This is a genomic window from bacterium SCSIO 12844 (assembly GCA_024397935.1).
GTDB lineage: Bacteria > Pseudomonadota > Gammaproteobacteria > Francisellales > Francisellaceae > M0027.
On record CP073743.1, the window covers coordinates 574,321 to 631,991 of the forward strand.

At 32.8% G+C, this 57,671-nt stretch carries 57 protein-coding genes (2 of these 57 only partly in view); 41 read left to right on the forward strand and 16 right to left on the reverse strand.

Annotated features, from left to right (window positions below; genetic code table 11):
* The 4 genes from KFE69_02740 to dnaE form a co-directional block, all read right to left on the reverse strand.
* Positions 1 to 520: the 5' portion of a DJ-1/PfpI family protein gene (locus tag KFE69_02740; protein ID UTW43079.1), read on the reverse strand. 167 nt of this gene lie to the left of the window's left edge; the window shows 520 of its 687 coding nt (coding positions 1-520); the start codon lies at positions 518 to 520; its stop codon lies off the left edge, out of view.
* A gap of 77 nt (positions 521 to 597) precedes the next feature.
* A complete protein-coding gene (locus KFE69_02745) occupies positions 598 to 3,339 on the reverse strand; it encodes an Hsp70 family protein (GenBank protein ID UTW43080.1) in 2,742 nt (913 codons plus the stop codon).
* A 3-nt stretch (positions 3,340 to 3,342) separates the two neighbouring features.
* Positions 3,343 to 4,095 carry a DUF2807 domain-containing protein gene (locus KFE69_02750; GenBank protein ID UTW43081.1) on the reverse strand — a complete coding sequence of 251 codons (753 nt, stop codon included), beginning with the start codon at positions 4,093 to 4,095 and terminating at the stop codon, positions 3,343 to 3,345.
* Between the two features lie 66 nt (positions 4,096 to 4,161).
* Entirely contained in the window at positions 4,162 to 7,641 is a 3,480-nt protein-coding gene (dnaE, locus tag KFE69_02755; GenBank protein UTW43082.1) for a DNA polymerase III subunit alpha, read from the reverse strand.
* 96 nt (positions 7,642 to 7,737) lie between these two features.
* Between dnaE and cysQ the strand changes: the two genes are divergently transcribed.
* The 5 genes from cysQ to KFE69_02780 all read left to right on the forward strand — a co-directional run bounded on the left by cysQ (position 7,738) and on the right by KFE69_02780 (position 11,424).
* A complete protein-coding gene (cysQ, locus tag KFE69_02760; GenBank protein UTW43083.1) occupies positions 7,738 to 8,544 on the forward strand; it encodes a 3'(2'),5'-bisphosphate nucleotidase CysQ in 807 nt (268 codons plus the stop codon).
* A gap of 37 nt (positions 8,545 to 8,581) precedes the next feature.
* Positions 8,582 to 9,274, forward strand: a complete 693-nt coding sequence (locus KFE69_02765; GenBank protein UTW43084.1) for a cyclase family protein — start codon at positions 8,582 to 8,584, stop codon at positions 9,272 to 9,274.
* A gap of 105 nt (positions 9,275 to 9,379) precedes the next feature.
* The gene (locus KFE69_02770) at positions 9,380 to 9,586 is read left to right on the forward strand and encodes a hypothetical protein (GenBank protein UTW43085.1); all 207 of its coding nucleotides are present in this window, start codon (positions 9,380 to 9,382) and stop codon (positions 9,584 to 9,586) included.
* Positions 9,587 to 9,610: 24 nt separating this feature from the next.
* A complete protein-coding gene (gene dgt, locus KFE69_02775; protein UTW43086.1) occupies positions 9,611 to 10,966 on the forward strand; it encodes a dNTP triphosphohydrolase in 1,356 nt (451 codons plus the stop codon).
* Positions 10,967 to 11,001: 35 nt separating this feature from the next.
* Positions 11,002 to 11,424, forward strand: coding sequence for a hotdog fold thioesterase (locus KFE69_02780; GenBank protein ID UTW43087.1), 423 nt, complete (start codon positions 11,002 to 11,004; stop codon positions 11,422 to 11,424).
* Positions 11,425 to 11,433: 9 nt separating this feature from the next.
* On the opposite strand, the gene KFE69_02785 is transcribed toward KFE69_02780, so the two are convergent.
* Positions 11,434 to 12,477, reverse strand: coding sequence for a D-alanine--D-alanine ligase (locus tag KFE69_02785; protein ID UTW43088.1), 1,044 nt, complete (start codon positions 12,475 to 12,477; stop codon positions 11,434 to 11,436).
* 114 nt (positions 12,478 to 12,591) lie between these two features.
* Positions 12,592 to 12,966 (reverse strand): DUF202 domain-containing protein, encoded by a 375-nt coding sequence (locus KFE69_02790; GenBank protein ID UTW43089.1) that lies wholly within the window; start codon positions 12,964 to 12,966, stop codon positions 12,592 to 12,594.
* A 280-nt stretch (positions 12,967 to 13,246) separates the two neighbouring features.
* Here KFE69_02790 and KFE69_02795 point away from each other — a divergent pair, with 280 nt between their 5' ends.
* The 4 genes from KFE69_02795 to KFE69_02810 all read left to right on the forward strand — a co-directional run bounded on the left by KFE69_02795 (position 13,247) and on the right by KFE69_02810 (position 18,533).
* Positions 13,247 to 14,377, forward strand: a complete 1,131-nt coding sequence (locus tag KFE69_02795; protein ID UTW43090.1) for an acyl-CoA desaturase — start codon at positions 13,247 to 13,249, stop codon at positions 14,375 to 14,377.
* A 55-nt stretch (positions 14,378 to 14,432) separates the two neighbouring features.
* The gene (gene pyrF, locus KFE69_02800; GenBank protein UTW43091.1) at positions 14,433 to 15,203 is read left to right on the forward strand and encodes an orotidine-5'-phosphate decarboxylase; all 771 of its coding nucleotides are present in this window, start codon (positions 14,433 to 14,435) and stop codon (positions 15,201 to 15,203) included.
* Positions 15,204 to 15,311: 108 nt separating this feature from the next.
* Positions 15,312 to 16,040, forward strand: coding sequence for a hypothetical protein (locus KFE69_02805; protein ID UTW43092.1), 729 nt, complete (start codon positions 15,312 to 15,314; stop codon positions 16,038 to 16,040).
* A gap of 3 nt (positions 16,041 to 16,043) precedes the next feature.
* Positions 16,044 to 18,533: a TcfC E-set like domain-containing protein gene (locus KFE69_02810; GenBank protein UTW43093.1), complete on the forward strand. Its 2,490-nt coding sequence runs from the start codon at positions 16,044 to 16,046 to the stop codon at positions 18,531 to 18,533.
* Positions 18,534 to 18,642: 109 nt separating this feature from the next.
* Here KFE69_02810 and KFE69_02815 read toward each other — a convergent pair whose 3' ends face one another.
* Positions 18,643 to 19,197 (reverse strand): hypothetical protein, encoded by a 555-nt coding sequence (locus tag KFE69_02815; GenBank protein ID UTW43094.1) that lies wholly within the window; start codon positions 19,195 to 19,197, stop codon positions 18,643 to 18,645.
* Between the two features lie 496 nt (positions 19,198 to 19,693).
* Here KFE69_02815 and KFE69_02820 point away from each other — a divergent pair, with 496 nt between their 5' ends.
* The gene (locus tag KFE69_02820; protein UTW43095.1) at positions 19,694 to 20,470 is read left to right on the forward strand and encodes a hypothetical protein; all 777 of its coding nucleotides are present in this window, start codon (positions 19,694 to 19,696) and stop codon (positions 20,468 to 20,470) included.
* Here KFE69_02820 and KFE69_02825 read toward each other — a convergent pair.
* Positions 20,453 to 21,640, reverse strand: coding sequence for a multidrug effflux MFS transporter (locus KFE69_02825; GenBank protein ID UTW43096.1), 1,188 nt, complete (start codon positions 21,638 to 21,640; stop codon positions 20,453 to 20,455). The two genes, KFE69_02820 and KFE69_02825, sit on opposite strands and share 18 nt — an antisense overlap.
* Positions 21,641 to 21,960: 320 nt before the next feature.
* Here KFE69_02825 and KFE69_02830 point away from each other — a divergent pair, with 320 nt between their 5' ends.
* The 13 genes from KFE69_02830 to KFE69_02890 all read left to right on the forward strand — a co-directional run bounded on the left by KFE69_02830 (position 21,961) and on the right by KFE69_02890 (position 33,853).
* A complete protein-coding gene (locus tag KFE69_02830; protein UTW43097.1) occupies positions 21,961 to 22,872 on the forward strand; it encodes a LysR family transcriptional regulator in 912 nt (303 codons plus the stop codon).
* 29 nt (positions 22,873 to 22,901) lie between these two features.
* Positions 22,902 to 24,356, forward strand: a complete 1,455-nt coding sequence (locus tag KFE69_02835) for a UDP-N-acetylmuramoyl-L-alanyl-D-glutamate--2,6-diaminopimelate ligase (protein ID UTW43098.1) — start codon at positions 22,902 to 22,904, stop codon at positions 24,354 to 24,356.
* 45 nt (positions 24,357 to 24,401) lie between these two features.
* A complete protein-coding gene (locus tag KFE69_02840) occupies positions 24,402 to 24,635 on the forward strand; it encodes a sulfurtransferase TusA family protein (protein ID UTW43099.1) in 234 nt (77 codons plus the stop codon).
* 10 nt (positions 24,636 to 24,645) lie between these two features.
* The gene (locus KFE69_02845; protein ID UTW43100.1) at positions 24,646 to 25,998 is read left to right on the forward strand and encodes a UDP-N-acetylmuramoyl-tripeptide--D-alanyl-D-alanine ligase; all 1,353 of its coding nucleotides are present in this window, start codon (positions 24,646 to 24,648) and stop codon (positions 25,996 to 25,998) included.
* Positions 25,999 to 26,051: 53 nt separating this feature from the next.
* The gene (gene trpB, locus KFE69_02850; GenBank protein UTW43953.1) at positions 26,052 to 27,218 is read left to right on the forward strand and encodes a tryptophan synthase subunit beta; all 1,167 of its coding nucleotides are present in this window, start codon (positions 26,052 to 26,054) and stop codon (positions 27,216 to 27,218) included.
* Between the two features lie 44 nt (positions 27,219 to 27,262).
* A complete protein-coding gene (gene trpA, locus KFE69_02855; GenBank protein ID UTW43101.1) occupies positions 27,263 to 28,048 on the forward strand; it encodes a tryptophan synthase subunit alpha in 786 nt (261 codons plus the stop codon).
* Positions 28,045 to 28,986, forward strand: coding sequence for a 16S rRNA (cytosine(1402)-N(4))-methyltransferase RsmH (gene rsmH, locus KFE69_02860; GenBank protein UTW43102.1), 942 nt, complete (start codon positions 28,045 to 28,047; stop codon positions 28,984 to 28,986). The genes trpA and rsmH overlap by 4 nt, the downstream gene beginning before the upstream one ends.
* Before the next feature lie 38 nt (positions 28,987 to 29,024).
* Positions 29,025 to 29,357: a cell division protein FtsL gene (gene ftsL / locus KFE69_02865; GenBank protein ID UTW43103.1), complete on the forward strand. Its 333-nt coding sequence runs from the start codon at positions 29,025 to 29,027 to the stop codon at positions 29,355 to 29,357.
* 4 nt (positions 29,358 to 29,361) lie between these two features.
* Positions 29,362 to 31,041 carry a penicillin-binding protein 2 gene (locus KFE69_02870; protein UTW43104.1) on the forward strand — a complete coding sequence of 560 codons (1,680 nt, stop codon included), beginning with the start codon at positions 29,362 to 29,364 and terminating at the stop codon, positions 31,039 to 31,041.
* Positions 31,042 to 31,158: 117 nt separating this feature from the next.
* Positions 31,159 to 31,497 (forward strand): hypothetical protein, encoded by a 339-nt coding sequence (locus KFE69_02875; GenBank protein UTW43954.1) that lies wholly within the window; start codon positions 31,159 to 31,161, stop codon positions 31,495 to 31,497.
* Entirely contained in the window at positions 31,494 to 32,348 is an 855-nt protein-coding gene (locus KFE69_02880; GenBank protein ID UTW43105.1) for a DUF692 domain-containing protein, read from the forward strand. Before KFE69_02875 ends, KFE69_02880 begins: the two co-directional genes overlap by 4 nt.
* Positions 32,338 to 33,084 (forward strand): putative DNA-binding domain-containing protein, encoded by a 747-nt coding sequence (locus KFE69_02885; GenBank protein ID UTW43106.1) that lies wholly within the window; start codon positions 32,338 to 32,340, stop codon positions 33,082 to 33,084. Before KFE69_02880 ends, KFE69_02885 begins: the two co-directional genes overlap by 11 nt.
* 79 nt (positions 33,085 to 33,163) lie before the next feature.
* Positions 33,164 to 33,853, forward strand: coding sequence for a hypothetical protein (locus KFE69_02890; GenBank protein UTW43107.1), 690 nt, complete (start codon positions 33,164 to 33,166; stop codon positions 33,851 to 33,853).
* A gap of 15 nt (positions 33,854 to 33,868) precedes the next feature.
* On the opposite strand, the gene KFE69_02895 is transcribed toward KFE69_02890, so the two are convergent.
* Positions 33,869 to 34,966 (reverse strand): IS4 family transposase, encoded by a 1,098-nt coding sequence (locus KFE69_02895; GenBank protein UTW43108.1) that lies wholly within the window; start codon positions 34,964 to 34,966, stop codon positions 33,869 to 33,871.
* A 95-nt stretch (positions 34,967 to 35,061) separates the two neighbouring features.
* On the reverse strand, positions 35,062 to 35,814 hold the full coding sequence (locus tag KFE69_02900; GenBank protein ID UTW43109.1) for a hypothetical protein: 753 nt from the start codon (positions 35,812 to 35,814) through the stop codon (positions 35,062 to 35,064).
* A gap of 229 nt (positions 35,815 to 36,043) precedes the next feature.
* On the opposite strand from KFE69_02900, the gene KFE69_02905 reads away from it, so the two are divergent.
* Positions 36,044 to 36,772, forward strand: a complete 729-nt coding sequence (locus KFE69_02905) for a transporter substrate-binding domain-containing protein (protein ID UTW43110.1) — start codon at positions 36,044 to 36,046, stop codon at positions 36,770 to 36,772.
* Between the two features lie 54 nt (positions 36,773 to 36,826).
* Here the strand turns inward: KFE69_02905 and KFE69_02910 are convergent, their stop codons facing one another.
* From KFE69_02910 to KFE69_02920, 3 genes are all read right to left on the reverse strand, one after another.
* Entirely contained in the window at positions 36,827 to 37,852 is a 1,026-nt protein-coding gene (locus tag KFE69_02910) for an FUSC family protein (protein ID UTW43111.1), read from the reverse strand.
* Between the two features lie 26 nt (positions 37,853 to 37,878).
* Complete coding sequence (phbB, locus tag KFE69_02915) at positions 37,879 to 38,619, reverse strand: acetoacetyl-CoA reductase (GenBank protein ID UTW43955.1); 741 nt, start codon at positions 38,617 to 38,619, stop codon at positions 37,879 to 37,881.
* 63 nt (positions 38,620 to 38,682) lie between these two features.
* On the reverse strand, positions 38,683 to 39,864 hold the full coding sequence (locus tag KFE69_02920) for an acetyl-CoA C-acetyltransferase (GenBank protein UTW43112.1): 1,182 nt from the start codon (positions 39,862 to 39,864) through the stop codon (positions 38,683 to 38,685).
* Between the two features lie 165 nt (positions 39,865 to 40,029).
* Between KFE69_02920 and apbC the strand changes: the two genes are divergently transcribed.
* The 11 genes from apbC to rlmH all read left to right on the forward strand — a co-directional run bounded on the left by apbC (position 40,030) and on the right by rlmH (position 51,501).
* A complete protein-coding gene (gene apbC, locus KFE69_02925; protein ID UTW43113.1) occupies positions 40,030 to 41,133 on the forward strand; it encodes an iron-sulfur cluster carrier protein ApbC in 1,104 nt (367 codons plus the stop codon).
* A gap of 6 nt (positions 41,134 to 41,139) precedes the next feature.
* Entirely contained in the window at positions 41,140 to 41,706 is a 567-nt protein-coding gene (locus KFE69_02930; protein ID UTW43114.1) for a dCTP deaminase, read from the forward strand.
* A 122-nt stretch (positions 41,707 to 41,828) separates the two neighbouring features.
* Complete coding sequence (locus tag KFE69_02935) at positions 41,829 to 43,583, forward strand: TolC family protein (protein UTW43115.1); 1,755 nt, start codon at positions 41,829 to 41,831, stop codon at positions 43,581 to 43,583.
* Positions 43,584 to 43,642: 59 nt separating this feature from the next.
* On the forward strand, positions 43,643 to 44,512 hold the full coding sequence (locus KFE69_02940; GenBank protein ID UTW43116.1) for an efflux RND transporter periplasmic adaptor subunit: 870 nt from the start codon (positions 43,643 to 43,645) through the stop codon (positions 44,510 to 44,512).
* A 15-nt stretch (positions 44,513 to 44,527) separates the two neighbouring features.
* Positions 44,528 to 45,859, forward strand: coding sequence for an HlyD family efflux transporter periplasmic adaptor subunit (locus tag KFE69_02945; protein UTW43117.1), 1,332 nt, complete (start codon positions 44,528 to 44,530; stop codon positions 45,857 to 45,859).
* A 6-nt stretch (positions 45,860 to 45,865) separates the two neighbouring features.
* A complete protein-coding gene (locus KFE69_02950) occupies positions 45,866 to 48,097 on the forward strand; it encodes a biotin/lipoyl-binding protein (GenBank protein ID UTW43118.1) in 2,232 nt (743 codons plus the stop codon).
* An 88-nt stretch (positions 48,098 to 48,185) separates the two neighbouring features.
* A complete protein-coding gene (locus tag KFE69_02955; protein UTW43119.1) occupies positions 48,186 to 49,226 on the forward strand; it encodes a bifunctional nicotinamide-nucleotide adenylyltransferase/Nudix hydroxylase in 1,041 nt (346 codons plus the stop codon).
* A gap of 284 nt (positions 49,227 to 49,510) precedes the next feature.
* Positions 49,511 to 49,960, forward strand: coding sequence for a hypothetical protein (locus tag KFE69_02960; protein ID UTW43120.1), 450 nt, complete (start codon positions 49,511 to 49,513; stop codon positions 49,958 to 49,960).
* Positions 49,961 to 49,967: 7 nt separating this feature from the next.
* A complete protein-coding gene (locus KFE69_02965) occupies positions 49,968 to 50,183 on the forward strand; it encodes a hypothetical protein (GenBank protein ID UTW43121.1) in 216 nt (71 codons plus the stop codon).
* Positions 50,184 to 50,263: 80 nt separating this feature from the next.
* Complete coding sequence (gene yaaA, locus KFE69_02970; protein ID UTW43122.1) at positions 50,264 to 51,037, forward strand: peroxide stress protein YaaA; 774 nt, start codon at positions 50,264 to 50,266, stop codon at positions 51,035 to 51,037.
* Positions 51,034 to 51,501 carry a 23S rRNA (pseudouridine(1915)-N(3))-methyltransferase RlmH gene (rlmH, locus tag KFE69_02975; protein UTW43123.1) on the forward strand — a complete coding sequence of 156 codons (468 nt, stop codon included), beginning with the start codon at positions 51,034 to 51,036 and terminating at the stop codon, positions 51,499 to 51,501. The genes yaaA and rlmH overlap by 4 nt, the downstream gene beginning before the upstream one ends.
* Positions 51,502 to 51,542: 41 nt before the next feature.
* Here the strand turns inward: rlmH and rpmE are convergent, their stop codons facing one another.
* Together rpmE and KFE69_02985 are read right to left on the reverse strand one after the other, a co-directional pair.
* Positions 51,543 to 51,770 carry a 50S ribosomal protein L31 gene (rpmE, locus tag KFE69_02980; protein UTW43124.1) on the reverse strand — a complete coding sequence of 76 codons (228 nt, stop codon included), beginning with the start codon at positions 51,768 to 51,770 and terminating at the stop codon, positions 51,543 to 51,545.
* Between the two features lie 172 nt (positions 51,771 to 51,942).
* Positions 51,943 to 52,404: a PepSY domain-containing protein gene (locus tag KFE69_02985; protein UTW43125.1), complete on the reverse strand. Its 462-nt coding sequence runs from the start codon at positions 52,402 to 52,404 to the stop codon at positions 51,943 to 51,945.
* A 154-nt stretch (positions 52,405 to 52,558) separates the two neighbouring features.
* Here KFE69_02985 and KFE69_02990 point away from each other — a divergent pair, with 154 nt between their 5' ends.
* The 6 genes from KFE69_02990 to KFE69_03015 all read left to right on the forward strand — a co-directional run bounded on the left by KFE69_02990 (position 52,559) and on the right by KFE69_03015 (position 57,182).
* Positions 52,559 to 53,842, forward strand: coding sequence for a hypothetical protein (locus KFE69_02990; GenBank protein UTW43126.1), 1,284 nt, complete (start codon positions 52,559 to 52,561; stop codon positions 53,840 to 53,842).
* Between the two features lie 69 nt (positions 53,843 to 53,911).
* Positions 53,912 to 54,499 carry a DUF938 domain-containing protein gene (locus KFE69_02995; protein UTW43127.1) on the forward strand — a complete coding sequence of 196 codons (588 nt, stop codon included), beginning with the start codon at positions 53,912 to 53,914 and terminating at the stop codon, positions 54,497 to 54,499.
* 165 nt (positions 54,500 to 54,664) lie between these two features.
* Positions 54,665 to 54,847, forward strand: coding sequence for a hypothetical protein (locus KFE69_03000; protein ID UTW43128.1), 183 nt, complete (start codon positions 54,665 to 54,667; stop codon positions 54,845 to 54,847).
* 512 nt (positions 54,848 to 55,359) lie between these two features.
* Positions 55,360 to 56,493, forward strand: coding sequence for a tyrosine-type recombinase/integrase (locus tag KFE69_03005; protein UTW43129.1), 1,134 nt, complete (start codon positions 55,360 to 55,362; stop codon positions 56,491 to 56,493).
* 76 nt (positions 56,494 to 56,569) lie between these two features.
* Positions 56,570 to 56,878: a type II toxin-antitoxin system RelE/ParE family toxin gene (locus KFE69_03010; protein UTW43130.1), complete on the forward strand. Its 309-nt coding sequence runs from the start codon at positions 56,570 to 56,572 to the stop codon at positions 56,876 to 56,878.
* Position 56,879: 1 nt separating this feature from the next.
* Positions 56,880 to 57,182, forward strand: coding sequence for a hypothetical protein (locus KFE69_03015; GenBank protein ID UTW43131.1), 303 nt, complete (start codon positions 56,880 to 56,882; stop codon positions 57,180 to 57,182).
* A gap of 73 nt (positions 57,183 to 57,255) precedes the next feature.
* Here the strand turns inward: KFE69_03015 and KFE69_03020 are convergent, their stop codons facing one another.
* A protein-coding gene (locus KFE69_03020; GenBank protein UTW43132.1) for a hypothetical protein crosses the window boundary here: on the reverse strand, positions 57,256 to 57,671 show its 3' portion. Its footprint extends 49 nt past the window's final position; the window shows 416 of its 465 coding nt (coding positions 50-465); the start codon falls outside the window, past its right edge; the stop codon is at positions 57,256 to 57,258.

Genomic DNA, 57,671 nt, shown 5'->3' on the forward strand with positions numbered 1-57,671 from the left:
CAATTGATGCAATTAACTCAAGGGCTAAGTCAATACCACTGGAAATTCCGCCTGCTGTCCAAATTTTTCCTGATTTAACAATACGTTCACCACAAAACTTTATATCTTTTAAAGCTTGAATTTCAGGGACAGCCCGCCAATAGGTTGTCACTGGTTTATCTTTTAATAATCCAGCATGATAAAGTAAAAACATACCAGTACAAACAGATAATAAAAATTCACAGTGATTTGCTTGTTTTTTAATAAAATCGAGTAGTTTAGCATTTTTTGACTGTTCAAGGCGCCCTTTGCCACCTGGTACAATAAAATAGTCAAAGTCAGGTGCATTATCAAAAGTGCAATGAGCATTTAAAGTAATTTTATCATCACAGTGTATTTGTTGCTCATTTTCAGAAACTAAATATAGATTGATAGGAACGTTAAGTATATTTTTCCATACTGAAAAAACTTCCCAAGGGCCAAAAACATCCATAGGCTGAACAAAATCATAAATAACAATGCCGAGATTTTTAGTCATCATTATCTGCTCCTAAAAAGTATTAAGCTGCGCTTTGAGTATAAAGGATAGCTTATGTGATTAAAACCCAATTTTTTTCATTAAAGTGTTAATCCAAGTGGCAAGTCATTACCATAAAGATATCGTGAAGTGTCAATATCTAGTTGGTTGACAGATTTAATTAGCTCTACTTGGTTGTGCTCTGCTTTAAGTTTGTTAAATAAATGTATTAGTTTTTGTTCATAGATTGAATCAAGCTGGTAATAGTCATCATCTAATTTTCTCGCGATTAAGATTAATGCATGTACAATCAATTTGGTGTGCTTTTTGTGTTTCTTAACGCTAATTGCAATTGGAATTAATTGTTCTAACCATGATTCAATACTATCTGTAGGTATTAATTCTTGGGGGTTAATTGAAATCGGCTGGCGGTTACCAATGCGGCCTAAAGCCCACCAGTAAAGCGAGTTTAATGGTTTTTGGCTAATCAGTTTAATTAGTTGATTACCAAGTTCGATACGTTGATGCATGGGTAATTTTTCTAATACGCTTACAAGACGTATTTTTTCATCAAGAGCAATTAAGTTTTTTTGCGATAGATAATCATGTTTTGTTAAAAGTGCGTGTTTTATTTTTTGATAAAGTGACGTTTGCATTTTAGCACTTAGGCCTGGAGCAAGGCGTCGCCACATCACCCAAAAACTACTAATACAGGCATTATGTTTAACATACTCAATACCTTTATCGTAAAGTTCATAGGCTTTCTCAATACGCTGGTTATCTTTATATTCACCAAATCCAGGGTTTAATAACAAGCCTGTTAAATAATAAAAGTATTGCTCTGCCTCAGGTCGCTTAAAGCGTAAATATCTTATCTCAAATAAAATATCCCAGATTTCACGAGCAAAGTGTATCGGCCATTGATGAATATCGCCACTAATATGATTTAATCGCTGTTTAATTGTAGCAATGCCAATTGTTTTATCAGAAAAGAACGTTTCTAGTTGTTGTTTAATTGCGGCTATTTTAGTTTCATTAAATTTAGTTTCGTCATCATTTTTTGCTTTAGGTAAAATTTGACTCTGATAAGCTTGATTGGTTAAATTAAATTCTAAAGGATGGGCTTTATTATTTTGATCATAGATCATTAAACTTAAAATACCAGCTTCATTTAGCTCTGAGGATAAGGTCGCACAATGATTACTTGATTGGCTTTTCAATTCTGTAATAACAGAGCCTACATAGTTAAATTGATCATCTATTTCAGTTAGTGTTTCAATGTCATATGTATTTTGATCATTTAAAAATAGAGGAAAGCGTAATAATTGATTAGATTGTAATTTTAAAGGGTGTTTTGTAATTTGATTGATATGACCTTCTGGTGTACCTTTTGTTAGAATACATAAACCCATTTTATCACTAACTTGAATAAAGTAGTTTGATCTGGAGCCTGCTTGGATTGTCAGTGATTTTTCATGTTTAGCTTTTAAATAGCTACAAGCACCATAGGCGACAGCAAGTGAAGGTTCATCATTATATAAAACCTCAGTTGGTTCTGATTTAACTTCTCGCCAACTATCGATAATTTCTGTTATACGCTGAGTAAATAATTGGCAATGGAATATCCCACCGTTAAAAAGTATAACTTGTGGGATAGGAATGCTATGGTTATCTTTAATGTTTAAAGCATCTCTTGCTTCTTTTTGATTCTGATATAGAAAATCTGCAATATGGGCTGTAATTTGAGGATTTGATTCAAATGCTAAACCAAACTGCCTTAATCCTGTCGTTGTTTTTTGAGGTGTTAAACCTTCCAGTGAAACTTTAGGAAAGAAACCATCAAGTAACTGTTCTAAGTGACTTTGATCTAATAAGACAGATTCAGTCTTTGCAATAAGCTTTGATTTTTTGAAGTTAAAGCTAATATTAATTGATTGCGTGTTATGATCTGTGTGTATTTGACTAAATAATGTTTCTTTAGCTTGTTGAATTTGATTAAGCCATTGATTTTGGTAATGGCGTTTTAATGATTGCTGTGTTTGCTTTATTAATTGCTGTAATAAAAAGCAGTCCATATTATCACCACCAACTAATAAATGTTTGCCTGTTGCAATTCGATTTAGGCTTGGTCCATTTGGTGATAGTTGTAATTGAATTAAGCTAAAATCTGATGTGCCTCCGCCAATATCTAATACTAAAGCAAGCTCACTAACGGTTTGATCTATTTGTTCATCAGCTAAGTTGTGTGTATTTAACCAGTGATAAAAAGCTGCAATGGGTTCTTCTAATAGCTTAACGTGCTTAAAGCCTGTCGATGTGGCTGCTTTCAACGTTGACTGACGTGCTTGATCATTAAACGATGCCGGTATGGTAATAACAACAACTTGATTTTCCAATAAGTCATTTGGGTATTGATGATTCCAAGCACCTTTTAGATAGTCTAAATAATGAATGATTACTTCAAAAGGAGAAATTTTTGCATCAACTTCATGGCTACCAAGTGGTAGAAATGGAGACTCAATATTCATCACTGGGTGTGATAAGTAACTTTTGGCACTTGAAATGCTTAAATTTGGGTAATTACTAGCAAGTTCTTTAGCCAGATGGCCAATAATTGCTTTGGATTTTTGCCAAGGCATTACAACATCACTAAGTTTAAAAAGCGCATCTTTGGCATAAAGATAATAAGCCGGTAGTAATGTTAATTCTGCTATTTGTCCAGGGGCAACTATTTGAGGGATTTTAAACAGTTGAATCGGTTGATTTGGTTTTTTTAGATCATAGTAGCTTAAAGCAATATTAGTCGTTCCTAAATCAATACCAATAAGATAACGATTCTGCAATGATTATTTACCTACGATTGTCTCAATTAACGTAGACTGTATAGTATCATCTTGCTGACGGTTTTGCCATGAAACAACTTTAACTGAGCGTGATATCTGTTTTGCTAATGAAGGGTTGCCTTTATAGACAACTTTAACATTGCCACTGGCCTTAATCAGTAGGTTATCTTGGCTGTCAACATACAAATTAGCAGAACCTGAAGCATTGATTGTTGTATTTTGCGTTTGGAGGTTAATGGCATGTAGTGAAGATGCACCAGATGCATTAACTGTCATATTTTTTGATGCACCCTCAACGTGCCCGTAAGTGTTACCAGATAAATTAAGTGTTAGGTTTTTACTTTTTAGACTTCTAGCATCAAAAACAATATTACCTTTTGCATCTAGCTTATTAAATTTTTTTGTTTTTATAATAACTTCCATAGGTTGACTTGGTTTAATCAAATAACCAGGTCGTGCTTGTACAAGTAAACAACCGGAGTAATTTTTAACTTCAATAAGCGGAATTAAGTTTTCATCTACTTTAATCGTTACCATTGATTGATGAGATTGTACAATATTAAGTCTGAATGTGCCTTGTAACTGAAGACAGCCTGTGTTTTCAACTAAGTATGATTTGGTGCTTAGTTTTCCGCTGCCATAACGAGATTGTGGTTCGCCATAAGCCAAATAATAGTTTCTAATGCTCAGTAATATAATAAATAGTACTGCTATAACAATGATAAATATAAATAATGAAATTAACTTACGTTTCATAATTTCTCTTTTTAAAGTGCGTAGTACTATAAATATAGCAAAAAGTTAAATAATTAGCTTAATAATTTAATTAAATAGTAGATCAATTCTATCAACTGAGTTTATACTTTTAATCGTATCAATAATATTTTGATTTAAAGTTAATACATAATTTAATGGCCAATTAACACATACTTGCGCTTCTTGCCAATGAAATGATAGCCGGTTAATGTTACTGTCATTATTATCATCGGTAACAAGTGATTTGATTTTAATTAAATCATCGCAGTTGCGTTGATCATTTAAATAAATGGCAAGGCCTTTAGCATATTTATTAATTGCGTGATCAATCGTTAGAATTGCTTTTGCATTAATGCGTAGTCCACCGGTATAATTATCTTCTTCAACATCGCCTTCAACGATAATGGTGTCATCTACATGAAGAGTATCTTTAGTTTTTTCAAATAAATCAGCAAATAAGGTAATATCGATGCGTAATGTTGCATCATCAATTGAAAGGATACCAAATGCCCTGCCTGTCTTTGTCTTTCGTTGCGTAAAGCTAATGATGACACCAGCAAAGCGCTGAGAAGATTTTTTAGTGGTATGACTAATGCTATTAAGTGCTTTAATACCTAAGGTGTCTAATAATGCTTTATTCTCATCGATTAAGTGGCCTGATAAATACAGTCCAAGAGAAGATTTTTCACGTTTTAATCTTTCTTTAAGGCTAAATGGGGCGCAGTCTGTGTAAAGGGTTGTATCAGTTTGAGTATTATCATCTGGCTCAGAAAATCCAAATAAATCACTTTGTCCAGAAGATTGTGCTAGTTCATTTTGCTCCACTCGCTTAAGTAAGTTATCTAATGATAATAAAATTGAAGCACGATGGGTTCCTAAGTCATCTAACGCGCCTGCACAAATTAAAGCTTCTAGTACACGCTTATTTGCTTTTTGTAAGTCGACTCGCTGTAAAAAATCAAGGACATTTAAATAAGCACCATGTTTTTCTCGTTCATCAATAATCATTTCAATTGCAGATAAGCCGACACCTTTTATTGCACATAAACCATAAACTACATCATTATTTTGGCTGACTGAGAATTGTTTTTGACTTTGATTAATATGAGGAGGGATAACGTTAAGTCCCATTGTCATACACTCATTAATCAACGTAACAATTTTATCAGTATTATCCATATCAGAAGATAAAACAGCAGCCATAAATTCTGCTGGATAATGTGCTTTTAGATAAGCGGTTTGATAAGACACTAAGGCATAGGCTGCTGAGTGAGACTTGTTAAAGCCATATTTGGCAAATTCTTCCATTAAATCAAAAATTGAAGAAGCAAGCTTTTCATCAATGTCATTTTCTTTTGACCCTGATATGAAAATATCTCGTTGCTTTGCCATTTCTTTAGGGTCTTTTTTACCCATTGCGCGGCGTAATAAGTCAGCGCCACCTAGTGTGTAGTTTGCTAAAACTTGTGCAATTTGCATGACTTGTTCTTGGTATAAAATCGTACCATAAGTTTCTTTAAGTACAGGCTCAAGTTTTGGGTGTGGATAAGAGACTTTTTGACGGCCATGTTTTCGATTGATAAAGTCATCGACCATACCAGAACCTAATGGACCAGGGCGAAAGAGTGCTACAAGTGCAATGATATCTTCAAAGCAATCAGGCCTTAAGCGTGCGATTAATTCTTTCATGCCACGTGATTCAAGTTGAAAAATTGCAGTTGTCTCACTACGTTTGAGTAAGTCAAAGGTTTTTGTATCATCTAGCTTTAATGTTTCGATATTAATTAAGGGCTTAGATTCTTTCTTTAAGCGTTTATTAATTAAGTCAACAGCCATTTTAATGACCGTTAAATTACGTAAGCCTAAAAAGTCAAATTTAACAAGGCCAACCTCTTCAACATCTTTCTTATCAAATTGACTGACAAGTTGTTTGGAACCTGCCTCACAGTAGGAGGGGGAGAAATCAGTTAATGCAGAAGGTGAGATAACAACACCACCTGCGTGTTTGCCTACATTTCTTATTGTACCTTCTAACTTAAATGCATAATTTAAAATTTGCTCTGCTTCTTCATTATCTTGGCAGAATTGATATAATTCAGAGCCTTCTTTATAAGCATCCGTTAATGTAATACCTAGTTCATTGGGAATTAATTTGGCAATTTTATCAACGAAGCCATAAGGTTGTGCAAGGACACGCCCCACATCACGAACAACGGCTTTTGCAGCCATTGAACCAAAGGTAATAATTTGTGAAACACTTTCTCTGCCATAACGTTGAGCAACATAGTCAATAACACGATCACGCCCATCCATACAAAAATCAATATCAAAGTCAGGCATTGAAACACGCTCAGGGTTTAGAAATCGCTCAAATAGTAAATTGTAAGGCAATGGGTCAAGATCTGTAATTTTTAATGCATAGGCAACTAATGATCCAGCACCAGAACCTCGTCCAGGTCCAACAGGGATATCATGATCTTTTGCCCATTGGATAAAGTCAGCAACAATTAAAAAATAACCAGGAAAGCCCATCTGGCAAATCACATCAATTTCTATTTGTAGTCGATTTTTATAACGTGACTTTAGCGCTTCATATTCGGATGCTTCATAATTATTCAAAATGCTAGAAAATCGCTTTTCAAGGCCTTCAAAAGACACCTTTGCAAAGTATTCATCAATGCTTAGGTGTTCTGGAATTGGAAAGCTAGGTAAAACAGCATTACCTAATCTAAAAGTAACATTACAGCGTTTAGCAATAATTACAGTATTCTCTAGTGCACTTGGCAGATCACTAAAAAGTGCTTTCATTTCTTCTGCACTTTTAAAGTATTGCTCATTAGTATATCTGCTGGTTCTTTTTTCATCTAATAGAGTATAACCTTCAGAGATGCCTACACGAACTTCATGGATGTCAAAATCTTCTTTATTCAAAAAGCGTACGTTATTTGTTGCAACAATGGGAATATCATATTGTTGGGCAAATTTTAAAACCTCAGTTGTATAATAAGTTTCTTCTTCTTTGCCTAAACGTTGTATTTCAATAAAGAAAGAATCATCATCAAAAATATTTTTATAAGCTAATAAAGTTTGTTGGGCTTTTTCTAAATGGCCTTTATTAATCAGTAGGCCTATCTCTCCATCACAACCACCTGATAGTGCAATCACTCCTTTTAATGATGCATTAAATAATTTATTTTTATCAATAACTGGAATGCCATTGACTCGCTCAGTCGCATTTAAGTAAGCATCAGAGATAATCTCAACAATATGCTGATAGCCTATTTGGTTTTCAGCTAATAAAGTGAGTGTCGTATGTTCTTTTTCATCTGTCTGAATTAATAAATCAACACCAATAATTGGCTTAATACCATAAGATAGTGCTTGTTTATAAAATTTAATTATAGCGAATAAATTGCATTGATCAGTCATTGCAACTGCGGGCATATTACGGCTAACTGCTTCTGATAGCAAACGCTTATGGCGGATAGTACTATCTACTAATGAATATTCACTATGTACTTTTAGGTGAACAAAATCAATTGTCATATCGTTATATTATTTAAGTTATGATTAAACTAATTTAAACTTGATGTCACTGTACCATAAAGTGGTGTTTGTTGCATCCAGGCGATTTAAGATGCTATGAAAAAATTAATGAATCATGTGATAGATATTGCATCAGAGGCTGCTGAAATTTTAAGATTCTATCATAAAAAAGTAATCGATATTAAAAGGAAAGATGACCAATCGCCATTAACCATAGCGGATATGAAGGCGCATCAATGTATTGTAGAGAAATTAGAACATCTAACGCCGGATATTCCAATTCTCTCTGAAGAATCAAATCCTTTGCCAACTTATCAAGTACGAAAAAACTGGCAGAAATATTGGTTGATTGATCCTTTAGATGGTACAAAGAGTTTTATTGATGGAAAAGATGATTTTGTCATTAGCATTGCGCTAATAGAAGCACATCAACCAATAATCGGTATTATTTATGTGCCAATAGATGATATTTGTTATTTCGCATCTGTAAAAGATGGTGCTTTTAAGCGAATTATCTCTAATGGCAACTCTAATGATATAAAGCTTGTAAGTAATAATGAGCGTGATGAGGTATTGAAAATTACATTAGGTAGTTCAAAACCATTATCTGAGCGTTTATTATATAAATTAGAAAGCGTTAAACCCTATCGTTTAATAAAAACTGCTTCAGCATTGAAGTTTTGCTATGTTGCTGAAGGGAGCGCAGATATTTATTTAAGGCTTTATCCTACTTATGAATGGGATACAGCAGCAGGGCAATGTATTTTGTCTCAAGCAGGTGGCAAATGCGTTGACTTAGAAAATAAAACTATCTTATCCTACAATAGAAAAGATAGTTTAATAAACCCTTATTTTATTGCTGGCGTACCTTGGGCAATGGAACGTTTAAAAAAGTACTTGTAATGATGGATAGTTAATTAATTTAAAGAGGAAGATTAGCATGAAGTTAGGATTAAAATTTATAGATTTAACTCATACTCTAACAGCCGATACACCAACTTGGGATGGACATTGTGGCTTTAAGTATCAGATTGCACATGATTATGCTGATGGTGAAGAAGTAGACAACTTTAGAATTCAACATTTAAATATCAATGCGGGGATTGGCACACACATTGATGCGCCTAATCATTATATAGAAGGTGCATCATCCATAGCAGATCTTCAGCTAAGTGAATTAATTTCTCCTTGTGTTAAAGTAGATGTATCCAAAAAAGCAGATGAAACATATCAAGTAAGTGTTGCTGATTTGGCATCATTTGAAGCGCGTCATGGGCGAATTAAGCGAGGTGTAATGGTTATTTTTTATAGTGGCTGGAGCAAGTTTTGGCAAGATAAGAAAAAATATCACAATAATTATCGTTTTCCCTCAGTATCCAAAGAAGCTTGTGAATATTTACTTGAACGAGATATTGCAGGTATTGGAATTGATACACTTTCACCTGATGTGCCTGAAAGTGGCTATCCTGTACATAATTTATTATTAGCTAAAAATAAATATATTGTTGAGAACATTGCTAATGCTGATAAATTACCTGAAATAGGTGCTTATAGTATTGCTCTGCCGATTAAAGGTGCATTTTTAACCGAAGCACCGATGCGCCTAGTTGCATTTATGCCAAATAAAAAATAGTCGTATTTAACGCACAAGCAAAAAATAAACAAGTTGCGCAATGGTTTTAGGCATAGGAAAATATTTACTTATGGAAAATCATTATTAAATAATTAGGAGAATCGTTTGAATCAGAAGCGAGTTAATAAATGGGCATTTGTTTCATTTATACTTGGTGTTATCTTAACTATTGTTAGTATGTTGTTGATTCATTCAGCTTATGGTGGTGAACTTTATAGCCGTATCCATTGGCTAGTTACTTTAGTTGTTGCCATTCCCTGGGTTATTTTTATTATTTGTTTATTTATTATGTTATTTGCTGATAAAAGTTAACACGTAATAAGGTATTTAAATTTAATGTCATTATATCAACCTAAAGATTTGTTTCGTCCATTTTTAGAAGAAGATAGTGAAAAACCGTCATTTACACCATTTCGTCGTGACTATGCGCGGGTGATTCATTCGGCATCATTTAGGCGTCTTCAGGGTAAGACGCAAATTTTTCCGGGTCTTGAAAGTGATTTTTTTAGAAATCGTTTAACGCATTCATTAGAAGTTGCACAAGTGGCAAAAGCAATTACTGTGCGCTTAAATGAAATGCATCAATTAGATATTGATCCGGACTTGGTTGAAACAGCGGCACTTTGCCATGATATTGGCCATCCACCATTTGGACATAATGGTGAACGTGCATTACATGAGAAAATGCGCGAGTATGGAGGATTTGAAGGTAATGCGCAAACATTGCGTGTATTATCCGTTATTGAGAAAAAAGTGATTGATGGAAATTTACCTGTTGTTAACGGTGAAGATAAGCGCTATGGGCTCAATTTAACATACCGCACATTAGCGGCAGTTTTAAAATATGATTATAAAATACCTCCTTATGTTGCTCAAACAGGAATAGAGCCACCGAAAGGCTATTATGTAAGTGAGGCATCACTGGTTGATGAAATTAAGGCACATGTATTATCTGGCTATGAACTAGATGTACAAACACCATTTAAAACGATTGAATGCCAAATTATGGACTTAGCTGATGATATTGCTTATTCAACCTATGATTTAGAAGATGCCTTAAAGGGTGGTTTTTTATCACCTATATCAATGATTGGTAGTGATCAAAAAACACTTGAATCAATACAGAGTGCTGTTTTAAAAGAAGGTATTAATTTATCTACTTCTGAAATTCGTGATATTGTAAAACATATTTTTTCAAGTGTTTTTTCAATCAATGAGGGGCTTGAATCAGTGTATCAAAAGGCTAAAAATCTTGCTCATAGTGGCTATATTAGAACAAAATTGACTTCACAGTTGGTGTTTTTTGCATTAAATGGCATTGTGTTTGAACATAATGATCAGTGTTCTTTATTATCTAAGGTTTATTTATCAGATGAAGTTAAAGCGCAGGTTGAAGTATTAAAACAGTTTATTTTTCAATCTGTTATTAAGGCAACTAAGCTTAATATTGTCAGATATCGTGGTGGTGATATTATTGCAACATTATTTGATCTTTTAAGTACAACACAAAAAGAATTATCATTTTTACCTGAAGATATTGGACAAATTTACTATGCTTATGACCCTTCAGAAAAAGCAAAACGTAAGCGTATTATTTGTGACTTTATTGCTGGGATGACAGATCGTTATGCAATTGAGTTATATGGGCGTTTTAAATCAGATAAGCCGCAAACGATATTTAAGCCTTTGTAAGTTATAAGATAAAAGCATATTATTGGATTTAGATTATGAGTATTTGGAAAACACCGACATCAGCAGATGAAATGAATCAACGTGGTAAAGGAACTTTATCAGATCTTTTAGGAATTGTTTATACTGAAGTTGGTGATGACTATGTTAAAGCAGAAATGCCTGTCACGGATAAAGTCAAACAACCAATTGGTATTATGAATGGGGGTGCTTCATGTGTGATTGCAGAGTCTGTTGGTAGTTGTGCTGCTAATTATGCCGTTGATTTAACAAAGCAGTACTGTGTTGGATTAGATATTAATACCAACCATATACGTGCTGCATATAAAGGTAAAGTTATTGCTACAGCTAAACCATTTCATATTGGTAGAACAACGCAAGTTTGGTCAATTGACATCCATAATGAAGCAGGAAAACTTGTTTCTGTGAGTCGTTTAACGATGGCTGTTAAAGATCAATAAGATACTAATTTATATGATATTTTTTCGCCTAAAACGTCCTAACGCTTTAAAACAAATTTCTTCTAATGCGTCAGCGATGGAAATATTCGAAGTATTAGCCGATTTTGGGTAGAGTGAGGTTGGCGTAAGCCCTGGCAGTGAATTAGCCTCAAGAAACCAAAGTTGCTCTTTTTCATCTAACATAAAATCAACGCGACTATAATCGTGTAAGCCTAATGCATGATGTGCTGTTAGTGCTGCAGTTTTAATGCAAATTGATAATGATTGATCAACTTCGGCTGGGAAAATTTCTTTGACAGTACCTTGTTGATATTTATGATAATAGTTAAATGTATCTTCATCGGTGATAATCTCACCTGGGCTTAGTGCTTGGTCATCTAAAACACCGATTGTAAATTCTCGTCCCTGTATATAATCTTCTATTAATATTTCATTGTCATAATAAAAAGCTTGCTCAAGCATTGCATCAAACTGATCCTGATCATAAGCAATATTAACTGCAATACTTGAACCCTGTGTATTGGGCTTAACAACAATTGGGAATTGATGGATATGAACATCATGGTGATTTAATTGGCTAATTAAGCGCCAATTAGGTGTAATTATACCTGCGGCTTGTACTAAACGCTTACTAAAGTGTTTATTCATTGCAAGTGCGCTAGAGATAACATTACTGCCAGTATAGGCAATGTTTGCAAGCTCTAACACTGCTTGAACATGCCCATCTTCACCAAATTGACCATGTAATGCAATAAATATAAGATCATAAGATTTAAGGTCATTTAAGTACTTAAATAGATTAGTTTTAAAATTACTGTCTGCTTGATAGCGATATTTATCAGGTGGGCTCTGTGCAACATGATAGCTAAATATCTCTTTTTCTTGGTATTCTTTTAAAATACCTTGCTCAGTATCAAAAGGTGTTACACAATGCCCTTTACTACGCAATGCTTTTATCACAGTTTGCGCACTGGCAATTGAGACATCTCTTTCAATACTAATACCACCAAATAATACGGCAATATTTAGCTTTAAAGCTTTATCTTGATTCATGCAACCCCATAATTAATCTTATTTCTATTATTTTTTATAATGGTTTATTGAAATTGTAGCTTAAAATAAATAAATTTCACAAATTTGATATATCTTTATGTGTTGTATGCGATTTTAAACATTCTTACCAATGTATGTGGCTAGGAACATAAATACAAGCACAAGTAGAACTGCCAGTAAGACATTTGTTAACAGTGAACCATAACTTTGTGTTTTCTCTGATTCAATCGATCGTTTGAGCATTAAATAGCGTATCGTTGCTGTAATAATCATTATAACTGAGACAATCATTAGAAGAAGTCCAGTTAATTCAGCACTTAATGAATGTTGAAATTTAATATTGGGATTATGAACCGATTGATGCAGATAGCTTAAAAATATATCAAATCGTTCAATTAAAAAGCCAAATGCCATAATGGTAATTGCTGTTCTAATCCATGCAAGAAATGTGCGCTCATTAGCTGCATGGTCATTGAAGCTTTTAATCATTGCAAAATCTCCATAAGAATTACTGTAATATTATGACTTTTATTATAAAAGTATAGGTCTATTATGATGAAAAATGTATACTAGAAAGCCGAATAGTTGCTAGTGATTATTTTTGTTTTTATTGATTTAAATCAAAAATTGATCAAAAAATAAACAAAAATAACTGGAAATTATGTAAAAAACGCTATACAATCAAGCTCTCATCACGGTAAACTAGTTAGTGAAAGCGACAAAATTTATTGTAATGAAGATAATTAAAATATTATAAGGTTTAAAATAAATGAGCGAATATAAAGGTAAGTTAATCTGGAAGGCAATTTTAGTCTTATTTCCAACACTTATTATCGCCTTGACCGTTGTACCATGGTATGGTTTTGCTATTGGTTATAGTGGCTGGGACTGGTTTTGGTTTGGCTTTTTTATGGTTGCAACTGGTTTATCAGTAACCGCTGGTTATCATAGACTATGGTCGCATCGAGCATATAAAGCATCGTTACCACTAAAACTATTTTTCTTAATTTTTGGAACAGCAGCGCTTGAAAATAGTGTAATCCAATGGGCTTCTGATCATAGAAAGCATCACCGTTATTGTGATGATGAAGATAAAGATCCGTACGGTATTACACGTGGTTTTTGGCATGCACATATTTTTTGGATGTTAAAAGAGCATGAAAGCGGTGAGGATGATTTATCTGATGTTAAAGATTTAATGAATGATAAGTGGCTAGTACTTCAAGATCGTTACTATGGCTGGTTTGCTACATTTTTTGGTTTTTTATTACCATTTATAATTGGTAGCTTCTATGGTAGTGCTTGGGGCTGTTTCTTATTAGCGGGTATATTACGTATTGTTTTAAACCATCATTTTACATTCTTTATTAATTCAGCTGCACATTATTGGGGTAAACGTCCGTTCAATGATAAAAATACAGCGCGCGATAATCCTGTTTTATCTTTAGTTACTTATGGTGAAGGCTATCACAACTTCCATCATAAATTTGCAGGTGATTATCGTAATGGTATTCATTGGTATGATTTTGATCCAACGAAATGGTTAATTTCAGCTTGTCAGTATGTTGGTTGGACAAGAGACTTAAAAAGAACGCCGAAAGAAGTTATTGAGCATGCAAAAATTAAAATGCAGTATCAAGAAGTTAAAGAGTCGCCATCATTAATTTCTAAAACAACTACTGGTATTACAGATGGTTATCATGCATTAGAGCGTCAATACCATCAGGTTGCTGATGCAATTGGTCAATGGGCTAAAGCAAAACGTGATTGGTTAAAAGCAAAGCAAGATCAATTATCTAAAACACATATTGCTGATTTAGAAAAGCAGGTTCGTCATTTAAAACGCATGATGCGATTAGAAAAACGTAAATGGCGTAGAACTTTAGCTTTGCATGCCTAATTAAAATTAAATACAATAGCTATTAAGATTATTAATAAGGCCTTGAACTTAGAATATGACTAATAGCTTATCTAAGGATGCTCAAATGCATCCAATCCTTAATAAATTAAATCAAATTATTCAAACTAAAAAAACTAATCTTGCAGTTTCAGCAGATGTAACTGAAGCTGATCTTTTAATTCATTTAGTAGAGCAAACAAAAGAACATATTTGTGTATTAAAAACACATATTGATATCTTAGAAGACTTTACACCATCTGTTACCAAGAGATTGCGTCAACTAGCTGATAACAACGAATTTTTAATTTTTGAAGATAGAAAATTTGCTGATATTGGTAATACAGTTTCTCATCAGCTACGTGATGGTATTTATCATATTGCCCAGTGGGCTGATATTATTAATGCACATATTCTACCAGGTGAGGGGATTATTGCAGGCTTAAAAAAAGGTGCTCAAGGTCGCGATATTGGACTATTATTATTAGCACAAATGAGTAGTAGTGAAAATTATTTTACACCTGCTTATACACGAGCAGCTGTTAATTTAGCGCAGAAGCATAAAGATTTTGTTATAGGTTTTATCGCACAAGAAAAACTAACTGATGATGAATTAGTTGTGATGACACCGGGTGTTCAATTAAAGTCAGGTACGGATGCACTAGGGCAGCAATATAATACGCCTAATACAGCTATTTTAGATCATGGCAGTGATATTATTATTGTTGGGCGTGGTATTTATCAAGCAGATAATCCTAAAGAGGCTGCATTGAGGTATCAAAAGGAAGCTTTTGATGCTTATGTAAAACGCCAACGTATCATTGCGTAGCAAATAATGTTTCATAAGTCTAAAACATTTATTTTTTTCAATAAAATTGGCATAAATTCATTATAGAAACTAAAATCCAATATATATTATTATGTTGGGGTTGTAATTATGTCAGTTTCTACAGTAATGGCACATAGTGCTAAATTAATACTGTATTTAGCATTATTATTTATGTTTTCTTCTTCATTGGCCAATATAACAGTAGCACCACTTGTGTTAGATTATTTTGCTAAAGATGGCAATATAAAGTTTGTTAAAGTTGCGAATAAAGGTGATAAAAAAGCTTATGTTAGTGCAGATACTTTTTTAGTTAAAAATCCTAGAATGCCGAATCAAGAGCTTGTTAAAATAACAAACCCAAGAACGCTAGGTATCCTTGTTACACCAAGACAGTTTGTGCTGAATCCTGGAGAGACTAAAAACCTTCAATTTATTTTAACCCAGCCTTTTGATCAAAAAGAGTCAGTTTATCGTGTTGAAATTAAACCTGTTTCTGGTGGTACAAAATTAAAAGTACTCAATCAAGGTGATGCTAGTCATTTTATGGGGGTTAAAATAGCTGTTGGTTATGCGGTGCTTTGTATTAAAAGACCATTATCGATTAAACCAGATATACGTATCGAAAGATTAAGTCCAACGAAAATCGAAATATTAAATGATGGTAATGTCAGTATTAAGATTACCAAGCTTGAGCAATGTAGCTCTGATGGTGCATGCAGTAATTTACACAATGCAAGAATATTTCCATCGGGTAAATTTCAAACGGATATCAAAGAAAATTATCAAATTAAAATGACTTATAAAATAGGGTATGAATTTTATTATTTAGATGCATAAAAAATGAACTGTAAGATCTGTTACTTAATTTATTTTTTAATTGCTATTTGTTTTATCTATAGCATTGCATTAGCTAATGATAAAAAAAAGCCGCCTACAGTAGAAATTATCGAGATTGATACAATACCCAAAGGCTTTGAAAACCTTGAATCTCAGCCAAGAGATTTTTATGTTGATGTTATGTTTAATGCTAAAAAATTAACGACTGTAAAAGTTAATTTTAACCCAGTTTCACAAACCGTATTAATTTATAATCCAACGCCTATTATGCGCCAATTACATAATGTTAAGTATAAAGAAGAACTCTTATCTATGTTAAAAAAGCGTATGCCTGCACATCTTGATAAGGTTTGTAAAAATAATCCGTCAGAGCACTGTGGTTTTATCATTCCTGATAAGATTGCAGTTATATTGGACCCTAATAAATACACTTTGGAACTATTCATTGGTAAAAAATATTATACTAAAACAAAAAGGGCACCTTATTTATTTGATAATCCTTATGATGGTTTTTCATATCGTCAGCAATTTCAAGCCAATATCTCAGGATCTGATAATGCAGATGATGATAATTATAATTTTAATACTCTTAATATATTAGGTTATAGAAAATCTAAAGCAGAGGTTGGCTTATCCCTAGCTCAAACAGGTAGCCAAGAGAGTTATCGACTTGATCCTTTATTTGCAAGTACAAACTATGATCATTATCAAGTTAATGGGGGATTTTTTCAAACACCAGGTGATTTAATTTTACAGTCTCAAGATATTTTAGGTGCATCATGGGGTACTAATTTTCAAAATTTTGCCAATCATACAGAGACTTTTTCGACCCCACTAGAAGTCTTTTTACCCATTGCTTCGCGAGTTTCAGTTTTTAGATTTAATCGATTGATTTTTAGCCAATTTTATCCTGCTGGCAATCAAATTATTGATACTTCAACTTTCCCCCAAGGCTCATATAATATTGTTATTGAGACGACTAATGAATATAACCAAACAGAAACACAAGAGCGCTTTTTTGTTAAAAATTCTCTAGTACCAATCCAGGGATATCCATTATATGAAATAGCAGGTGGCGTTATCAATACGAATAACTTTAATGAAGACTTGTTCCCTCAAGTTGGAAAAGATCCATTTTTTTCAACATTTTATTCAATTAGAGCCTCGAATAATATTGCACTTCAATCGTTATTTACAGGGACTAATTCTAAAGCTTATCTATCATTAGGAGCAATTTATTTTGGTAATTATCAGTCTGAACTATCAACTCAATTAACGGGCGGCACAACAGGTGAATATGGAATAGGTATGTCATGGGGCATGCAAAAAGAACCTTTTTATATGAACTCTACAACACGATATATATACCGACCTAGTCCTTCAGAAACACTCGATATTTTTGATTATAATCCGATACGATTAAGTGGTCTTTTTTTAACAACACAGATAAGTTATGCATTTGATAAATTAATGATGAATTTAAATATGCTCTATAACTATCCACAAGACAGTAACCAAGCACACTCTTACTCAATTGGGCCATCTGTACGTTATCCATTTAAATTTTCAAGTTATGATAGAAATTATTTAGAGCTAAGTTTGACAAAATCTCAGGATAATTTTACAGTCTTATTATCAGTTAAATTTAATTTTACCCATCATAATTTATTTACGACCATCACACCAGGGGTTAAATATACCGATGATACACCAGATGATAATGCTAGACGCATTGAACCAACCATTGCAATTAGTTCAAGTTATGATATTAGAACACAGGATTATGCTCATCTATCTTTAAATGCGGGTTACTCTCAAGATTCATTTGTTAAAAACCTATTCTTTAGTCCAATCTATCGTAGTGAATTAGGTAGGTTACAATTAGAGTTAAGTCAAACTTATGGTGATCCGGATTTATTCCAGTATTCGGGCAGTTATTTTGGACAAGCGACTTATTCGTCAGGTCAGTGGGATTTAGGAGGTCATCAATCGGGTGTTTCAGGTGTGCTAATTCAAATTGAAGAAAATGATGATACTGATAATAGTTATTTTCAAATACTTGCTAATGGTTATGTGATTGAAACAGTAAAAGTTAATGAAATTAAGACAGTATTTCTTGCGCCTTATCAATCGTATGATATTTCAATTAGGCCTTATAAAGGTAATACATTTAAACAATATGATAATATACCTAAAAATATTACCCTATACCCTGGTAACTTCGCTTATCTTAATTGGAAGATAAAGCCTAAAATTATTTTATTAACGACATTATATGATATTAATAAAAAACCACTTATAAATGCTTTTTTAACCAATACTGAAGAACCAGCGATTACTCTGGAAGAAGGCTTTTTACAAGCTGAAGTTTCACCTGATTTAACTGAATTAGAATTTATTCTTCCTAATGATGATAAATGTAATGCTAGTTTACCTAAGGATAAGACTATTACTGATAATTATCTTGATATTCCATATTTAATTTGCAAATAAAAAAGCAGTAGTGGTTAAAAAATGACAAATAAGACTAATTAAACTAGAGTAGACATAGAAAAGGCGCATTTATTTGCGCCCTTATTAATAGTTGGTTTGATTGTTAAGGTTAGTTAGGTGCAATAATTAGTGTTAAGGTATCACTATAAGCACCATCAACTGCTGCGGTTAAATCAGCATTTAAAACCCTAACAAGTAAAGTTGCATTATCGATACCACCGCAGGTATCACTTGTTGTGTTTGCATTTGATTGTGCACCACTTGTTGTACCACTAGAGCCAGCACCAAACCAGCTTGCTGTTGAAGTACCCACTGAACCACCAGCCTGATCTTCCCAATATACTCGATACTCTAAATAGTTAGAGCCTCCATCATAAAGTGAAAAATTACCACCTTGTGAATTTAGACTTGAAGCAGTAACTGTATATTGTCCAAGTGATTCATTTGTATAAATACATACATTTTGCTGGTCAGTCACTGTACCTGCTACCCAGTTACCTAAATTAAAATCGGATAAATTTGATATTCTAGCAATTTCACCAACATTAATTGAAATATCAACTGTACCCGTTGAGGTCGCACCTGTTGTACCTTGGGTAGCTGCAAATGAATAGCTAGGTATCAGCATAGCTGCAGCAATTAATAAAGATAATTTCTTAAGCATATCATATCTCCTGCGATTATTTATTAAATAAATTTAACATATATTAATTTTATTAAAATAATGAAAACAATACAAATTTAAGCGTGATTATTTTGACATGCATTTTTAAATATCTTTATAATTCAATAATATAAAATATTAAACTTTTAATAAATTTAATATAGTTGGTTATTTTATTAGGAGAAAATAATAAATTAAGCACTAAGTGGGAGTAGTTATTATCTTATTTTTTGCTTGTGATGTAGCTATTTTCTATGGGGCATCTAAATAAAATCATATTTGACTATGATCAAAATGCTCTTGCAAATATTTATTACAGATTAAAGCACTAAGCTATTTGATTTTAAATTTGTAATTCAATTATTTAAAAATTATTTCGCTTAATTTTTTTGTTTAAAATATTTCTTTTATTTAATTTTAATGATTGTTAATCCTTCAGAAGAGTGAAATTATATGCAATATTTTATTATGTAGTGTTGTAAGGTTATAAAACGTTATGTCAAAAACAAAGAAAAGTAATTCACAATCCTTTAGGTATCGTCAATTTTTATATCAAAATATGGTATTTAAAAATTCTGGTGATGAAAAATTTCATGGTGATTATCAAAGGGATTTATCAGCTGGAAATTTAGAGATTGGTAAAAATAAAGACGATATAAATCAACATAAGGACGATGCCCAAGCAATTACAGAAGCTAATTTTAGTGAATGTTTAGAAAGGTATTTCAAAGACAAGGAATTTGCTAGTTTTGCAAAGCAGTATTTACATCAAAGTGGCATTCTCTATCTTTTAAAAGCTGCAATCATAAAGGAGGCAGCTGAAAAAGGTTATCATATCGATCAAAATGATATTCAAGTAAAAGTATCAATCAAAGAAGATCAAGGTAACTTGGTGATCGATGAAGCAGTTGAAATAATGAAAATACAAAAATTTGATCATGAGTATGGTGGGCTTAGATCAGTAGCAGAAGCTGAAGACAGTGATTATTTATTAAAAGCAGAAGCTAAATATGTTGTAGCCCATGATACAGATAATAATCGATGGAAAGGGCAAATAAAAGATACTACTTTTGATTATAAAGATGATAAAACTCAAGAAGCGCTTGATGATAGAAGCATTACAACTAGAATTAAAGACTGGTTTAAAGGAAAATTTAATTTGAATCAAAAAAGTCAGTCTAATACTTTTAATCCTGACTCTAAATATATTTTTTATTGTCCTGATGAAGCTGTTAATTTGGAAAAAATGAAGAATTCAGACCTTAAATGGTAAGCGTAGTTTTAAAAATAGTAATGCTAATATGGTCATTACAACCATTAATATTGCAAAAGGAATTGCGCTATGTACCCCATGAATTGTAAGTAAAGAACCAATAATGCCAGCGCCTAAAAATTGTATTGAGGTTAAAAGTGCAGATGCTGTGCCTGCAAGTTGAGAAAAATTTGCTAAAGCTAGTGCAGTTGCAGGGCCAAATGATAGGCCTAAACCAAATGAAAGCATCATCATAGGTAACATAAAATTCAATAGGCTTAAGCCATTTAAATCGTTAATAATCAGCATCCATACGCTGCCAATAATTGAAAATAAAACACCGAAAAACACAGTTTTTTGCATAGTCAATTGATTACTTAGTCGATTAGATAATAAGCTTGCGATAATAAATACGATTGCATTTAAGCCAAAGCAGAGTCCGTATAACTGTATGCTTATATGAAGTTCACTGATAAGTAAGTAAGGAGAGATTGCACAAAAACAAAATAATGCTGTAAGACACATAAGTGTAATAAAGCTATATAAGCGAAATGATCCATTTTTAAATACTGTAAAATAATTATGGATTAATACACTGAGGTTGATTTTGATTTGCTGCTCTTTTTTTAATGTTTCACTGATAAAGCAATAAGATACAATTAAAGTGATAATCGAAAATAATAATAAAAATCCAAAAGTTGCACGCCAAGAATTAAATAATAACATTAAATAACCACCTAGTAAGGGAGCTGTAACTGGGGCAATCATTGTAACAGAGCCTAATTTACTATACATTGTCGCACCTTTTTCAACTGAATAGATATCTCGTACAATGGCATAGGCTACAATAATTAATGAGCAAGCACCTATTGATTGAAATAAACGCGCTAATATCAAAAGATTAATTGATGGAGCAAAAAAACACAGTAAAGTACCAATAAAATAGATGCTTGTACCAATTAAGACAATTTTCCTTCTACCAAAACGATCAACCAATGGCCCAAATATTAATTGACCAAGGCCTGATCCAAACATGAAAATGGTTAATGTCCATTGGACAGTCGTTGCTTTACTATGAAAATAATTAACAATACTTGGAATTGACGGGACAAAAATATCCATTGAAATAGCAATGCTTAAGACAAGTGGTATCAGGATAAGTAGTGTTGTACCCTCGCTTTTATTCCACATATTGAATGTTCCATAACGACTAATTTGGCTTCACTATAACATTGGATCATTAAAATAGAAATTTGATTTATATATTTCATATTTTTAGAAATAAAAATAGAATTAATTGGTTAATGACGGATGCCTAGGGTTGCAATCTTAAGCATCCGCATATAACCCCTCCCCCCAGAAGCAGTACTTCTAAGCCTTTAAATGGTGTTGTAATAAGCTTGAAATCGTGGTTGTCTTTGCCTCTGACCCTTACAATAATATTGATTATTTTAGGAAAGTAAATCATAATAATCAGAAGGGGTATTTCAAAAAAATAGAAATAAGAGATTATGCGTAGAAAAATAAATTTAGAAGTGCTTGAGTTGCTTGATATTATTGATAAAAGAGGTAGCTTTTCAGCAGCGGCAGAAGCACTGTTTAAAGCGCCATCTGCGATCACATATGCCATTCAAAAGCTTGAGGGTGACTTAAATATTCAATTATTTCAAAAGAAAGGGCGTCAAGTTGAAATGACGCCTGCAGCACGAGTATTATTAGAAAAAGGCCGAGATATTTTAGACTCTGTTGATTTATTACAGCAAACAGTGATCGAAACAGATGCTGGTTGGGAACCTAAAATTACAATTGCAGTTAATACTATTTTAGGCGTTGAGTATTGTTATCCTGAAATCAAAGAATTATATCAAATACGGCCTGATATTGAGGTAACACTCCATGAAGAAGCACTAGGTGGTCTATGGGATACGGTGTCAAATGATCAAGCAGATTTAGCTATTGGTGCAGCAGGATTACCTGGACATGAAGTTAAAGGACTAGAGATTATTAAAATTGGTCATATTAATATTCATCTAGTAGCAGCACCAGATCACCCGTTAGCACATTTGGGGCGAGATTTAACGGTAAATGATTTAATTAATTATCGCTTTGTGACAAATAATAATACAGGTATAACACCAAGGCCGGATATTATTTTATCTAAAAAAGCAGCACTACGTGTTCCGACGATTCAAGATAAATTACATGCTATTATTGATGGTTTGGGCATTGGCTTTATGCCAGATATTAGTATTAAATATTTTGCATCTAAAGGTGAAATTGTTGTATTACCTTATGGAAAAGAAGGTGTGCCACTTTGTAATACCCTTTATTTATTATCTAAAAAAAGTAATCAGGGTAAAGCACTGAATTGGTTAATTGAAAAAAATAAGCAAAAATCATTTGAGCAGTATAGAATATATTAAAAATAATCATCATCATTTAAGCTAGATTAATGCAAGGAAGAACGATAGGAGAGTTAGCTCACTACTTTAAGTTAGATGGGCTAAAATTAGCAAATGCTGAAAAATATATCCGCCATTTAGTCATAGATAGTCGAAAGGTAAAAAAAGGTGATGTCTATGTTGCCTATCAAGGTGCAAGTTTTGATGGACATGCTTTTATTGAAGATGCGATCAAACAAGGTGCTATTGCAATTATTTGTGAACATTCAGTAAATTACTCAGTTAGCACTTTAGTGGTTCCATCGATTAGAGAGAAGCTTGCTCAACTGGCAATGTGGTTTTATCCAACCTCAGATAAATTAAATATTATCGCAACAACTGGAACCAATGGTAAAACTTCAATTGTCTGCTTATATGCTCAACTAGCAACATTGTTAAATGAATCTTGCGGAATACTGGGAACAATTGGTAATGGTTTATGGCCATCACTTAAGCCGGCAGCTAGAACAACAGATAATAGTTTGGCGCTGTGGCAGAACCTATCAGTTTTAGCTAAAAAGACAAGACAAGTTGCCATGGAAGTATCATCTCACGCATTAGATCAAAAGCGATTGACTGGATTAAAATTAAATTGTGTCATTTGGAGTAATTTAAGCCATGATCATTTAGATTACCATCGAACATTAGAATGCTATTTTCGAGCAAAATTAAAATTATTTCATGACTATGATTATGACTATGCAGTGATTAATTATGATAACAACTGGGGCAAAAAAATATTAGCTTCTATAAAGGAGAAAAAAACTTATAGTTACAGTATTTGTTCTAAAGATGCTGATTTATATGTTGAAGTTTTGATGCAAAAAAAGATTGGTTATCGGGTATGTTTACATTTTAACGGCCAGCAAGTACCGACTGAAATTAATCTAGTTGGTCAGTTTAATTTAGAAAATGTTGCTGCTGTAGTTTGTTCGTATTTGGCAAAAGGTACTTCATTAAAGTTAATCGCATCAAGATTGCCTCAATTAAAACCAGTTACTGGACGTATGGAGATGATTAAACCTGAGAATAGACCATTTATTGTATTAGACTATGCGCATACTCCTGATGCATTAGAAAAGGCATTGGTAACAATTCGCTCACAAATGAATGCAAAGCAGAAACTATGGTGCGTATTTGGCTGTGGTGGTGATCGAGATGTCAGTAAGCGTGCGATTATGGCATCAATTGCTGAGAAGCTTTCAGATATGATCATAGCAACCTCAGATAATCCAAGAACTGAGGCACAAGAATTAATATTTCAAGATATGAAAGAAGGCTTTCAAGGTTTAAAACCAATTCTTTTTATTGAAAGTCGTAGAAGTGCTATCGAGTATACCTTAACAAATGCCAATGAAGATGACTGGGTATTATTAGCTGGTAAAGGTCATGAACGATATCAAGAAATTAATGGTGATTTTTTATTATTTGATGAGAAAGAGATTATTGATTCACTATCTCAGTAAGTTAAACTAGTTGCTAGTATTTTTATGATTATTTAGGAAAGTATAATGCATAAAGCATATCATGTATTATTAGATGTAAAAGGCTTGATGTGTCCAATGCCAATTTTAAAGGCAAAAAAAGTACTCAAGGGCTTAACTACAGGTGAAATTTTAAAAGTGCAAGCAACTGATCCTGCTAGTGAAGCTGATTTTAAAGCATTTACTCAGCAAACAAAAGATCAATTACTTGAAATTGAAATCATTGATGGTGTTTTTAATTTTCTAATTCAAAAAGGATAATGATTAAGTGATGATGACATTAAAAGCGTTAGCAGCTGAAATTGATGCTGACTATATTGGTGATGATGTTGAGTTTCAAGGTGTATCGATTGATACAAGAACCTTAAAACCTGGCGAGTTATTTATCGCGATTAAAGGTGAAAAAATTGATGGGCATACTTTAATTGATCAGGCAAAACAAAAAGGTGCTAGTGCCTGTATGGTTGAATATAAGCTTGATTGTGATTTGCCACAGGTGGTTATTACAGATAGTCGTATTGGCTTAGGCAAACTTGCTCAACTATGGCGAAGACAATTTGATGTGCCATTTGTAGCCATTACTGGAAGCTGTGGAAAGACTACGGTTAAAGAGATGTTAGGCTGTATTTTAAATCAAAACAATCAAGCATTAGTAACCGAAGGTAACTTTAACAGTGATTTTGGTTTACCAGTTACATTAGGGAAATTAAATGAATCCTATGAGTATGTTGTTTTAGAAGCTGGCAGTAATCATCTGGGTGAAATTAAATACCTAGCAGATATTATTCAACCTGATATCGCTTTAATTACCAATGTTGATGCAGCGCATTTAGAGGGGTTTGGCTCATTGGATGGCGTGATGACTGAGAAAGGTGCTTTATTTGATAGTTTGCATTCTAATGGTATCGCAATTGTTAATTATGATGATCAAAGAATACGAAACTACGCAAAGTCACTTAATGTTAAGAAAATCTATTTTTCAGAAGTTGATAAAACGGCAGATATTTATTTAGCTTCAGAACCTTTTATTAACGATCAATTTTTAACTTTTGAAGTTTCAGTTGGAGGTGACACTTGGCAAGTTGAGTTAGCACTTTTAGGGCAATATCAAATAAAAAATGCCTTAGCAGCAATGGCAGTATCTTATGCATTAAATATCCCCAAAACAACAGTTTTATCAGGACTTAGGCAATTAGCACAAGTTAAAGGGCGCTTTATGCCAATTCAATTATCAGAGCGTATTTTTTTAATTGATGATACCTATAATGCCAGTGTTCCTTCAGTTAAGGCCGCCATTGAAACATTAAGTCAATTTGAAGGAAAGCGAATTATTGTTATGGGACATATGGGAGAATTAGGTGATGATGCGAGTAAGTATCATAGAGAAATGGGACAATGGTTATACAGTCAATCCATAGATGAAATTTATTTGTATGGTGATTATGAATTACTATCTAATACGATTAATATTGTCCCTGATGCGCATTACTATAATGATAAGGCAGCGCTTATTTCAGATTTAAAAGCAAGTTTAGAAAAAGAGACAAAAAAAACTTGGGTTTTAGTTAAAGGCTCTAGGGCAACTGAGATGGAGCAAGTCATAAAAGATTTAGTTAAGCAATAAATTATGCTAGTCTGATTAACACATAAGCTTGAAATAATGTAATGAGTAAAAAAATGCAATTAAATAGTCGTTTTGGCCGTTATGGTGGTTGTTATGTCCCTGAAAGTTTAGTCTCAGTATTAGAAGAAATTGAATCAGGATTTATTCGTGCAATTGAAGATGAAGCATTTCTTAAACGTTTTAGCTATTTGTTAGATAATTATGCAGGTAGAAAAACACCATTAACATTAGCAGAAAATTTATCCAATGAATTAGGTCGTAATATCTATCTAAAAAGAGAAGACTTATTACATGGTGGTGCACATAAGACTAATAATTGTATCGGTCAGCTATTATTAGCAAAATATTTAGGTAAAAAGCGTATTATTGCAGAAACAGGTGCAGGTCAGCATGGTGTTGCAACAGCAATGGTTGGTGCAAAACTTGGGCTAGATGTAGAGATTTATATGGGTTCTGTTGATGTTAAACGCCAAAGACAGAATGTCGAGCGTATGCGTTTATTTGGTGCAACAGTTCATTCTGTTGATAGTGGTAGTGCAACACTAAAAGATGCAATTAATGAAGCACTAAGAGATTGGATTACTTATGCTGAGAATACTTATTATTGTTTTGGAACAGCAGCAGGTCCACATCCATTTCCAACCATTGTGCGTTATTTTCAAACAGTGATTGGCAAAGAAGCAAAAGATCAAATACTTGATTTAACAGGCCAACTACCAGATGCAATTATTGCTTGTGTTGGAGGCGGTAGTAATGCAATTGGTTTATTTTCAGGGTTTTTAGATGATTTAGATGTTGCTATTTATGGTGCTGAAGCAGCTGGACACGGTATTGACTCAGGAGAACATGCTGCAACGTTACTTCAAGGTCAAGAAGGTGTATTTCATGGTATGCAGTCGTTATTTTTACAAAATGAAGATGGGCAGATTAAAGAGCCTTATTCAATCTCAGCTGGATTAGATTATCCTGGCATTGGACCAGAGCATGCTTATTTAAAAGAAATAAATCGTGTTAACTATCTGGGTATTACCGATACACAAGCGATTGATGCATTTGAAATCTTATCTAAGAAAGAAGGTATTATTCCTGCATTTGAATCATCACATGCTGTGGCATTGGCATTACAGATTGCAAAAAATTACCCTGAAGAGAGTAATCTAATTGTTAATCTATCAGGGCGTGGTGATAAGGATTTAGAGAGTTATTGGCAAATTCAATAATTTCAAATGACTAGTTGTGTTTAATTTAGTTTTGGAAATAGATTATGAATCGTTTTGAAAAATTATTTAAAAATGATAATAAAGTACGTTTGGTACCTTTTTTTACTTTAGGTGATCCTTCTTATGAAGATAGTCTTTTAATAATTAAAGCTGCAATTGATTCAGGGGCAGATGCGCTAGAACTAGGTTTTCCTTTTTCTGATCCAGTTGCAGATGGACCAACGAATCAACGATCTATGGCACGAGGCCTTAAATCTAATATGAATGTCGATCGTTGTTTATCCTTATTAAAAGAGATACGTGCTTATAATGCGGACATACCGATTGGGCTTTTAATTTATTATAATCTGCTATTTAAACGTGGTGAGCAAATTTATCAAGAATTAGCAGATTGTGGTGTTGATGGTGTTGTTTCAGCAGATCTGCCTTATGAAGAAGCATTTGAACATAAGAAAAAGTTAGAAGCAAAAGGTGTTGGTTGTGTACAATTAGTTGCACCAAATACGTCGCTTGAGCGCGCAAAATTGCTATTTGAACAATCCAGTGCTTTTACTTATGTATTAAGTGGTTATGGGCCAACTGGCGCTAAAGAAAAACTTGCAAATCAAACAATTAAACGAGTAGAAGCACTACGTCAATTAACTGATAAACCAATGATAGTTGGCTTTGGAATTAGTAAGCCCGAGCATGTTAAAATGATCTGCCAAGCTGGTGCAAATGCAGCCATTGTAGGGAGTTATTTTACCTCAATGATTGAAAAAAATTTAGATCAGCCAGCAAAAGCACGAGAAGAAGTCAGTGAATTTATCCGCCAGGTCCATCATCAATGAGTAAACATATCTCTGTTTTATTAAAAGAAAGTATTAATGGACTAAATATACAATCATCTGGTATTTATATTGATGGTACATTCGGTCGAGGTGGCCATAGTGATGAAATTTTAAAATTTCTTAATCCACAGGGTCGACTGTTTGTATTTGATAAAGACCCACAAGCAATTAATTATGCTAAAGAAAAATATGTTAATGATGAACGGGTGATGATTCATCATGGCTCTTTTAAAGAGATGAAATCAGTTGTTCAAACACATAATTTACTTGGGCGTATTAATGGTATTTTATTAGATTTAGGTGTTTCTTCTCCACAGCTTGATCAGTCTGAGCGTGGTTTTAGCTTTCTTAAAAGTGGTCCTTTAGATATGCGTATGAACCCTCAAGTTGGACTATCGGCAAGGGAGGTGTTAATAGAGTACGATGAGCAACAATTAGCGGATATTTTTTATCAATATGGCGAAGAAAGATTCTCTCGTAGAATTGCCAGAGCAATTAAATCTTATTTAAACGAAGGCAAAAAAATAGAGATAACTTCTGAATTAGCAGAGTTAGTTAGTCATGCAATTCCCAAAGCACGCCATGAAAAACATAAACACCCAGCAACAAGAGTTTTTCAAGCATTGAGAATTTTTGTTAATGAAGAGTTAGGTGATTTAGAAAATCTATTAAATGATGTTAAATCAATCCTATCTCATCAGGGGCGCTTAAGTATTATTAGTTTTCACTCACTTGAAGATCGGATTGTAAAGCAGTTTATTCAAAAAGAAATTACCGGTAATCAAGCGCAAATACCAAGAGGTTTACCGATAGAGTCATTTAAAGCTAATTTTAAATGGATTGATAAGAAAGTTAAGCCTTCAGATGATGAATTAAAAGTAAATATTCGCTCAAGAAGTGCAACCTTAAGAGTAGCTGAACGAGTAATTGATGTATAATGAACAATAGTAAGTAACATAAATGAGGCTTAAGCTTAATGCAACTTTCAAGGAATGAAGTTAGAAGACGTCTAATTGAAGCAATTAAGGCAAGCTTTATTAATCTACAATTTTTAATTATTGTGGTTTTATCTGTTTTGGTTTTAGCATCTTCATTTGCAGTATTGGATCAAAAGCTTAAATTTAGGGAAGCAACAATCAAGTATCAACAATACGAAAAAGAAAAAGAGTCATTACATGTAGAGTGGACGCAATTATTATTAGAGCATAGTACTTTAGCATCACCCGCACGAGTTGAACGAGTTGCAAAAGATACACTCAAAATGCATCTACCTTCAATTAAGGATATTCGATTGATTAAGGAGCCATAAATTCATGCGAATGGGAAGGCTAGTATTTATTATTATAATTTTATGTGTTGCAGTGTTTAGTATTGTTTATAGACTTGTCTATTTTCAAACAAAAGATAAGTCATTTTTAGATCAGCAAGGTGATTCACGTATGGTGCGTATAGTGAATGAACATGCATTTCGTGGTAAAATTGTTGATCGAAATGGTTATCCGTTAGCGATTAGTACGCCTGTAGATTCTATTTGGGCAGACCCTAAATTTATCGATTTAAATAACGCAAATACTTATGAAGTATTTAAGCTGTTAAGTTTATCGGCTGATGAAAAAAAACAAATATTAGCACGTATTAAGAAACGTTTAGGACGCTATGGCTTTGTTTATTTAAAACGTAAGGTACCACCTTATATTGCTGAAAGAATAGAACAAATGGAAGTGCCAGGTATTCATTTGATACGAGAATACCAAAGGTATTATCCAGATGGTGAAGTAACTGCACATGTTGTAGGGTTTACGAACATAGATAACAAAGGTGTTGAAGGCATTGAGCTTGTATATGATAACTGGTTAGATGGACATAGCGGTCAGTATGAGATGTGGCGTGATTTAAAACGCAATCTAATTAAAAAAATAAAAACACTAAAAGAAAAACAAACAGGTGGTGATTTAGCTTTAAGCATTGATCGACAGATTCAATATATTGCTTATCGGGCATTAAAACGAGCAGTTATAGAAAGTAGTGCAGAAGGTGGTAGTGTTGTTGTGTTAGATGTCCATACAGGTGAAGTATTGGCTATGGTTAATCAACCTTCTTTTAATCCCAATAATTTATCAGACTCAGAAGTGGCAGCGAGAAGAAATCGAGCAATTACCGATGTATTTGAACCGGGCTCAACAATTAAAACTATCAGTGTGTTAGCAGGTGTTGAATATGGAGGCTATACACCAGATGATGTCTTTGATGTTTCACCTGGCTATTATTATTTAAATAAATTACCTGTTAGAGATTTTAGAAATTACGGTGAATTAGATTTACGTCATGTAATGGTTAAGTCAAGCAATGTGGGTATTTCACGTATGTTATTAACCATGCCAAAAGAGACACTACCTAATTTATTAAGAACGCTTGGTTTTGGCTCAATAAGTGGTGTTGAAGCCATTGGTGAGCGTAGTGGTTATGTTCCTATGAATATTAAAAAATTAAGTGATTTTTCTTTAGCAACTTTATCGTTTGGCTATGGTATGAACTCAACTGCATTACAATTAGCTAGAGCCTATGCAGCATTAGCTAATGGCGGCAAATTAGTCCGCCCAACATTATTACGTATCGCGGATAAAAATCAAATTGAATCGCTTCAAGTGATTAAACCTAAAGCTGCAATACAGACTTTAGATATGCTGACATCTGTTGTTGAATCTCCTGGAGGGACTGGTAAAAAGGCTAGAATAGAAGGCTATCTTGTTGCAGGCAAGACAGGAACGGTGAGAAAACCAATCCCAGGAGGTTATGCAACCGATGCCTATATGGGGTTGTTTGCAGGGATTGCTCCAGCAGATAATCCAAAGTATGTCATTGTTGTAGTGATCGATGACCCTAAAGGAGAAAGTTATGGTGGAGGTACGGCAGCAGCACCTGTATTTGCAGAAATTGCTGAACAAATCTTAAGATTAAAAGCATTAACACCAACTAAATTGACACATATGTAATTTAATTGAAGATTAATTTTCATTCAAAGGCGTGTTTTATTTGCAAAGCATAAAATAGCGCACTAAAATTTGAGAAGCATAGATAATCAAAAAGGAGAAATTATCATGAAGAAGAAAATGTTAATCGCAATGGGAACTGGCTTGGCATTAAGCTTAACAAGTAGTATATCTTTAGCAGGGAGTTCTCATGGTAATAATATGCAAGCACAGGATATGAACTCAGGCTATAGCAATAGTAGTAGCTCAAAATCAGCAAGTGGCAGTTGTGGTGCTGGTAAATGTGGCGCTAAAATGAAAGAAGCAACAGGAAAGTGTGGTTCTGGCAAGTGTGGCTCAGGAAAATGCGGCTCTAAAGATAAGAGTGCATCAGGAAAGTGTGGTGCTGGTAAGTGCGGCGCAGGCAAGTGTGGTTCTGGTAAATGTGGTGCTGGCAAGTGTGGTGGTTCTAGCGAATGACCAATGCTTTAGCTAGCTTAGGCTATTGTGGATTAGGCTTAAGGAATGAATTTTTAGATGATTTACTTTATCTTAATCCTAAGCCAATTGATTTCTTAGAAGTTGCCCCAGAAAATTGGCTTGATATTGGCGGAAAAAGAGGTAAGTTATTTCGAGCCTATAGTGAGCAATATCCAATAATCTGCCATGGATTGTCACTATCCATTGGTGGATTACAACCAATTGATGTTACTTTTGTTCAAAGACTAAAGCAATTTTTTCAAACACATAAAATTCAATTTTATAGCGAACATTTAAGCTATTGTAGTGATGAGTATGGGCAGTTATATGACTTAATGCCCATGCCTTTTACAGAAGAGGCTGTTTCTTATATTGCCAAGCGTATTATTCAAGTTCAGGATATCCTAGAGCAACAAATTGCATTAGAGAATGTTTCTTATTATGCAAAAATGCCAGGGAGGTTAACTGAAGCTGAATTTATTAATGCTGTGATAGAGGAGGCAAATTGCCTTTTACTATTAGATGTGAATAATATTTATGTTAATAGTGTTAATCATAACTATGACCCATTGATATTTTTACAAAAAATGCCAAAAAAAAGCGTTGCTTATTTTCATGTTGCTGGCCATTGGCAAAAGTCTTTTGATTTAATTATTGATACCCATGGAGATAAAGTAATAGAACCTGTATGGAACTTATTAGATAAAGCCTATGAACAGTTTGGATTAGTTCCTACACTATTAGAGCGAGATAATGATGTTCCTGCACTTGATGAACTGTTATCTGAGGTTGATGATTTAAAAAAAATTCAATATGCATATCAGAAGGAATATCAATTATATGGTAGCTGATTTTCAGCAATTACAGATTGCATTTACAAAACAAATTCGCCACGGTAGTGATGAAAAAAGTGATTTAAAAGAAGTGCCAGCTGAACGAATTGAAGTTTATCGGTCCTGTTTTATCAGCAGTATCAAGGAAATATTAACGAATTGTTTTCCAATATTATCTGAAATTTTAAAAGGCAGTCGATGGCAACTTTTAGTAGAGAATTTTTATGCACATTCTCATGCCCAAACACCTCTATTTTATGAAGTTCCGGAAGAATTTTTATCTTATTTATTAGAAAATAAACCATTCATTGATGAGCTGCCCTTTATTAATGAATTAGCACATTATGAGTGGATGGAACTTGTATTAGATATCGCAGAAGGTAATCCAGCAAAACCAACGGTTGATGTAATTAATTTTGAAAGTGCTAAATTATATGTATCTTCTTTAGCAGAAGTAGTTGCCTATCATTATAAAGTTCATCACATTAATTTGTCCTATCAACCAACAGTTGATGAGCAAGTTGCAACTTATTTATGTATTTATCGTAACGATCAAGATCAAGTAAAGTTTATGGAGTTAAATGCAGTTAGTGCAAAATTTATATTGATGTTAAAAGATAAGCCTAAGGTTGCTATTAAAGCAATGCAAGAGCTAGCTTCTGAGTTGAATATAGCTGATGTTAATCAATTTGTTCTATCAAATCAAACGTTGGTTACTAAACTTCTTAATGTAGGTATTTTGTTTGCTGATTGATTTTAAAGCATTACTCATATTAGAATTAGTTAGTAATTTATATGTTGATTAGAAAATTATATACTGTGGAGTTAGCTTAGTGATTGGTCAATTGAAATTTAGGTTATATTATTATCTATTTTCATTTTTATTGTTATTTGTAACAAGCTTTGGACTAGCTTATGCAAAAGAACCAGTATATATTCAATTAACGTATAAGGATTTATTAGCTGCAAAGCTTTGGGGTTATAGTCAATATAATAATAAAAAATTGGTATCAATGATTAAATCTGATATTGTTGTTTATGCTGAGATTTTTACACCGATACTTTATCAGAAGTATCAAGGGGATAAAGAAGCTTTACAAAAACATTTTCAGCGTATTTTAAATGTTTTTATTGGCCATTTAAATCATTACTATCAGAATAATTACTATCTTGATAAGACCATTACATTAGGGAAATTTGACAGTAAAAATGCATCATTTAGTGTTGATATACCAAAGCGATTTTTTATTAAATATAATGGAGACTTGCCGTACTCAATCAATGGGTATAATTTTTTACCTTCGTATTATGTTGACTTGAAAGGCAATTATAAGACTGAATTTACCTACTCCCAAAAAAGGGGAAAAGAAATTCAAGCAAACTCCAATCAAAAAGCTTGTTTAAGAGTATTCTTAAAACCACAATCGTTATCTCAAATGAATTTAGTGCATCGTTATGTCGATGATAATTACTCAGCAGAAACACTTAGTTTTCATTTATATCCAAATAAAAGTTGTGACTAGTTAAAATAATTCACACTACATGACACCTACCAGAGCCATTCTTTGACTAATTGATATTTTAGGTTTAAATGTAGCTTTGATAATATTACAGATATACTCTGAAGAATTAATGGCTCTGGCTAGCGATTTAGCAATAGTTTCAGTACCAATTTTAATCAAAGACTTAGCTTTAAATCCATGCTTTTTAATTTTAATAGGTTTAATGCTTTCTAATATTTCACCTGTACGATAAGACCATATTAATGCAATGGATACAACAAACATAAGCCTTGAAAGTTTTTGCATATCAGTTAAGTGGGTATTCTCAAAATTAAAACCACGTTTTTTAATAGCTGAAAAAAATGACTCAATCTCCCATCTTATTTTATATTGATCGAGTGCATTTAGGTTAAACTCTCTAGTTACAACAATAACTAATTCACCTGTAGGCAGTCGCAGTCCTGAAACATATAAATCGCAGCCTACTATACACTTTGTATTATGAAGTGTTCTTGCTTGTGAAGCTTTAAGAGTTAGAAATAATTTTGAAATCTTTTTATTAGAAGCTAGATAATTACCTTTGGCTCGAATAACAAATTTAACTTGTTTGCTAGACAAATAAGCTATCCAATTTCCATCAATAAATTCACGATCACATAAAAGTGTTTTAATTCTAGTTGCAGGAATAAATTCAAGTAGTTGATCAAATAGTCTCTGCCTATCAATGGCTTTTGAGTTACCTCTCTTTCGCTGAGGAAGCAGTGACCAAATCACAGGAATTGCAACACCTTTATAAGCAATAGCAATCATTAGAAAATTAATATGTACCTTGCCAAACTTCCAGTTAGTTCTATCCATGCATAATATGACTTGATCAGATAAATTGAAAATGGTGTCGACTAGTTTCCAGAGGCTAAGAAAAGATATTTCAAACCTTGTGATAAAACGTTGAAGACGCCTATAACATGACGTAGTTGATGCTTTTGATGGAAAACATTTAGCAATTTGTGAAAGATTAACATCATTTATTATCTGTAGGGCAATAATAAAGTAAGTTAGGCATTCAGTATTCCAAAAAGATAAGTTAAAATAGTGCTTCAGTGACTGTTGTAATTCATTGATGTGTTTCATCATATCGCTCTTTTTTGTTTTTTGGCGATTATAAGAATGAACGATAACAATGAAAAATCAATGGGTTACACCGTTACTGTCGTGTAGTGTGAAAATAATTACAAAATAACACATGTATTCTGTTTTTTCTGAGTTTGAGAGGTATCAGCTGAACTGGCTATTTCGTGAAACACTTTAGAAGGCTCTACTTGATATTTTTGTTGCTTCATTTCTTGGTATTCATTGTATTTTATATGAAGCGTATCAATTGTGCTTTCTAGCTTACTTAATGGTTGTGATTTAAGGCTAAAAGAATTTATTTGATGTTTGCTTGAATTAAAAGGTACTAAGCAATCTTTTTGAGCATCCCAAAGTTTCATTTTTTCTTGTATTTCACTTTGAGGGTATAGATAGCCATTTTGTGGATCAAAAATATAATCTGTTTTATTATGATTGAACTTAAGAACAACATGTTCTTGGTTTTTTTCAGTATCGCTGATTGAAATAATATCAGTTTTTATGCCTTGAGATTTAAGCCTATAATGCATATCAAGGGCAATTCCCGCACAGTTATCAGCATGGTTTATTCGAATACCAGTTAACCAACATGCGGTTTTCATTAAATCAGTGCCATTACCAAATTTACTATCTAAAAATCTGATGATCTTCCCAGTTTTACGTACCTGTTGATGTTCAGTATCTCTATCACTTGCAAAGTATGAGTTAGGTTCAAGTGTTGAAGAAGATGGGATAAATTTAAGCGAAGCTTTTAAAGAGCTTGTTAATATTTTCTGAAGAGTTTTAGGCAAGCTATCAAAGCTTGGATTATCAATTGTAAGATTAGATAGTTGAGTTTCAAGTACTCTCGGCATAATAGCAACCCTCATTAACAATATGTTGAATTTAAAATTATCAATAAATAGGGCTAAGTAGTACTTAAAAAAAATAGAATAATTTAAGTCATGTTGTTTTGTGCTTTTCTTTAGGGAGTAAATTTTTTAGAATGATACTTAACAAAATTATATATATTATTAATGTGAGTTAAGGATGATAAAATATTTTCGTTTTATAAGGTATTATGCTTTAGTTCTAATATTATTGATGATTAATCCTCTTGTAACGTTTGCATCAACAAATCAATCAAGTATTCAAATCAAAGCTTGTGCTGAGCCTTGGCCACCATTTGATTATATTGAACATGGTAAAACTCAGGGTATTAATGTTCAGATGAACCAACAAATTTTTGAAAGTTTAAATATACCTTTAAAAATCATCATTATGCCATGGAAGCAATGCTGGAAATTAGTACAAAATGGTAAGATTGATGTTGCATTGATGGTATCTAAAAAACAGCAAAGACAGGTAGATGTTTATTATAGCTCACTGCCAACAGATAAGCTTGATTATGTATGGGTAACTAGTTCGAATGTAAACTATGATAAAATTTGCCAACAGTCGATTTGTCCAGATTTAGAAACTAATGGTTGGAAAGTAGGGCTTGTTGAAGGCAATAGCTATTCAAAAAAATTATTAGCATGCTTAAATCAGAAAAAAAATGCTAATGATATTATTTACCAACCGACACTATCCTCAGCTGTTAGAAAGCTATTAGCTGATCAAATACAACTAGTACCAACGGTTAAATCAATTGCTGAATACTTTAAAGAACAGCTTAAAATTCATCATTTACATGTGTGTGAAAATACACTGTTTAGTAAAGATTATTATACAGTTTTTTCAAAAATATCAGCTTTTAAATCAGAAAAATACCCATCCATTGAAGCAGTTAAAACAGCGTATGATCAAGTGTTAACTACCAAGGTAAAATAATGATGCCATCGTATAGTTTGTTAGAATTATATTTGGATAAAGTCATTTGGTATTTTATTTTTGATAAATAAGCCTTTGTGCATCAATAATTTGTTCAATATTATAAATGATTGATTGTAAAGAAAAAACCAATGTTGAGCTATGGCGATGCTCAGATGCAATGTTTAATGTTGCCATAAACTCTTTTAATTTATCTTGTGCATCATTAAGCTTTCTTAATGGCATAGTTTTTCTTTTAGTAAAGCTAATTTCTAATGATTGAAGTAATTGATTAATCACATTAAATAATGCTAAGAAGTTTTCATGATGCGAAAATTTCTCTCGCTTTTCAGGGTAGGCGCTAATATATTCATGTAAGACACAAATATAGCGATAAAGACGGCGAATTGTGCGGTTAATATTACGATATTGCTCAATATGAACTTTAGCTTTTTCATACTTTATTTCTTTTAATAGTGCAATCTGTTTTGTAAAATGTGCGAACATTTTAGCCAGTAAAGATTCGTATGATTTACCCTCAATTAAATAGCCGTGTAATTTTTTAATTTCTTTGATAGAGGCTGCAAATGATTTTTCAATTTGTTTTTCAGCACGAATTGGAAATAGAAAGCGATTAACCAATAAAGCGATGAAAATACCAATTAATACTTCTAGTGCACGATAAAAGGCAAAAGAAACACTAATATTTTGTCCAAACATTGTAATTGCAACGGTAACAGAGCCTAAAATACCTGCATAGGTATATTTGGGGATTGAATTAGCAATGAATACGCCAATAAAGATTAAACATAGACTAAAGACGAGTATGATAAATGAGTGATCACTAAAAAAATAAATAATCACCATCGCAACTGTCGCTGTAAATGCAGTTGCTAAAAAACGCATTAATGCTTTGTCGATGGCGCCACCTAAATTTGGTTGGCCCGACATGATGACAAGTATTGTCACAACAATCCAGCTATACATTTGAGTGACATCTAAATAGTTACCTAAGTAATGTCCAACAATATAGCCAATGAAGCTTGCAATTGCTGCTTTAATTGCATTGATTGCCGCATAACGAGGATTAATCAATAACATAAAAATGATCTATTTAGTTGTATTTATTAATGCATATGTAGGCCACCATTAATGGAAATATCTGCTCCTGTAATAAATGCAGCTTTATCTTCAGCAAGAAAAGCAACTAAATCGGCGATTTCTTCTGGTTTTCCTAGGCGTCCGACAGGGACTTGTGAAATGATTTGACTGAGTACTTTTTCAGGCATTGCTTGTAGCATTTCAGTTGCAATATAACCGGGTGATACGGTATTAACAGTGACACCTTTTGCTGCAACTTCTTGAGCTAGTGCTTTAGTAAAGCCATGAATGCCTGCTTTTGTCGCAGCATAGTTTGTTTGACCAAATTGCCCTTTTTGTGCATTAACAGAAGATAGATTTACAATTCGACCATAATTATTTTCAATCATATGATTGATTACATGGCGTGTAACATTAAACATGCTACCTAAATTCGTTTGTAGTACTTCAGACCAGTCTTGTGCTGTCATTTTTTTAAAGGTTGTATCTCGAGTAATGCCAGCATTATTAACCAAAATATCAATATGGCCATATTTGGCAATAATACTATTTAATGCTGCAGTCATTTCATTATAATCTGCAACGTTGCCTTTCATCGTATCAACTGTTGTATGACCTTGGGATTTTTTTTCGTTTAACCATTTATCTGCATTTGCTTGGTTAGTATAGCCAGCGATAACAGTAGCGCCGCGTTTTAATAGCTCATCACAAATTGCTTTGCCAATTCCTCGTGTGCCACCAGTTACAACTGCAACTTTGCCTTTCATTGTTTCCATTGTCTAGTCCTTAAGCTCTCAAGTGATTATTATTTGTTAAATTGACTTAAAAAATTAGTGTCTTTCAACTGCCATGGCAGTTCCCATTCCGCCACCAATACAAAGTGTTGCTAAGCCTTTTTTAGCATCACGTTTTTGCATTTCATGCAGTAGTGTTACTAGAATTCGAGCGCCAGAGGCACCGATTGGATGACCTAGTGCAATAGCACCGCCATTAACATTAACTTTATCTGCATCCCATTTCATTTCCTGATTAACAGAGATTGCTTGAGCAGCAAATGCTTCATTTGCTTCAATTAAATCTAAATCACTTGCATGCCAGTTAGCCTTTTCTAGACATTTGGTGCTGGCGGGAATTGGACCTGTTCCCATCAATGTTGGGCAAACGCCAGCATCAGCATAAGATTTAATATAAGCCATAGGTTCTAAGTTTAATAATTTGGCTTTAGACTCAGTCATTAAAAGAACAGCTGCAGCACCGTCATTAATACCTGAAGCATTGCCAGCTGTAACAGAGCCTTCTTTATTAAATGCCGGTCTAAGCTTATTTAATGCTTCTTTAGTTGTACCAAACCTTGGGAATTCATCTTGCCTAAATACGATTGCTTCTTTTTTACGTTGTGGTATCTCAACTGGAATAATTTCTTCATTAAAGCGCCCACTTTCGATGGCTTGTTGTGCCTTTTGTTGTGACTTTAGAGCAAAATCATCTTGTTGATCTCTGGATATATCATATGCATTAGCAATATTCTCAGCTGTATTTCCCATGTGATATTGGTTGAATGCTTCCCATAGGCCATCATGCACCATGGTATCTACCATAGACCAATTACCCATTTTTTGTCCTTTGCGACTATTATTTACTGCATGGGGTGCACTGGACATATTTTCTTGCCCTCCAGCAATAATAATCTCTGCATCACCTAGGCGAATAGCTTGAGCAGCCATTTGAATTGCACTTAGACCAGAGCCGCAGACGTGATTCACTGTCATTGCGCAAGTCTCTTTAGGTAATCCAGCTTTAATCGCTGCTTGACGGGCTGGATTTTGGCCACAAGCAGCAGTTAAGACTTGCCCCATAATGACTCGATCAACCATTTCTGGTTTAACTTGAGTTTGGTTGATTATATGCTTAATGACGTTAGCGCCTAATTGATGGGCAGGGATATTTGATAAAGCGCCGTTAAAATTACCAATTGGTGTGCGATAGGCTGCAACAATGACAACGTTTTCCATCGGTTTAATCCTTAAATTTAAACAATTATTGATCATTTGATTGCTAATATTTTGGCAATAGTTTAGCAGAATCTTGTTAGAACAGAAATGAAGTTTGTTTTGTTTTGTAATTACAGTATAATTTTTTGCTAAGTTAGAATAACAAATGAGTAATATACATATTCTATGAATATAGAAGCGATTAAAGATGCAGTTAAGCAATTACCCTTACCGTTTATTGCATTGCCGTTAGGGCACATTTTAAGTAAATGCAATATTTTCGAACATAAGGACGTCATTACAATTCAATTGAGTTTGGGTTTTTATATCCAAGGGGTTAAAAAAGCAAACTTAATTACGCAATGGACAGAGATACTCAATAAGCAATTTTTACAAGAAAGTAAATTATTTGAGCTTAAATTTGAGATAATAAGTAATATTGCATCGCACAAAAATCAACTGGTTAAAGCATCTCACCAAAAAATAAAAAATATTATTTTAATTGCATCAGGCAAAGGTGGGGTAGGTAAGTCGACGATCACAGCTAATTTAGCGTTAGCATTAAAGGCTCAAGGTGCGCAAGTAGGTGTATTAGATGCAGATATTTATGGTCCAAGCCAGCCACAAATAATGGGCAACTATGACGCACCAGAAATGGTGGCAGAGCGTCAATTTACACCATTGACTTCTCATGGTATCTCTATGATTTCTATCGGTAATTTAGTTAATATAGATGCTGCAATGATATGGCGTGGACCTATGGTTAGTCAAGCATTAAGACAATTGTTAAATGATACTAAATGGCCTCAGTTGGATTATTTATTAGTTGATTTACCACCTGGAACTGGGGATATCCAGCTAACAATTGCAAAAGATGTCCCTGTTTCTGGTGGGCTTGTGATTACAACACCGCAAGACTTATCTTTATTAGATGCACGTAGAGCAATTGCCATGTTCCAAAAAGTGGGTATTTCAGTATTAGGTGTTATAGAGAATATGAGTACATTTATTTGCCCTAATTGTGGTCATGAACAGGCAATATTTGGCCATGATGGAGGGCAACGTCTATCTCTAAATACGGAAGTGCCACTACTAGGTAAAATCCCATTAACAATAGATATTAGAAATGATGCAGATAGGGGCTGTCCAACAGTTATTGCTAGTCCAGAAAGCGATATTAGTCAGTGTTATTATAATATTGCACTAGCTAGCTCAGCTTATTTATCATTAAGACCTAAAAATCATAATCAGAATATGCCTAAGGTCAAAGTCGAACTTTCAAAGGAGTAATTATTTATGACAATTAAATCAGATCATTGGATTCGTAGAATGGCAAATGAATGTAATATGATTGAACCATTTGAACCTCAACAAGTACGCTATGATGGCTCTCAAAGAATCATATCTCATGGGACTTCTAGCTATGGCTATGATGTTCGCTGTTCCAATGAATTTAAAATTTTTACTAATATTAATTCAGCGGTTGTTGACCCTAAAGATTTTACTAATGATGGCTTTGTAGATTTTACAGGTGATGTTTGTATTATACCGCCTAATTCTTTTGCATTAGCTAGAACCGTAGAGTATTTCCGTATCCCAAGAGATGTATTAACCATTTGTTTAGGTAAGTCTACTTATGCCCGTTGTGGTATTATTGTTAATGTAACACCATTAGAACCTGAGTGGGAAGGACATGTAACGTTAGAATTCTCTAACACGACACCATTACCTGCAAAAATCTATGCAAATGAAGGTGTTGCACAAATGCTATTTATACAGTCAGATGAAATCTGTGATATTTCATATAAAGATAGAGATGGAAAATACCAAGGACAGTTAGGTGTGACGCTACCTAAGACCTAGTAAATGGAAAATTTTTAGAATAATAATATAATTTTTTGAATATTTTTTGCTCAAAAAGTTTTGCAATTCCGAAAAATGTTCTATGCTTATTATTAGTACTTCGATGAACAGGGGTTGCGCATATGAATAAAATTAACTCAATAAAAATAATAGCACTTAGTGTTTCTTTTGCACTCATCAGTGGTTGTTCTATGAAACCAGAAACAATTAAAGATGATGAGCAGCTATCAAATAGTTATTATAATTTAGATGATGCACTGAAGGGGCAAGCTGAAATTAACCATACAGTTACCTTAGCAGAAGCGATATCGCGTGCATTGAAATATAATTTAGATCGACGTGTACAGCAATCTCAAGTAATGCTTGAGATGGGTAATTATAAACTTGCATTAATGGAAATGTTACCTTCTGCAAATTCATCGTTAAGTTATAGCTATCGAAATAATAATGAAATTCAACAGTTAGTTGATAATAACGGTCAGCCGATTAACAATGAGCAAAGCTTTAACCCTAGAGAAATTGTCAATGCATCGGTTGGTATTCAATGGAATTTACTTGATTTAGGTCTAAGTTATACAAGAGCGCAACAACAAGCTAATCGAGTATTAATTGCTGAAGAACAGCGACGTAAAATTACACAGCAGCTTATTCAGGAAACAACAGCTGCATACTGGAAAGCATGGACTGCTCAAAAAATGTATGAGGATGTTATTGCATTTAAAGATAAAGTCTCAGAAGCTTTAGTTCGTTCTAAAAAAGCAACTGAAAAACGTGCAAGCCCTTCTTTAATAGAACTTGGTTATCAGCAGGTATTAATTAAGTCATTAAGACGAATGACACAATTACAGTTACAGTTATCTGATGCTAAAGAAAATTTAGCACGGTTAATGAATGTAAGACCTGGTAAAGATTTTAAATTAGCTGAACCAGATAAGTCTGTAGATAGTTTGCCTGATATTACAACATCTTTAGTTCAAATGGATATTGTAGCATTGGTTGATCGTCCTGAGTTACGTGAAGCATCTTATCAGATTAAAATTGCTGAAAAAGGTATTCGTGAAGCAGTTTTAAGTATGTTACCAGGCGTTGAATACTCATTTGGTTATAATTATACCAATGATCAGTTTATGCGTTATAACACTTGGTCTGGCGGTAATATCACTGCGACATGGGATTTAATCAATGCAGTAATAAACGGTCCTTATGCAATTAATTTAGCTCATAGTAATTATGAGTTTGAAAAATTAAAACAAGCAGCGGTGACAATGGCTGTTTTATCTCAAGTTAGGATTGCATTAAAAGCTTACTTATTACAGAAAGAAGATTATGGATATGCACATCAAGAGTATGATGTAACCAGTCAGTTATTTGACTATGCAATAAAACTTGAAAAAGCCAACCAAGGTAATGAACAAACAACTATCCGTCGTGGTGTTGAAGCTATGGTTGCAGAATTTGATCAGCAAGTTGCTTTTGCAAGGGCACATGAAGCATTAGCAAGAGTCTATCAAGCAGTTGGGGTGGATATGATGCCTTCACGAGTAGGGCATATACCAATGGAAGAACTACAGAAGATGGTTCAGCAAATGCTCGACGATCAAAGTAATGGTAAGTTTAATGAAGTTGTTGATCAACGCTACGCTGAATTAATGCCAGATGCAACAGCAGGTGGTCAAAGTTCAACGCAAAAGATGGATGAAATGACATTAGATGAACAGGATGATATTGCAGCTGAATTAGATTTTCTTGAGACATTGAATTATTCAGAAGAACCTGAAAATGCAAATCAGGCAAATTCACCATTATTAAACTCTAAATCAGAAGAAACATCTTCATCTAGTAAAACAAATCCAGATGCAGATGTGAAGGCACAATAAGGTATTAATAAACTAAAGATGTGCTTGATTGATTTGTAATGACTTTTAAGGGTCTTAGTATGCTATTACAGAATTTAGTCATTCCTGGGTTAATGATGTTTTCTTCATTAGGATATGCCATTGATTCAGGTGAAATAGGCTTATCAACAACAGTCTCTGATACAAATACACATCAGTTAGTATCGACAACTTCTTTGGCTTCAACGACCACGCCTATTTCTAATAGTAACTCTACTCTACAGCCGGAAAGACGTGGGGGTTCTCTTAAAAAAGGTCAAGTATATGCAATTATCATTCCAGTGCATGAAGCTGATATATCCAGCGGTGTTAATGCCACAATTAGCCATATTTATTACAGTCCAGGTGAGAGTTTTCATAAAGGTGATAAATTATTAACGTTTGATTGTCGTAATGTTGAAATTGATATTAAAAAAGCAAAAGCAGAACTTCAAGCAGCTGCAACCGCTTATAAAAGTAATCAGGAACTAGATCAGCTAAAAGCAATTAGTAATGTTGAGTTTGAAAAGTCAAAAACTGAGTACGAACAAGCGCAAGCTGGAGTTGAGTCGTTAGAATATAAACTTGGCAAATGTACGATTGTTGCACCTTATGATGGGGAACTTATTGCAAAGCATGCTAATGCCAATGAGAATGTAAAAATAGATGATCCTTTATTAAGTATTATCAGTATTGAAGATTTTGAAGTACAAATGTTTGTGCCATCGATTTGGCTTAATTGGCTTAAAAAAGGAGCTGAATTTTCATTAAAACTTCAAGAAGTAAATAAGCCATTAGAGGCGAAAGTGGTAAAAATTGCCGGTCGAGTAGATCCTGCAAGCCAATCAGTTGTTATCTATGGGCAACTAAAGCAAATACCAGATGATATATTAGCTGGTATGAGTGGTGTTGCTACGTTTAATCATAAATAATGGATTTGAAATATTATGTCTGAAGCTTTAGCGACATTAATTTCTTTAGAGCATAATGCAAGGCAAACTCAGACAATTGATGAGCTTGCCTTTTTTATTGTTCATAATGCAAGAGAAATGTTTGCTTATGATAAGGCTGTTGTTTGGCGTAGTCGCGGAACATTTAGAATAACACCAAAAGCGATTTCAAGGATTAGCCAAGTTGATAAATATAGTCCATTTGCACAATGGGTTTCTGCAATTATTAAGCATGCTATTAAGAAAAATAAGAATAATAAAGATGCAATCTGGAAAATATCTATTAGTGATGTGCCAGAAGTATTACAAGAAGGTTGGCCTGAACATGTATCAAGCCATCTACTTATTTGCCCATTTAAAACAGATTATGGCGAAGTTAATGGAGGTTGTGTCTTTTCGGTAGCAAAACTACCTCAAGAAGAAGAGGAAAAGCGTATTGAGTGGTTAGTAAGGGCCCTTAATTATTATTGGCAAGCATTATGTCAAAAGTCTAAATTCAGTGGTCATTGGTTTAGATGGAAAAAGCGTTATACTTGGGGAAGTGTGATTGCAATTATTCTGTTAATGTTTTTCCCTGTATCACAAAGTACAATTGCACCAGCAACCGTTGTTGCAAAAGAGCCTTTAGTTATAACTTCACCAATGGATGGCGTGATTGAGTCATTTGATATTAAACCAAATCAGGATGTTCTAAAAAGTAAGCCATTATTTAGGATTGATGATCGAGACCTTAAAAATGCCAATGAATTAGCTGAAAAAGAGCTTTTAACAACAAAAGCAAAGTATTTAAAAGCGGTACAAACAGGGTTTCAGGATATTAAAAATAGAGCAGAGATTAATATTCTAAAAGCTGAGATGGCAGAAAAGCAATTAGAGGTTGAATATACAGAAAAATTATTAAATGAGTCGATAATTAAAGCGCCAGAGAATGGAATTGCAATTATTGATGATTTAAACGATTGGATTGGTAAGCCAGTTATTACCGGAGAAAAAGTAATGGAGGTAGCAAAAAAAGGAGAAGTTGAGTTAGAGGTATGGCTACCAGTTTCTGATGCAATTGGATTTAGGGCAAACGATGAAGTTGTATTATTTTTAAATTCAAAACCCCTTCATGCAATTGATGCACAAATACGTTATGTTAGTTTTAATGCTAAAATGACACCACAGCAGGTTTTAGCCTATCGTGTTGTTGCAGATTTTACAACCGATGAAACATTACCAGAGATTGGAAGTCAAGGCAGTGCTAAGCTAGTTGGTGGTAAAGTTACCTTATTTTTCTATCTTTTTAGAAGGCCGATTACTGTATTAAGACAAAGTATAGGGTGGTAATTAATTATGGGTGCATCAGTTCAAGCTCCAGCTGCACCACCACCTCTTCCAGGTGCTGAAAGCTTATTACCAGAAGTGCTACCAAAACTAAGAGGTGATATTATCATTGAATATGGGGGCGTTGATTATAATGGTAGTACTACTTATGTTATTTATGATCAATTGAATAATCGTTTTTTTCATGTTGACTGGCAAAGTCATGAAATATTAAAGTATTGGGGTGAAATTGCTCCAGCTGAGCTGATGGCTAGACTCCAAAAACATTCACTGATAGAAGTTGATGAGCAGCAAATCAGTTCAATGCTATCATTTTTATCTGAACAATGTTTAATTGAGCAAGGCTATCCAAGATTATTGCAAATTTTCAAAGCGCAAGAAGAGAAGAAAAAAATGAATACATTTCTTTGGTTGGCAAAGAATTATTTATTTTTTAGATTGCCTTTAGTTTGGCCGGATTATTTTATAACAACAACTTACCCTTATGTGGCTTTTATTTTTAGAAAAACATTTTTTTTCTTTATGCTTCTTTTAGCAATATTAGGTGTGGTTGTTATATCGAGACAATGGGAAACATTTACTGCAACGTTTTTTGATATGTTCTCAATAAGGTATTTAATTGTATTTGGCATTGCCTTAATTATTGCTAAAGTATTTCATGAGTTAGGTCATGCCTATAGTTGTAAACGCTATGGATTAAATATACCAACAATGGGCGTTGCATTTCTAGTTATGTGGCCAATGCTATATACCGATACGGGTGAAAGTTGGCGAATTAAAAGTGCAAAAGAGCGAATTCGTATTTCAATTGCTGGTGTGCAAATGGAAATATATGTTGCAATTTTTGCACTATGGCTTTGGATATTAGCTCCACCTGGTGTGGTTAAGAGTATTGCATTCTTCTTATGTACTTATAGTTTAATTGCAACAATTGTTTTAAACATCAGTCCATTTTTACGTTTTGATGGTTATCATGTATTATCAGATCTTCTAAGCATGCGGAATTTACAAACAAGAGGTTTCGCATTAACAAAGTGGTGGTTAAGAGAAAAAATTTTTGGTTTTAAATTTTCACCACCAGAGCAATTTTCAAAACTAAAGATTCGACTATTACTTTTATATGCATGGTTGACTTGGATTTATCGTTTTTTCCTTTTTATAGGGATTGCAATATTAGTCTATTATTTATTCTTTAAAGTACTAGGTATTATATTATTTGTAATTGAGATCATTTATTTTATTTTAATACCAATTGTAAGAGAGTTAAAAGTTTGGTGGCAGTTAAGGAGGTATGTTAAATTGAATAGAAATCTTGCAGTAAGCATACTTGTCTTATTATTTATAATTGGGCTTTTGGCAATTCCCTGGCGAAGTGAAGTTTCAATTCCTGCAACCTTTAGCTATAAAGAGCAAAGGTTATACTCACCAGAGCCTGCTTATATTGAAAGAATATTAGTCAAACGTGGTCAGTCAGTAAAGAAAGATCAGCCTTTGGTTATATTAAATTCACCAAAATTGGATTTTCATATTGAAAAGACAAAATATAGAATTGATCAAATTAATTGGCAATTAAAACGGATTGCTGGTGATCGAGAAGAACTTGAGTTACAGAAAGTTTTTCTAAGTCAATTAAATCACCAAAAAGCACAATTACAAGCTTATAATGAGCGTCGACAACGACTTACAATTAAAGCACCATTTAACGGAGATATCGTTGGTATATTAGATAATTTTGAGCATGATCGTTGGGTTAAAAATAAGCAGTTACTTGTTGAAGTAATTGATACGAAAGACTATGTTATTGATGCTTATGTTAGTGAAGATTATAAATACAAGCTAGCTGACGGCTTAGTAGGTAAATTTGTACCTGATAATATCGATATGCCAGCAATTGATGTCAAGATTAACCACATAGCTTATCAACAAATGAAATCATTACGATTAACTGACCCAGCCCATGCAAAAGATAATAATCAAATTAATCAAAGTGTTTATTTGTCGGGTTTACATGCTTCAACACTCGGTGGTGATATTGCTGTTAGAGCATCACAAACAAATGAGTTTATCCCTGAAATAAGTCATTATAATGTACAATTTGAGTTAACTTTACCCAAACAGCATACAGTTGATTTAAGCCAGGTTCAAAGAGGTCAAGTATTTGTTGCAATTGATCGAGAGTCTTTTTTATCTTATATGAGTAAACAAATTGTTGCATTTTTTATTCGTGAGAGTAGTTTTTAATCAAATAAATAGAAAATCTCGTTTACATTGTACTTTGTTAATGGGCATAATTAGCGTTTTTAAATAATGATGTGGTTGAGCATTGATAATGAAGTATTCTTGTGGTGTATTTATTGGTAGGTTTCAACCGTTACATACAGGGCATTTACACGTAATTAACCATTCACTAGCAATTTGTCAAAAACTTATTCTACTAGTTGGTTCATCAAATCGTGCACCAAGTATTAGAAATCCATTTTCTTTTAATGAGCGCAAGCAGATGATTTTAGCTGACCTTGAAAGTACAGCAATAGATATAAATCGTATTATTCTTGAGCCTATTGATGATTATTATTACGATGAAAATGCTTGGCTTAATGATGTAAAAATAGCGGTTAATCATAATTTGAATCAGGATGATACCGTTGTATTGGTAGGTCATAACAAAGATAGTTCAAGCTATTATTTATCATTATTTCCAAATTGGCATTATCAAGAAGTTGAGAATTTTAAACAATTAAATGCAACAGAGTTTAGAAATGATTATTTCTTAGAAGCTAAATTAACCAAAGGCTATTTAATTAAAGGTCAAGCAGGCTATGCGATTGATGGAACTTATAGTTTTTTATTAAAATTTGAAAAGACGAAAGCTTATCAATTATTAAAAGAGGAGTATATTTATGTTAGTGCCTATAAAGAAAGCTGGCGAGGAACGCCCTATCCAGTTATTTTAAATACAGTAGATGCATTTGTAAGATGTTGTGATCACCTGCTTTTAATTAAGCGTGGTGGTTTACCTGGAAAGGGACAATATGCCTTACCTGGTGGTTTTTTAGAAGTTGATGAACGTATTCAAGCAGGTATTTTAAGAGAACTAGAAGAAGAAACATCACTTAAGTTAAACTTAACAGATATTAAATATATTCAATGCTTTGATCATCCAGAGCGCTCTGTTCTAGGTAGGATAATTACTCAACTTGGAGTGTTTGATTTAAAATTGAATGATTTACCAGAAATTAAAGCATGTGATGATGCGAAAGAAGCAATGTGGATACCCCTTGAGATGATTGACTTATTAAAGCGTCAATTTTTTGATGATCATTATCAAATTATTCGTTACATTATAAAGCAAGGTAAAAAAGCCTTATGATATATCTACATAGTGGAATTATATGGATATAAGAAGTTAAACGACTGTTTGTTTAAATTAATGATTTTCCTTTTAAAACAAGTTGTTGTATAGATATAATCGCACTTGTTACAATGCTTGACAGCATGCTGTATTAATTATTTGTTTAATATGGTTATTTTTCAAAAATCAGTTGCAATAATTCTATACTGTAAGATTTGCAAATTTTGGGTTATCCTAGATAGTGGTGTTGAGTCGTTTTAGGACTTAATCATGATAATAATTAGGATTTAGGTGAAACAACAATGAATCAAGAGACGGAATTGCAGTTTGAATCGCCAGAAAAAGAGGCTATGCTGATTCTTGCTAATGTAGGTATTGCAGTTGATATGAATATCAAGGCAATGCTTTCAAGTTCGGTATCACCTGTACAATTAGCATTAAGTATTAAGCAGCTTTTTGATGCGAAACAATTAAGCAATATAGATAATTTAGTAGATTATCAACGTTGGCTTGAAGTTGATGGTAGTTTGTTTCTTGAGTTAGTACAACTTAATAAACATAAAATTTTAGCAACACTTGATGTGGACTTAATTGGCGATAATGTTCGTGACTATGCGATATTTCGTTCTATAAGTGCCATTATTAAAAGTGGGCTTGAAGCTGAGATTAATAAATACCACCAAGCGATTAATCATCCACGTTTTGACTATGTCAATTTTGCAAATGCAGTTGAAGCGTTAAGTCGGAGGTAGGTGAATAATGGTAGCATTAAATAAACAACAAATTTTAGGAAATTTTGTTAAAGCATGTGATTTATCTAATGTAAAAAGTGAAGATGAATTATTTCAGCGTTTGACTAATAATGAAACTTTAGGTGAGAATCTTTCTCAATTGTCTAACCAAAGAAATGAAGCTCCGACATTATTTGATAAACCTGACCTATCGAATGGCTATAATGGTCCTTCATTTGGGTAATTTTAAAAATATTTCCAGTTTATCTTATTAACACGTATAATCTATTAAATTTTATTTTAAAAATTTAATAGGAAAATTCTATGTTAAGTTTAATTTCTCCAGCAAAATCACAAAACTTTAAAGATAAAGCACCGATTAATTTTTCTCAAACACCCAAGTTTGAAAAAGAAATTTATCAATTGGTTAAAATTCTACAAGAACTAGCACCTGATCAAATTGCATCATTAATGTCGATTAGTGATAAGCTTGCATCTGAAGTCTATGATAAGTACGCTCACTTTAAAAAAGGCTTTTCAGAAAGCACAGCTAAGCAAGCTTTATTTACGTTTAATGGTGATGTTTATCGCGGCCTTGATGCAGCTACATTGGCTGAAAAAAATGCAAAATTTGCCAATGATCATTTATTAATGATTTCAGGCTTATATGGTTTATTAAAGCCATTTGACTTAATTCAACCTTATCGATTGGAAATGGGATCGAAACTAGATATTAATGGTCAGAGTCTTTATCAGTTTTGGCGATCAAAATTAACTGCTTATTTAAATGAGTTGCTTAGTCAACAAAAGACAAATATTGTAATTAATTTAGCATCTAAAGAGTACTCAAGTGCCTTTGAAAAAAAATCAATTAACGGTAGCTGGATTGATGTTGATTTTAAGGAATATAAACAAGGTAAGTATAAAACAATTGGAATTTTTGCTAAGCGCGCACGTGGTTCAATGGCGCGCTTTATTATTGATAAAGAGATTGATCAAGTTGATAAGTTAATTGCTTTTGATCGTGAAAATTACAAATTTAATGAAGAGTTATCAAATCCTAAACATCTTATATTTATAAGAAATCAGCATTCATGAAAATTAAGCTAATTGCATTAGGGCAGAGAATGCCTGGCTGGGTTGAAGTCGGTGTTAGTGAATTTAAAAAGCGCTTACAAGGGGATATTGATTATAAAGTCTGTGAATGTCCAATTGCAAAACGTACAAAAACAGGCAATATTAAAACTTGGTTAAATCAAGAAAGCCAAATAATTAGTCAAGAGTTAAGTCAGTCAGATTATATTGTTGTTTTAGATAGTCAAGGCAAATTGCACTCAACAGAGTCTTTAGCAGCAAGGTTAGATCATTGGAAGTTATTAGGCCAGCGCGTTGCTATTATTATTGGCGGGCCTGATGGTATTGATCAGTCAATTAAAAACAAAGCAAATGAAAGTATTTCACTTTCTAAGATGACATTTCCTCATCCATTAGTGCGTATTATGATTACGGAACAAATTTATCGAGCAATGTGTATACTAAAAGGGCATCCCTATCATAAATAGGCATGCCCTTTTTTAAAATATTTTTGATGGTTTATTTATATTTATTCAGAGTCTTTTTTCTTGCGGCCAAAAGCACCAAAACGTTTTTTGAAGCTATCAACACGACCTGCGGTATCAACAATTTTCTGCTTACCAGTATAAAACGGATGGCATTTATCACAAACTTCAATGTGAAAATCTTCACAACGAGTTGAGCGTGTTTTAAATGAATTACCACAGCTACAAGTAATTGTTACTTCTTCATATTTAGGTTGAATATCTAAATTCATTTTTAAATTCCTTAAAATTATACTTTGTATCGCCACTTTGATTTGTTTGCAAAGCACCATACGTTGTTTCTTAAATGACGCTAAATTCTAGCGAATTTACTAGAAAAACGCAAGATATTTAAAATGTTATAGTACATTTATGTTTGAAGTTTTCATATGGTGTGGTTGATTTTTAATTATCCAACTCTGAGTATATCACTTTGCCTGTTTTGGCATTTAAAATAATTTTAGTCTCTTGAGATTGCTTATCATGGGCTTTGATTTTATAAATGCCATGTTCTAAGCTAATGCTTGTGAAATCTTTAAATCCTGCTTTTTCGGCGGTGCTAATTGCTTTAGACATTGAAATAAAGGAAGTGTTAATATTTTTAGGTGGGTTAACTTTACCTGTCATTGGGTTAATTTTTAAATCAATTTTATGACCATTTTCATTGATTATTTCTGCTTGGTAGTAGCCATCATCGTATTCAACTTCTTTGATATGTTTATAACCAGCACTTTCTAAATTCTGTACAATTACAGGTAAGGGTACAGCAGTAGAGGGAACATAGTCATTATCTGCAAAGACAGAAGGTGTTAATAAAAAATTCAATGTAAAAAGAGTGCTTATAACTACTAGTTTTTGACGAAACATCGTAATGCCTTAAAATTTTTTAAACTACATAAGCCAAATAATACCTGAATTTCTAAATTTAGTAAGCTTTAATTATACATTAGAAACATTAATTTAAGATGAAAAATTATCCAATATACACTTGATTATAACATCATAAACTTAGAGGTTAATTGTGAACTATAAAGAAATGGCCAAAGTATTTATTATTAGCTTTCTTATTATTGGCATTAATGAAATTATATTATTTTTGGTAACAGCATTAATCTCACATCAATTATCACAAAGTGATTTTGGAGATTTTCAGTCATTTGTAGCAGGTATGCGTTTTTTTGGGGCATTAGCAACCTTTGGCTTTTTAGCTTTTATGGCGAAATATATTCCAGTATTAAAGCATCATCTAAGAAAAAAGGAGTGGACTGAAGTTAAAGCCTTTTATGTGAAAATAATCTTCCCAACAGTTGCAATTATATTGATGTTATTAACATTAACATTTTTATGTCTTTATTTTATTTTTAAAAAAGATCAGTTTAATCATCCATTTCTATTAATGTGCTTTGTTATATTATTGGAGTCATTTTTTCTAGTTGCATTTACATTGTTAAAGTCAAAATCAAAATATATTGCATCAACTACCTTATATGCAGTAAAGCATATTGCATTTTTAATATTAATTCTTTTATTTAAAAATAGTAGTCAGTCAGTTTATATTCCGGTTATATGCTATTTATTAGCTTATGTAATTACTTTAGTTTATTTCGTTATTTTAAAGCTTGTCATATTAAAACTTGAATACTTTCAAAAAACTTTTAATTTTAATATTTCGCCTGTTAAATGGAAGCTATTAGTTTTTCCATTTGCGTTATTAGCAATTTCACCTTATTTATTTTCTTCTTTAGTCATGATTGTCTTTGAAGTATTTGGTTCAGGGTCAGAGGATTTAGTTGGTAGACTAGGTGCTTTGATTGCTTTATTTAGTTTGTCGTTAATTGCCATTTTTCCATTAAAAACATTTACAGTGAATGAGTTAGCAAAAGTAGTTGATGAGCCTGATAAGGTAATCTCAATGGTTAAGTCATTATTTATTTTTGGCTTATCAGCTTGTTTAGTTTTATTTGTATTGTTTAATTTATTTTCTGGCATTCTAATTAGTGCAATGGCGTCTGAGTATCATGATTTGGTTAGTTATTTTAGGGTATTACTTATTTTGTTAATTTTAATTGGTATGACAAGCCCTTTTTCTTCATGCTTAAAGGTATCAAATAATGTTCATTTTGCCATTATATTTATTATATTAACAACCATGTTGGCAATTACTATTTTAGGGGCGATATTTTCTTATTTTTATCAATTAGAAGGTATGATTTTTGCTATATTTCTTTCGTATTTTATTTATATGGGGTTAAATATTTATTTTTTCTGGCGCGTTCATTTGCAAAAATTAAGTACTTTAACATAGCCGTTTTATTGTAGTATATTTAAATAATATGATACTTTAAGACTAAATGATCAATACATTAGTTTGAAGATGCAGTACTTTTCACCAGCAACAGAGCGGAACAAGTCGCCAATATTGGAGCAATTAATCCAATGGTTAAATGGGAATGAATCGATACTTGAAATTGGTAGTTCCAGCGGCCAGCATGGCGTATATTTCACTGAATTAATGCCTAATTTAGTGTGGCAATTTAGTGATCGTAAAAATTATTTAGCGGGCTTGGCTAAAAATATATCAAACATTAATCGATCTAATTTAAGCTTGCCGATTGAATTAGATGTAATCGATTATGATTGGCCTTCAAAAAAATATGATGTTGTCTTCAGTGCGAATACCATTCATATTATGTTAGAACATGAGGTTGAATATTTCCTAAATCATGTGCATTTAGCACTAAAACATAATGGAAGATTAATTGTTTATGGCCCCTTTAATTATCAAGGTAACTATACAAGTGAAAGTAATAAAGCATTTGACTTAAGCCTTAAACAACAAGGTTATGGCGGTATTAAATCATTTGAAAGATTGGATAAGATACTTTCTCAGTATGGGTTTAAACTTCAAAAGGATATTAATATGCCTGCAAATAATCGCTTGTTGGTGTGGCAGTTGAGTTAGTTTGCTTTCTTCTGTTCTAAGTTGTTTTGGTTGAAAAACTATAGAAAATAAACGGTAAAAAATTGAAAGCTTTATTTTGATATATTAAACTTAACTATAGTAAGATATTGATTGTATATCTTGATATCTCTAAATGTAATTAGATGTGTATGAAGGTGAAATTTAATGAATAAAATTTTAGAAGATGTAGGAGGTCTTTTTGATTTTTCTAGAAATACTAAAGCGCCAAAGATGGCTTCGTTGAGCACAAGGAAAAAAGGAGCTACCATTTGCCGCTCACATGTTATAAGTGACAGGCAGGCTTTAGAACAGGATGTACATAATGTGATTCTAAAAGTGAAGAAATAATATGGAATCAGATAATGATTTAACACCACAGACAAATCAAAATGATTCAAATCTTACTTTTAATGTGTAATATAATACTCAGACTAATATACATGGCCTTCCTCTTAGTGCAGAAGAGTTAGAAAAGTTTAAAAACATAGATCCAAAATTTGTATTTATCATTTAAAATAGATAAAACTCAGAAATTCTTGTTACCTATATGTTACCTTTAAGTAAAAGCTAGGTTAATATTTGTGAGTTTAAATATAGCTTAAAGTGTTGATTTATATATGGCGCGCCCGGGTGGATTCGAACCACCGACCTTTGGTTCCGGAGTGGATTTTTAGTGATTTTTTATGAAAAAATAGTTTCCTTATAATTTCAAATAAATAATTGAAATATAAAGAATAAAATTAACTATTAATTGATAATAAAATATTTGTTTTTTTGTGTTTTAAAATTATTTTGGTACCCCCGTGGTACCCAGATGTGCTATAATAGGACAATTGGACCCCTCTTAGCAGAAGAGTATTATGCCAACATTAAAATTTACAAAAACGGCTATTGATTCGATTGAGCCTTCAGATAAAAGAGTAGATTATTTTGATAGCGATGTAAAAGGTTTATCACTAAGAGTTGCGCCTAGTGGTATTAGGACATATTCATTATTGTATCGTCAAAATGGAATTAAAAAGCGTTATACGATAGGGAAGTATCCAACTATACCTTTGCAAGTGGCAAAGAAGGAAGCTCAACGGCTTTTACTTTTAATTTCTCAAGGTGAGGATATACAAAAACATAAAAAGGTTAATAAAAATGATAATGATATTTTAACTTTCAGAAAATATTTAGACCAATTTTATTTAAATTGGAGTAAAACACATCATCGTAGTTATATTCAAACTCACAATAGACTTTTGATAACTTGTAAACCACTTCATAATTTGCCTTTAGATTCTATAGATTTGAAAGTATTAAATAACTTTTTATTTAAGTACAGAAATGAATCTAATGTAAGTGATAACACCTTGAATAATACTGCAGCAGTTATAAAGGGTGCAATCAGTAGAGCTGAAGAATTTGGTTATATAGAGCATAATAAACTCAAAGGATTTAAAAAGTTTAAAGTATCAGAAAATAAAGTTCGTTATTTATCAAGTCAAGAAACCTCTGCACTTATGAAAGTTCTTGAGGATGCAGAAGAAATCATTCGAAATATAGTTTTAGTAGCTTATTATACTGGTATGCGTAGGGGGGAAATTTTTTCATTAGACTGGTCAGATATAGATTTTAAAACTAATCAAATTACTTTAGATAAGAATAATACCAAGTCTGGTAAAACAAGAAGTATTCCTATGCATGGGAATATTAGACAAATGTTGCTTGATCTTTCTAGTAATACATCAGTGGGTTTTGTATTTAAATCACCTGTTACTGGTGGCAGATTAGATAATATAAATAAGTCATGGGCAACTCTAATGCAAAAAGCTGAAATTGAGAATTTTAGATTTCATGATTTACGTCATAACTTTGCGTCTCAGCTAGTAATGAAAGGTGAAAGCTTATCTGTAGTACGTGAATTACTTGGTCACAGTGATTTTAAAATGACACTTAGATATGCTCATTTAGCACCAGAGCATAAGCAAAGGGCGGTAGATTTATTGTAGGGCATTCAATTAATTTGCAAATTCACTACAATATAGTATACTACTATATAAAGTAGTAGTTGGGTGTTTTGGCAATATGACTTGGGATGTTAAATACGTTGATGCAGTTCAAGAGTGGTTAGATAATTTGACAGTACAGCAATTAAAGTCAGTTGCTAAAGAACTTAGGTTATTAGAAATATCAGGTCATGAATTAAGGTTGCCACATAGTAAATCTCTTGGTTATGGCCTTTTCGAGTTAAGAGAAAGAAAGTTTGGCTATAGAATTTACTACACATTTGACCAGGGTAGAGTAATTATCCTTTTGAACGCTGGTAATAAATCTAGCCAAAAAAGAGATATTGTAAAAGCAAGAGAAATTTTGAAGCAATATAAGGGTGAGTGATATGAAAGTAAAAAGCTTTAAAGAGCATTTAGAGTCAAGACTCAATAAGCAAGATATTGCTGAAATAGAATCTGCCGCAGAAATGGAACTTGCAGCGATTAAAGCGCTTAGAGAAGATATTTCTAAGGCTTTAATTCAGTATATGTCAAAAAATGATGTTGGGTTTAATGACATAGTGCGTAAGCTAGGTAAAAGTCCTTCACAAGTGTCTAAAATTATAAAGGGTGAAGCAAATTTAACAATAACATCTATTGCCCAAATTTTTGCTATTATTGGAAAAATGCCACATATTAAATGTGCATAAGCAAAGAGCAGTAGATTTGTTATAAATTTTATATATAAAGACCCTAATCATTTAATTGTATAGATTTTGATAGTTAGCTTTTCACCAATGATAATGATGTTCTTTTTTGCATAAAGTTTGAAGTAGAGCTTTGCAGAGAAATATTTAAAAATTTTTCTTTTTCAATCAGCCTAGCAATTTCAGGAGTTATTAAGCTATCATATTCACCATTATAATTCATAATGTCAATTACCGTAATATTATTATTGTTGTGCTGTATTTTTATGTGATTATTTGATAATTCAATAGATTCTATATTTTTATTATTAGATTCATGTTCGACTAGTTTATTATAACATTCTTCGTAAGATAATTTAGTTAGGAGTTGATTAGCATACCTGTTAGAAGTTAGAAATTTTTTTACATCAACAAAACTTAATACTTGATGAGTTCCTACTTTAATAAAGTCACAATATAACTTTCCTTTTATATTTCTGAAATTTATAGCAT

What these genes read in the sequence shown, in the direction of transcription:
- KFE69_02750 (UTW43081.1), bottom strand. Translation starts at nt 4,095, where the DNA reads ATGAAACGTAAGTTAATTTCATTATTTATATTTATCATTGTTATAGCA.
- dnaE (UTW43082.1), bottom strand. Translation starts at nt 7,641, where the DNA reads ATGACAATTGATTTTGTTCACCTAAAAGTACATAGTGAATATTCATTA.
- cysQ (UTW43083.1), top strand. Translation starts at nt 7,738, where the DNA reads ATGAAAAAATTAATGAATCATGTGATAGATATTGCATCAGAGGCTGCT.
- KFE69_02765 (UTW43084.1), top strand. Translation starts at nt 8,582, where the DNA reads ATGAAGTTAGGATTAAAATTTATAGATTTAACTCATACTCTAACAGCC.
- dgt (UTW43086.1), top strand. Translation starts at nt 9,611, where the DNA reads ATGTCATTATATCAACCTAAAGATTTGTTTCGTCCATTTTTAGAAGAA.
- KFE69_02780 (UTW43087.1), top strand. Translation starts at nt 11,002, where the DNA reads ATGAGTATTTGGAAAACACCGACATCAGCAGATGAAATGAATCAACGT.
- KFE69_02785 (UTW43088.1), bottom strand. Translation starts at nt 12,477, where the DNA reads ATGAATCAAGATAAAGCTTTAAAGCTAAATATTGCCGTATTATTTGGT.
- KFE69_02790 (UTW43089.1), bottom strand. Translation starts at nt 12,966, where the DNA reads ATGATTAAAAGCTTCAATGACCATGCAGCTAATGAGCGCACATTTCTT.
- KFE69_02795 (UTW43090.1), top strand. Translation starts at nt 13,247, where the DNA reads ATGAGCGAATATAAAGGTAAGTTAATCTGGAAGGCAATTTTAGTCTTA.
- pyrF (UTW43091.1), top strand. Translation starts at nt 14,433, where the DNA reads ATGACTAATAGCTTATCTAAGGATGCTCAAATGCATCCAATCCTTAAT.
- KFE69_02805 (UTW43092.1), top strand. Translation starts at nt 15,312, where the DNA reads ATGTCAGTTTCTACAGTAATGGCACATAGTGCTAAATTAATACTGTAT.
- KFE69_02810 (UTW43093.1), top strand. Translation starts at nt 16,044, where the DNA reads ATGAACTGTAAGATCTGTTACTTAATTTATTTTTTAATTGCTATTTGT.
- KFE69_02815 (UTW43094.1), bottom strand. Translation starts at nt 19,197, where the DNA reads ATGCTTAAGAAATTATCTTTATTAATTGCTGCAGCTATGCTGATACCT.
- KFE69_02820 (UTW43095.1), top strand. Translation starts at nt 19,694, where the DNA reads ATGTCAAAAACAAAGAAAAGTAATTCACAATCCTTTAGGTATCGTCAA.
- KFE69_02825 (UTW43096.1), bottom strand. Translation starts at nt 21,640, where the DNA reads ATGTGGAATAAAAGCGAGGGTACAACACTACTTATCCTGATACCACTT.
- KFE69_02830 (UTW43097.1), top strand. Translation starts at nt 21,961, where the DNA reads ATGCGTAGAAAAATAAATTTAGAAGTGCTTGAGTTGCTTGATATTATT.
- KFE69_02835 (UTW43098.1), top strand. Translation starts at nt 22,902, where the DNA reads ATGCAAGGAAGAACGATAGGAGAGTTAGCTCACTACTTTAAGTTAGAT.
- KFE69_02840 (UTW43099.1), top strand. Translation starts at nt 24,402, where the DNA reads ATGCATAAAGCATATCATGTATTATTAGATGTAAAAGGCTTGATGTGT.
- KFE69_02845 (UTW43100.1), top strand. Translation starts at nt 24,646, where the DNA reads ATGATGACATTAAAAGCGTTAGCAGCTGAAATTGATGCTGACTATATT.
- trpB (UTW43953.1), top strand. Translation starts at nt 26,052, where the DNA reads ATGCAATTAAATAGTCGTTTTGGCCGTTATGGTGGTTGTTATGTCCCT.
- trpA (UTW43101.1), top strand. Translation starts at nt 27,263, where the DNA reads ATGAATCGTTTTGAAAAATTATTTAAAAATGATAATAAAGTACGTTTG.
- rsmH (UTW43102.1), top strand. Translation starts at nt 28,045, where the DNA reads ATGAGTAAACATATCTCTGTTTTATTAAAAGAAAGTATTAATGGACTA.
- ftsL (UTW43103.1), top strand. Translation starts at nt 29,025, where the DNA reads ATGCAACTTTCAAGGAATGAAGTTAGAAGACGTCTAATTGAAGCAATT.
- KFE69_02870 (UTW43104.1), top strand. Translation starts at nt 29,362, where the DNA reads ATGCGAATGGGAAGGCTAGTATTTATTATTATAATTTTATGTGTTGCA.
- KFE69_02875 (UTW43954.1), top strand. Translation starts at nt 31,159, where the DNA reads ATGTTAATCGCAATGGGAACTGGCTTGGCATTAAGCTTAACAAGTAGT.
- KFE69_02880 (UTW43105.1), top strand. Translation starts at nt 31,494, where the DNA reads ATGACCAATGCTTTAGCTAGCTTAGGCTATTGTGGATTAGGCTTAAGG.
- KFE69_02885 (UTW43106.1), top strand. Translation starts at nt 32,338, where the DNA reads ATGGTAGCTGATTTTCAGCAATTACAGATTGCATTTACAAAACAAATT.
- KFE69_02895 (UTW43108.1), bottom strand. Translation starts at nt 34,966, where the DNA reads ATGATGAAACACATCAATGAATTACAACAGTCACTGAAGCACTATTTT.
- KFE69_02900 (UTW43109.1), bottom strand. Translation starts at nt 35,814, where the DNA reads ATGCCGAGAGTACTTGAAACTCAACTATCTAATCTTACAATTGATAAT.
- KFE69_02905 (UTW43110.1), top strand. Translation starts at nt 36,044, where the DNA reads ATGATTAATCCTCTTGTAACGTTTGCATCAACAAATCAATCAAGTATT.
- KFE69_02910 (UTW43111.1), bottom strand. Translation starts at nt 37,852, where the DNA reads ATGTTATTGATTAATCCTCGTTATGCGGCAATCAATGCAATTAAAGCA.
- phbB (UTW43955.1), bottom strand. Translation starts at nt 38,619, where the DNA reads ATGAAAGGCAAAGTTGCAGTTGTAACTGGTGGCACACGAGGAATTGGC.
- KFE69_02920 (UTW43112.1), bottom strand. Translation starts at nt 39,864, where the DNA reads ATGGAAAACGTTGTCATTGTTGCAGCCTATCGCACACCAATTGGTAAT.
- apbC (UTW43113.1), top strand. Translation starts at nt 40,030, where the DNA reads ATGAATATAGAAGCGATTAAAGATGCAGTTAAGCAATTACCCTTACCG.
- KFE69_02930 (UTW43114.1), top strand. Translation starts at nt 41,140, where the DNA reads ATGACAATTAAATCAGATCATTGGATTCGTAGAATGGCAAATGAATGT.
- KFE69_02935 (UTW43115.1), top strand. Translation starts at nt 41,829, where the DNA reads ATGAATAAAATTAACTCAATAAAAATAATAGCACTTAGTGTTTCTTTT.
- KFE69_02940 (UTW43116.1), top strand. Translation starts at nt 43,643, where the DNA reads ATGCTATTACAGAATTTAGTCATTCCTGGGTTAATGATGTTTTCTTCA.
- KFE69_02945 (UTW43117.1), top strand. Translation starts at nt 44,528, where the DNA reads ATGTCTGAAGCTTTAGCGACATTAATTTCTTTAGAGCATAATGCAAGG.
- KFE69_02950 (UTW43118.1), top strand. Translation starts at nt 45,866, where the DNA reads ATGGGTGCATCAGTTCAAGCTCCAGCTGCACCACCACCTCTTCCAGGT.
- KFE69_02955 (UTW43119.1), top strand. Translation starts at nt 48,186, where the DNA reads ATGAAGTATTCTTGTGGTGTATTTATTGGTAGGTTTCAACCGTTACAT.
- KFE69_02960 (UTW43120.1), top strand. Translation starts at nt 49,511, where the DNA reads ATGAATCAAGAGACGGAATTGCAGTTTGAATCGCCAGAAAAAGAGGCT.
- KFE69_02965 (UTW43121.1), top strand. Translation starts at nt 49,968, where the DNA reads ATGGTAGCATTAAATAAACAACAAATTTTAGGAAATTTTGTTAAAGCA.
- yaaA (UTW43122.1), top strand. Translation starts at nt 50,264, where the DNA reads ATGTTAAGTTTAATTTCTCCAGCAAAATCACAAAACTTTAAAGATAAA.
- rlmH (UTW43123.1), top strand. Translation starts at nt 51,034, where the DNA reads ATGAAAATTAAGCTAATTGCATTAGGGCAGAGAATGCCTGGCTGGGTT.
- rpmE (UTW43124.1), bottom strand. Translation starts at nt 51,770, where the DNA reads ATGAATTTAGATATTCAACCTAAATATGAAGAAGTAACAATTACTTGT.
- KFE69_02985 (UTW43125.1), bottom strand. Translation starts at nt 52,404, where the DNA reads ATGTTTCGTCAAAAACTAGTAGTTATAAGCACTCTTTTTACATTGAAT.
- KFE69_02995 (UTW43127.1), top strand. Translation starts at nt 53,912, where the DNA reads ATGCAGTACTTTTCACCAGCAACAGAGCGGAACAAGTCGCCAATATTG.
- KFE69_03000 (UTW43128.1), top strand. Translation starts at nt 54,665, where the DNA reads ATGAATAAAATTTTAGAAGATGTAGGAGGTCTTTTTGATTTTTCTAGA.
- KFE69_03005 (UTW43129.1), top strand. Translation starts at nt 55,360, where the DNA reads ATGCCAACATTAAAATTTACAAAAACGGCTATTGATTCGATTGAGCCT.
- KFE69_03010 (UTW43130.1), top strand. Translation starts at nt 56,570, where the DNA reads ATGACTTGGGATGTTAAATACGTTGATGCAGTTCAAGAGTGGTTAGAT.
- KFE69_03015 (UTW43131.1), top strand. Translation starts at nt 56,880, where the DNA reads ATGAAAGTAAAAAGCTTTAAAGAGCATTTAGAGTCAAGACTCAATAAG.